The organism is Neptuniibacter sp. (genome assembly GCF_024231755.1).
Lineage (GTDB): Bacteria > Pseudomonadota > Gammaproteobacteria > Pseudomonadales > Balneatricaceae > Neptuniibacter.
Genome location: NZ_JAAEQH010000183.1, coordinates 1 through 57,671, shown reverse-complemented (window position 1 = coordinate 57,671; position 57,671 = coordinate 1). Strand labels below are relative to the sequence as shown.

Genomic DNA, 57,671 nt, shown 5'->3' with positions numbered 1-57,671 from the left:
GGTGACTTGAACTTCTCCGTAAATGCGCTGACTTACCGCTCTCAGTTCCCATCACTGCGTGGTGGTAAAACGGTTGATAACAGTGAAAACCCATTTGTTAAGGGTGACGTTGGTCCAACTCCGCACCTGATCGCATTTGATATTTACTTCCCACGTGTAAACCTGATTGGTGGTTCTTTGGACTACTACTCTGAATCGCTGGATACCGTATTCCGCTTCGAGGGTGCGTACAGCCAGGGTGAAGAGTTTGCAGATTCCATGAGTGAAGATCTTTTCTCAGATTCTGATGTGCTTCGCTACGTTATCGGTGTCGATAAAACAGTCATGATCCCAGCACTGAACCGAAGCCGTGGCTTCCTGTTCTCTGGTCAGCTGTTTGGTGAACACTTGCTTGACCACCGTTCTGAGCAAGCCACTTACGGCGAGCGTGGTTTTGCACAGTGGAAATCCAACAATATCGCAACCCTGTTGATCAAAGGTTGGTGGATGAACGACCGCCTGAGCCCACAGATCATTATGGCGCATGACTTCCGTGCTCAATCTTCTGTTGCTGCGCCAATGGTTGAATGGTTGATCAACGATAACTGGAAGCTGACAGCCAGTGCCAACATCAAATTCGGTGATGGCGCAGACAAGACTGCTGATGACTGCCGCTCCTGTAACCCGTATGGCCCATTCACTGCTTATCCAGCAGCTGAACATGGTGCAGGGGTAACTTCAGGATCTGCTGGTTTGGCAAGCCTTGAACCAACAGGTCGTTTCCGTAGCGGCATCTTGGGTATGGCTAACGAAGAAGATGAATATCAGATCACAGTTCAATATCGATTCTAAGAATAAAAAGGAAAGGATAGAAAACATGAAAAAGACTGTATTTAGTTTAATGACTGCCAGCCTCCTCGCTGCACCGGTATACGCAGCTACCCTGGAGGATGTAGAGAACTCGTTTTATCCATACAAAAACGGTTCTAAAGAGTTCACGAACCTGAAACCTGGCATGACCATTAACCAAAGCAATGTTGAATCAGTGAAAGATGCTTTGGACCCAGCGATGTATCGCTTTATCAAGAATGGTGATTACGAGATCCGCGTGGGCGCAACGACCTCTTTCGATCTTCACGAAAGCTACGTCAACGCAACTAAAACTAACCTGAACACTACCACTCTGGGTGAAAAGAACGGTGAAATTCAGGGCTTTATCGCTGGCCGTCCGTTCCCTGAAGAACCGTCTCTCGATGACCCACGTGCGGGTGAGAAAATGGCCTTCAACTTCAAGTACGGCTACAACTGGGGAGATACCGGAGCGGTATACCCGTTCTACTGGAAATTCCGTGATATGGCTTCCGGCAAACAGGAACGTATGTTGAAGTTCAACTTCCACTTCCTGAACTATAAGCACCGTGTAAAACAGGAACCGATGCCTGATATCACGCCAAACCCATCCAACCTGTTCCGTGGTATCTACGTACAGGTTCTGGAGCCGTTTGATGTGAAAAACACACAGCTGCTGATCCACCGTTACGAAGATGACCTGAAGCGTGACAACGCTTACCTGTATCTAGGTTTCCAGCGCCGTGTACGTCGTCTATCCAGTGGTCAGACCACCGACGCGTTCCTGGGTTCCGATCTGATGATCGAGGATTTCGAGGGTTATAACGGCCGTATCAGTGATATGAATTGGACCTACAAAGGCACCCGTTACATGCTGATGCCTTACTACAACCACAACGACGAGCCGCTTGATCCGGAAACACACAAGGATGACGAGGGTTACCAGGTTGTCAGCTTTACCGGTCAGGGTCAGTGCTTCCCGAACGTAAGCTGGCAGGTACGTAAAGTGTATGAGGTTGAATCATCTCCGGTTGATCCTAACCACCCACTGTCTAAGCGTGTCCACTTTATGGATGCACAGACCTTTGCTATCCCGCGTACCAACGCTTACGACCGTAAAGGGGATCTGTGGAAAATATTCACTATCGGTCAGTCACACCCAGACCATCATCTACCAGCCAACAAAGGCTCAGGTGTATCAATTGATGATGCGTTCTCAATGGTGGACCTGCAGGCAAACCACTGTACTACCGGTCAGTTCAAAGGCCAGCTTGATCCTAAGCTAAGCCCAGAGAACAAATTCTCTGTACAGAACCTGCGCGCATCCGGTCGTTAAGCTCTAAACCGGAAATATAGTAACAATCAACATCGCTCTTGCCCGGTGAAAGCCGGGCCTTTTTTTGGAATTTGTCCACAACTGTTTTAAACCACCTGCCCTGCAGCAAATCCGGAAGCCCAAATCCACTTGAAGGATTCTTGGCTGATACAGTTTCTGCTTCTCACCAATTATTTAATAAGCCTCTTCTGACCGAACGTTCTTTCATTTACTACTTTCTTTAAGAAATATTCCGTATTAAGATCAAACGATTACTTAAACCCCTGCGTATAGAAAGGACTCTCGAGGCATCAGGATAGATGCGGCAGTGTAAACACCTCCCATCTTCCTGCTATAAGCCCTAAAGCTTTTCTACCCAAAGCAATAAGGATATTTTATGGCTGCTTCACACTATTACGATCTGGTTCAGAAGTTTTATATCGCCTATTTTGGTCGCCCCGCTGACCCGAAAGGTCTGGAAGCCTGGGCAGGAGCAATTGATGATGGCTGGCGCACTATAGAGCAAATGGTCGAAGCCTTTGGCACCTCTGCAGAATCAAATAAACTCTATGCAGCCACCAGCGATGAGCAGATGATTACAACTCTGTATCAACAGCTTTTTAACCGCGATCCTGAATCACAAGAGATAATTGACGCCTGGGTTTTTCAACTGAATAACAACCCAGATGTTTCTCACTCCAGCATTGCTATGGAACTGCTTAAAGGCGCACAGGGCTCCGATGCCCAAGTCATACAAAACCGCTTGGACGCAGCTAAAGCCTTCACCGAAGCATTTGATGAGATAGATGATAGTGTCGAATATAACGGCTCTGAAGTGCGCAGTTGGTTAGCAACCGTAGGTAATGATGCTGTTAGTAAAGCCAATGCCTTGACCACATTGCCCTACTTACTGAACCGCTTGGAAACATCCTCTGATAGCTTGGGAATCGTAGATTATAACCAAGAGTTAGGGCAGCTAATAAGTCAGGATTCAGCAGTTAAAGGTTTCCTTAGCATCAATGATGTCATTGTCTCGGAAGAGGACGGTCAGGCACTGCTTACGGTTAGCCGCCAGGGTGATAGCACTGAGAGCCTGAATCTGAATTTTTCTACAGAAGACGCCAGCGCCATTGCTGGTCAGGACTTTATTACCACTTCAGGAACACTCAGTTTTGCCTCCGGTGTAACCGAACAACAGATCTCTATCCCGATTATCAACGGTTCAGGCGATCCGTTAAAAAGTTTTTATGTCCGACTTAATGAAACTGAGGGCTGGTTACTGCTGGATGGTTTAGCCGTTATCACCATCTCAGACCCTGAATCAGGCTTAAACATCTCGCAGTTGAACGGTAGTAACGGCCATGCTTATGACCTGCCAGTTGGTATTACTTCTAAATTAATCTCTCCTGCGGGTGATATTAATGGAGATGGAGCTGACGATTTCCTCGCTACAGGGTATTACTGGGATTCATCTATACAGGTTGTTTATGGTGAAACTACCCCAAAGCTAGATGTTACTAATCTGATCACAACTGCTGATCACTCTGAACTTCTCTACTTGCAAGATTCATCTGACCCCACGGCCCATAGTGGAACCGTTACATTGGATAGTGCTGGCGACCTAAACAGCGATGGTTATGATGATTTTCTTGTAAATACGAACGGAACTGAAGGTTACCAAACCTACCTTGTCTATGGTTCGGCTGATAATTTTGGCCCGGGATTTTATCTCGATAAAATGAGTGCATCACAAGGATCTCTGATTGTCTCGAAATCCCTTGAAAGCGAAGCAGAATTACATCCAAATGCCGTTGGCGATCTCAATGGTGATGGATACGATGATCTAATTGTGGGCACTAGAGAATCAGCAAATATCCCTAATTCTGCCTATGTCATTTTTGGTCAGGAGCAACCTCTAGGAGAAGAGATAAACTTAGCAGAATTGGATAGCCCCATAAGCAGCCGAATTATCAGTTCAAATTCCTCTCTTTTTTTTGATGGTGGTGCCCGGACGTTAGGAGATATCAATGGCGATGGCTATGATGAAGTGGTGCTACACAGCCCCTTTGACAGTGAGCACGGCACTTCATATGTAGTATTTGGGCATGCAGACAGCTGGAGTGAAGAATTTGATCTGGCCAATCTTGATGGCATCAACGGTTTCACCTTAACAGCATCAAATGTAGACATAAATCAGATGCACTACCCCTATGGAGTCGGCGATGTAAACGGCGATGGGTTTGATGATCTGCTCGCCTATCTCTATGCGGTAGATATCGGGACAGGGCCTTCTGTTAACAGGGCCTATCTGATCTATGGTCAGGCTGATGGCTGGAATCTCAACCTCGATACTTCTGACCTATCGATGGTCTCCCACACTATAATCAATGAACCGAATGGTAATTCCGTTACTGGCAGTAACATTTCTGCCTCTGGGGACGTTAACGGTGATGGTTATGCCGACTTTATGCTGGACCATTACCTCATTTACGGTAGATCAGACTTTGCCTCGCACTCCACCCTGAGTCTAGATGCCGAAGCTGAGGCTGGTATGGTATTAATCCAGGCCGAAGATACAGGAATCGCTGGCTCGGCAGATTTTAATGGGGATGGTTTTAGTGACCTATTGTTCGTCAATTATGAGTCTGATAATCCAGATGCTTATGTAATTCACGGCAGCCCTAACTTGGATTACACCCCTGTCATAAATATCTCCGACATGTCTGTTAATGAAAATGCAGGAGAAGTTTCGTTGACCTTAAGCCGCGTGGGCTCCTCCGATTCAGTTACCACAGTGCAGTACCATAGCCGGGACATCAGTGCTGCTTCCGGATTTGATTACGGCAGTGTTGATAGCAGTATTACTTTTGAAATTGGTGAAAGCGTCAAAAACATTGTTATACCGATCTATAACGATGACCTCTATGAAAGCCTTGAAACCTTCTCCGTGGAGCTGACTGCAGTAGAAAACGGAGTTATTGGCCGTGCGGAAGCCACTGTTTCGATCAAAAACGATAACGGTAGCTATATCTCTGTTGCTGATCTCACCGCTGTAAGCAACGAAGGCTATGCTTCAGTTGTTATTGAACGAACAGGAAATACGGATATTCAGAGCAGTATCGAATATTTTACTTCCGATGGGACAGCAGTTGGGTTCTATGGAGCTTATTCTCCGCAATCAGGCACCGCTGAATTCTTAGCTGGTCAATCCAATGTTGAAATTCAGATACCTGTATTCGAAGACTATGGTGCGGATGTCAGTCTGTCTTTCTTTTTCAACCTAGAAAATGAAGCCAATGCATTGATTATGGATAACCAAGCCGAAATTACGATTATTGGAGATAATAGTTCAGACCAAGATGATCTGGTGTAACGCCATCCCTTAATTAGGATTGAACGAATAGGTAATGGGGAATTAACCTAACTCCCCATTACCTGAATTCTTACCTAACGCAATATAGCTATGGCTAGATACAGAATGGGTTAAGCCACCTGCCCTGCGGCAAATCCAGAAGCCCAGGCCCACTGGAAGTTATGCCCACCCAAATGCCCAGTTACATCTAAACATTCGCCGATAAAATACAGGCCCGGTGCTTTCTTGGCTTCCATGGTTTTCTGATTAATCTCATTGGTATCGATGCCACCAATAGTTACCTCTGCAGTACGATAACCTTCGGTGCCAGAAGGCTTAACTTTCCACTCTCTGAACGCCACATTGATTGCATCCAGATCTTTATTGGACTGGTTACCCATAATTCCACTGAAACCAAATAGCTGGCAGAGAATTTGTGACATACGTTTGCTCATCTGCTGCGCCATCACAGTAGTCAGTTCCGCCTTTGGACGCGCTTCCCGCTGTTCTTTCAACCATGCCAGCAGATCAAATTCGGGGAATAGATCAATCTCAACCTCCCCTCCTGGTTGCCAGTAGGATGAGATCTGTAGTATTGCCGGGCCACTTAAACCACGATGAGTAAAGAGCATATTCTCTACAAAGCTAGTTTTACCAATGCTTGCTTTAATCCGGTGAGACACACCCGAGAGTTCTTTAAGAATCTCTTTCTCTTTCGGCTGTAGAGTAAACGGCACCAGTGCTGCAGCCTTTGGCAGAATATTAAGGTCAAACTGCTCAGCAATATCGTAAGCGAAACTGGTTGCTCCGGCATTAGGAATCGATAAACCACCGGTAGCAATAACTACTGATTCAGCTTGTATAGACCCCGTTGAAGTTTTTAAAAGGTAACCCGATTCCTGAGGTTCTATAGCTTCGACTGAAACCTCAGTGCGAATTTCATTCCCGGCCCACTCACACTCGGTCATCAACACCCTGAGGATCTCTTTACTGCTCTCGTTACAGAACAGCTGGCCAAGTGTCTTCTCGTGATATTCAACACCGTGACGATCTATCAGATCGATAAAATCCTGAGCCTTGTAGCGACTCAATGCTGACTTACAGAAGTGGGGATTAGCTGAAAGAAAGTTAGCTGGGGAGTTATGAATATTGGTGAAGTTACAACGACCACCGCCAGCCATCAGGACCTTACGACCGACTTTATTGGTATGTTCCAGTACCAAAACAGAGCGGCCACGGTAACCTGCAGTTGCAGCACACATAAGTCCTGAGGCTCCCGCCCCGATGATCACAACATCGTACTGCAACGTTCTAGCTCCGCTTGATTTGAAAGCGCGCTATTCTAGCATATCAATACTCGATCTATAGAGACCGAACATAACTACAGTTAATACTGAGTCACTTTAATAAGATAATATTTTTACAGCTTGTAGGGTTGTTTCGCTGGAACAAAAGATCCCTATCCCCTTTCTAAACGTAGAGAGATGTTTAACATCTATATATGCCACCTAGCTATGGAGCTACAATGATCAACCCATCTGAAACAAAGACAGAACCCGCTATCGATACACTCGATGATCTGGCAGCTCTGGCAGACTACTCACTTTTAGAAAACCTCAAGGCTGATCCCAATGCGACTGAAGATGGTGTCGACCATTTTCCTAGAGAGGTCTTTTCTGGGCATTACGTACCGGTCAATCCCACGCCGATCAGTGATCCGGAATATGTCACACACAGCTACGGCTTTTTTAGCGAGTTAGGTTTCACAGATAATTTGGCTCTATCTGACGCTTTTATAAAGATGTTCTCTGGCAACCTATCACAGGTACCAGAGCCTTTAAGGCAACAGGGATGGGCTTGCGGTTATGCCCTCTCTATATACGGCAACGAGTACTACCAGCAGTGCCCGTTTGGCACTGGCAATGGTTATGGAGATGGTCGCGCAGTTTCGATTTTAGAGGCGGTCATCAATGGCAAACGCTGGGAGATGCAGCTGAAAGGTGGTGGCCAAACCCCTTACTGTCGTGGCGCTGATGGTCGAGCAGTTTTACGGTCCAGCGTCCGTGAGTTCCTGGCTCAAGAGCATATGCACGCGCTAGGCGTATCTACCTCAAGATCATTAAGCCTTTATGTTTCTCAATCAGAAACCGTTATGCGCCCTTGGTATTCAGAAGGGTCACGCACACTAGATCCCGACATTATGGTAAGTAACCCTGTAGCTATCACAACACGTGTAGCGCCCTCGTTTATCCGTGTCGGTCAGTTGGAACTCTTTGGTCGTCGTGCACGAAAGCAAGAACACCCGAATGCACTCGAAGAACTGGAAATGCTGGTTCTTCATTTAATCGATCGCGAATATAGCGATGTCATCAATAATGATCTAACACTACCAGAAAAAGTGCTAGAGCTAGCGCAAGCTTTCCGTGATCGCCTTACATCGCTGGTAGCCAATTGGATTCGTGTCGGTTACTGCCAAGGTAACTTTAACAGTGATAACTGCGCTGCAGGGGGTTACACCCTCGATTATGGTCCCTATGGTTTTATGGATGAGTTCAACCCTCAATTCCAACCCTGGACCGGTGGTGGGCATCATTTCTCTTTCCTAAACCAGCCATCGGCCGCCGAACAAAACTACCATATGTTTTGTGTAGCTTTGGCTCCCCTATTCCAAACAGCTCCTGAAGGAATAGAACAGCTAAGTGAAATCAGAAACGGTTTTGCTCAAGAGATGACGAGCAAAATGGAAAGCATGTGGACTGCGAAACTGGGACTTGATGAGTTTGATCCGGAGTTACTCAAAGATCTATTAGCTTTGATGACACAAACGAAAACAGATTACACCTACTTCTTCCGTGAGCTATCCAATCTGCCAGATAGTGTAAAACCTCTTACAACTAGCTTTTATCAGGCTCCAGGCAGCGAATTAAGTATCCGTTGGGAAGATTGGTTCGCACAATGGAGTGCTGCTGTTGCTCAGGCGAATAAAACACTTTGCCGTTCAAGAGAAGAGTGTATGCAGCAGATGAAGCAGGTAAATCCCAAATACACTCTGCGAGAATGGTTTGTACAACCTGCATACCAACAAGCGGCTGATGGTGACTATGAATTAATTAGAGAGCTTCAGGAAGTGATGACTCAGCCTTATGCTGAACAATCCCAAGCAGTTGAAGATAAATACTACGGATTAAGACCAGCAGAACTGAATAATCTGGGTGGTCTATCCCATTACAGTTGTTCGTCTTAACCAAGTAGCTAAATCAAATAGCCTCACTTGACCATCAATAATTCAGGTCTCCTGTAACATGCAAACATGCAGTAGACCTGTTTTACGATGATGTGTTTTATTCCGCTTCGACCAACTCCTGACGCCAAGCACAATTTCCGCCTGACTTCTTATCAAGCATGTCTAAAAATGCTTCATGTTCTGAAAGTTCCTCATCCGACAAAGTCACCAATGGTAGACCTTGCATGGCATCTGTATGCCTTTTGATTCTACCCGCTGCTTCACCACCCTCCAGATCATCGTCCGATAATATCAATGACGTTTGACCACCGGTCATCAACAGGTAAACATCGGCCAGAATCTCGGCATCAAGCAAGGCCCCGTGCAACTCACGATGTGAGTTATCAATACCTAAACGACGGCATAAAGCATCGAGGTTGTTCTTCTGGCCTGGGAATTTATCTTTAGCAATTTTTAGGGAATCGGTGACTTTACAGAGCTCTTCTGTACTCTTCCAGCCGTCACCCAACATACCAAATTCATGATCCATGAACCCGACGTCGAAAGGTGCGTTGTGTGCAATCATCTCAGAACCATCGAGAAACTCGGCAAACTCCTGAGCAATTTCAGCAAATTTGGGGCAATCTTTAACCTGCTCATCAGTGATGCCGTGTACTGCAATTGCTTCAGGGTCAATCGGCATCTCGGGGTTGATGTAGACATGAAAAGTGTTGCCGGTAAGCTTACGGTTGACCACTTCAACACAGCCAATTTCAATAATCCGGTGGCCTTGGAAATGCGGACCGCTTTCCTGGTTCATACCTGTGGTTTCAGTATCCAGAATCACCAGACGATTCGACATAAATTGAGCCTCTTAATCACTAACTACGGTGGCGCGAGTATAACAGAGTATTTTTCTGTAAACAGGTCGTAGCTAGGGAGTCATCAGCTTTACAACGACTTAGCAGTACCCTGAGATTGTTTTGCTACCCAACATCATACTGCAACGCTCTAACTCCGCTTGATTAGAAAGCGCTCTATTTATATCGATACTCAATCCATCGAGAGTCAATAATCAGTTTTTATGACTGCCATCGCATAGTGGTTGATTAGCTGTCTGCTTACACATACAAAGCCAGACTTCGCTATCTTCTTCGGCGGTAAAAACTATCGGATCTAAACCCGTACCCTGATGTGAACCATCACAATAGGGCTGATTTTCTGAGCGACCGCAGGCGCACCAAGCATAAGTTTGCCCTGCTACTAGCTGTACTTTTACAGGTGCGTCACCCGCGCGATGAACAGGAGAATGTGACATGGTTTACTCTCCTAACTTGCCCCTAAAATAGGATGTTTACCTTTCAGTAAACGTAGAAGAGCAATCTAAATTGTTCAAATTTTGAACGCACTTATTAGAGTAGAGATAAAAAAACCGCTTCCAATGAAACGGTTTTAATCGGTGAATTATGCCACATACCAAGCGTGAAAAAGCATGGCTAAAGGGAATGACTAATTGGAATGTCTCAGGGGATTAGTCCTGTTCTTTCTGCTTCTCTTTATTCAGTTTTTTGATCTTGTCAGCTAAGCGGGTTTTGCGCTCCGTGGTTTTATCATCAGACGCATTATTTTTCTCAGCCTGTCGCTCTTTCTCATAAACAGAAGTATGTTTTTTCTTCTTTTCCTGAGCTTTGCGACGGCGGCTTTCGTAGCTATTCGGATCAGCCAGCCGCTCATTACGACTAGGTCCCTCATTATCAATAAACCCTTTAGCTTTACGGCTCTTTCTCAAACGTGTCATAACTGTACCTTAATTCTCTTGCTCAGCAGCAGTGGCAGCCGCTTCAGCTTCTTCCTGCAGACGTTTCTCTTCTGCAAGACGTCTTTTTTCTTCCCACTCTGTTACGGTCTCAAAACTCAGTTTGCCGAGTTTTCCAGAACGGATTTCGTTTAACAGCAGTGTAGATGCTTTGTTCCTATCAACGATTCCACCAGGACGCAGACAACCACGGCGTCGACCAATTTCATCCAAGACTTCTTCAGCTACTTCTGGCATCTCTTTGATTTTGAAACGCTCAATTAATCGCTCTGGATAATCTGTTTTCATAAAACCCGCAGCAAAGATCGCGACATCTTCGTGTTCGATAGCCGTATCTTTAATCGCCCCGCTGGCTGCCAGACGATAACCCGAATCTGGGTCTTCAATTTTTGGCCAGAGGATACCAGGGGTATCAGACAGCGCCATACCGTTCTTAGTGGTAAAACGGGTCTGGCTTTTCGTCACTGCGGGTTCATTACCTACTTTGGCGATCTTCCTGCCTAACAGGGCATTAATCAGGGTGGATTTACCCACATTGGGAATGCCCATAATCATTGCTCGCACAGGGCGCCCCGCTTCTGAACGGGATGGTGCCATCTGCTTGCAGATCTCAGCAATACGATTGATCAGTTTTTTCTGGGAGTGATCCAGAGAGATAGCACGGGTCTCTGGTAGATTATTGAAATAATCCAGCCATTCTTTGGTTTTAGCATCATCCGCCAGATCACTTTTATTAAGTAGCTTTAGCGCGGGCTTTCCTTTACGTAAGGAATCAACCAATGGGTTTTCGCTGGACTGGGGCAATCGAGCATCAAGTACCTCGATTATTACGTCCACCTCATCCATCACTTTTGCTATCTCTTTCCGGGCTTTATGCATGTGGCCCGGAAACCAATTTATACTCATTGATCAATCCCGCAGTGAAAAACTGCACTATTATACTGTATGCGCCACCCTCTTATCGAACAGGATTGATATAACTTCGGCTTTATTCAAAAAAATTAATATTGGGCTGTTCCAACAAACTGTAGGTGGTAGACTAAACCCAAATTTACACAGCATGGGATCTAACACAGATAATGGACCATTCTGATAGCTCGCAAGTGTTAATGGCACGCCAACCTATTTTTGATCGCAACCAAAAGGTTGTCGCCTATGAGCTGCTGTACAGAACCGAAGATGCCCAGGAGCATGCCCTTTTTTCCGGCACAGAAGCAACCAGCGAAGTTCTCCTTAATGCCTTCACTAGTATCTCTGATTCCGGGGAACAAAAGCGTGTCCCAGCTTTCGTTAATCTGACACGTGACATTCTGGTAGAGCAGAAACTTCCCGAGTTTTCTAAAAAACATATAGTTCTCGAAATTCTTGAAGATGTAGAACCCGATGAAGAAGTCGTTGCTGCAGTACGAAAACTTCACTCAGAGGGCTATCGCATTGCGATGGATGACTTCATCTATGATCCAAAATTTGATGAACTGCTCGATATCTGCCAGATCGTTAAAGTGGATGTTTTTGAACTCACACCCGAGCAAGTGGCAGAACAAGTTAAACATCTCCGCAAGCACAAAGTTACCCTCCTGGCAGAGAAGATTGAAACCCACGAGCAGTTGGAAGACTGTATCGAACTGGGCTTCAAACTCTTTCAGGGCCATTTCCTGAGTAAACCAAAGCTTGTCAAAGGTAAAAAGATCCGTGGTAGTCAGGTTGCACTGATGCAACTTATCCAGGAACTTCAAAATCCAAAAGCAACTCCGGAAAAGCTTGAAGAGCTCATCATTCGTGATCCCGCTCTAACCTATAAGCTTTTACGAATTGTTAACTCGGCTGGCTATGCCCTGGTTCGACAGGTTGAATCTGTCGCTCAAGCTATCGTTCTTCTAGGCCTGGAACAGGTTAAAAAGTGGGCAACCCTGATATCAATGTCCTCTTCCCAGGACAAACCAGAAGAGCTTTCCCGTGGATTGCTGGTTCGTGGCCGTATGTGTGAAGAGATCGCACTGGAACAGAAGAAAGACAATTACGGCAGTTACTTTATGGCAGGAATGATGTCTGGCCTCCATGCGTTGCTGGATATTGAGCGTGAAGAGATGCTCGAGCAGGTTCCTCTGGGTGACGATATTAAAAATGCTGTCACCCTTGGCCAAGGTGAGATCGGTCAGGTTCTGCGAAATGTTGTAAATTACGAGAACGGCGACTGGGACCTACTGCCTCTTGATCTGGATGGAACACTTTACGACAAGGCCTACAGAGCCAGTCTGGATTGGACCGAGGAAGCGATGCAGGCAATGTACGACTAACAATGTACGATTAACAAAGCCCCACCACTATTCACCTATGAAGGGCAGCATTGGCTGCCCTTTTTTGTTACACCAAATGCCCGGTTACACCATTGTCAGATGCGTTTTACCCGTTTTACCCTTAAAATAGCAGCACCGAGCATCACTAAGCTGACGCTAAGATCAGCTAACTAAAACGCAAGTACGACAGTTTATGCCTTTACCAACACCGAGTAGCCGCTCCCTGCAACACACCCGAAGGGTTATCTGCGAGGGATATAAACGTGACGACGGTTTGTGGGATATCGAAGCCCACCTGATCGACACAAAGACTTTTCCGATGGATTATAAAGATCGGACCAATGGTGTGATACCCGCCGGGGAACCCCTGCACGGTATGTCGATCCGAATCACAGTGGATATGGAGTTGAACATTCTGGATGCAGTTGCATCCATGGATTACACCCCTTTTAACTGCTGTAAGGCCATCTCAGATGCCTATGCCCAGTTGATCGGGCTCCAGATTGCTAGTGGTTTCACCCGCAAAACCAAAGAGCTGTTTTCAGGTATTAATGGCTGTACTCATCTTCTTGAGTTACTTGGTCCGCTGGCAACCACTGCATTTCAGGCCACGCATCAAGAGCGCGAGATTCTGGAAAACTTTTGGCAGGATGGCGATAAAGCACCACCTATGCTGAACACCTGCCATACCATGGACAGTGAAGGTCCAATCGTAAAAGAGTACTGGCCTCATCTTCATGATCAAAATTTGATTCCAGTACAACCGATTGAGTCTACCCCTGCTAAGCAAGATCAGGCGTAAATAAGCTAAAGGAAATCTATCTATGCTGATCCATCCAAATAAGTCCTGCCTCCTGATTGTTGATATTCAGGATAAGCTGGTTCCGGCAGTCGATGAACACGAAACATTAGTAAAGAACACCCGTTGGCTTACAGAGATCGCCCTCAAATTGGACGTACCTGTTCTAACCAGTGAGCAATACCCACAAGGACTAGGTCACACTATCCCGGAAATTGCTGAAGTAGCACCTGCAGATGGCGTTATGGAAAAGGTTCACTTCTCCTGCATGTCAGAACCCGCCTGCAATGAGAAGATCAACTCCCTGCGCCCAAATCAGGTAGTGGTTGTCGGTATGGAAGCCCATGTCTGTGTTCTACAAACAGCTATACAGCTGAAGCAGCAGGCACGTGAGGTTTACGTCGTCGCTGATTGTGTCTCTTCTCGTGACCCTGCGGATAAAGCACTGGCTCTAGAACGTATGCGCCAATGTGGAATCTATGTGGTCAGCAAAGAGATGGTTGCGTTTGAATGGATGCAAAAATCCGGCACAGAAGTATTTAAAGATATCAGCAAGAATTATCTGCGCTGATAGCAATATCCGGGGGTCAACTACCCCCGGTATATCCCCTACTTGGCTTTAAGCTCTTCTACTGGTCCACCCTTCTCTTTCCAAGCACCAAAACCACCATCAAAATGGCAGATATTCTCCATTCCCATATCCTGCAGTGTTTTTGTACCCAAAGCAGAACGCCAACCTTTAGCGCAATGGAGAATCAGCTTTTTGCCTGAAGAAAACTGGCTGTGGTGGTACGGGCTTTCTGGATCGGCCCAGAATTCCAGCATCCCTCTGGGAGCATGAAACGAACCGGGGATACGCCCCTCCCTTTCCAGTTCGCGAATATCCCGGATATCAATGATCAGTACACTATCATCACCATGGAGCTTGATCGCCTGCTCTGCAGTCAGGGTTTCTATCTCACTGTAGGCCTGCTCCACCAGCTGTTTAACCGTTACTTTCATAGACTAATGCTCTTACCAAAATAGATTCCGACAAGACTAAATTAGATCAAGCGCATAAATATATTCCCCCTTGGTCGTGCGTTTATGCTTCAATACCAAGAGATAAATCTATACTAAAAAGAAAATGATGGTCCCTTTGGTTTTCCTATGAATGCACCTCTTTGGCAACCTAGCCCGCAGCAAATTAAGTCGACCCAGATGTTCCAATTTATGCAGAACATCAATCAGAAATATCAGCAATCCACGCAAAGTTATGAAGAACTTCACCACTGGTCTGTAAATAATGCCGCCGAGTTTTGGAATGAAATCTGGGATTTCTGTGATTTGAGAGGTGATAAACAAGGTGAGATTGTCAGTAACGCCAATCAAATGCCTGGGGCCAGATGGTTTCCTGATAGCAAAATTAACTTTGCCGAAAACCTACTTCGCTTCAGAGACGATCACACCGCCCTTGTTTTCCGTAATGAAACAGATCAACGTCGTAGCCTGACCTATAAAGATTTGTTCGCGGAAGTTGCCCAATATGCTTCCAGCATGAAGAAAATGGGCGTTGGGCAGGGAGATGTTGTCGCAGGCTTTATGCCGAATATCCCAGAAGCGGTGATAGCCATGTTAGCGGCCACATCGCTAGGCGCAGTCTGGACATCCTGCTCCCCAGACTTCGGTATCAACGGTGTTATGGAACGATTTGGTCAGGTAAAACCTAAACTACTATTTTCTGCTTCTGGTTATCTCTACAGCGGTAAAGTCATTGATTGCCTGCCAAAAGTCCAGCAGATAGCCGAGCAGTTAGATTCGACTGAACAGATTGTAATTGTTCCTTACATTACTGAGCCGAAAGAGCTTTCTGCGATCAATAACGCCTGCTTTGCCAGTGAGTTTATTGATAACTCGGCAACTGAATTACAATTTAATCGTGTAGAGTTTTCAGCACCTCTGTATGTGATGTACTCCTCTGGCACCACCGGTGTACCGAAGTGTATCGTGCACGGGGTTGGCGGTACGTTGATCCAACACCTGAAAGAACACCAGTTACACTGTGATCTGCGCCGTTCAGATACACTTTTCTACTTCACTACCTGTGGCTGGATGATGTGGAACTGGCTGGTAAGTGGACTGGCTACAGGCTGTACCGTTGTACTCTATGACGGCTCACCATTTGCCCCCTCTGCAGAACATCTCTGGGACATTGCTGAAAAAGAGCAGATCTCTCTGTTCGGTACCAGCGCCAAGTATATATCTGCGCTTGAAAAGGCAGGTATAAAACCTAAACAAAGTCATAACCTAGAGCCGCTCAGGGTCGTCCTCTCAACGGGTTCTCCCCTAGCTCATGAAAGCTTTGAATATGTATACCGCGAGATCAAACAGGATCTGCTATTGGCTTCTATTTCGGGAGGCACTGATATTATCTCTTGCTTCGCTTTAGGTTGCCCAATCAAACCTGTCTATTCCGGAGAACTTCAGTGCCGTGGTTTAGGATTGGATGTTCAGGTCTATGATGAACAGGGTAAAGCGATCACTGCAGAAAAAGGTGAACTGGTCTGCCAGGCTCCTTTCCCATCTATGCCAATCTACTTCTGGAATGATCCTGAAAACCGGAAATTCCACGATGCTTATTTTGTTAGCTTTGAGAATATATGGGCCCACGGTGATTATGCAGAGCTGACCAAACACAATGGGTTAATTATCCATGGCCGTTCAGATGCTGTACTCAACCCCGGAGGGGTTCGCATTGGTACCGCGGAGATCTACCGCCAGGTGGATAAAGTAGAACAGGTGCAGGATGCAATCTGTATCGGCCAACCCTGGCAGGATGATGTCAGAGTCGTGCTATTTGTTGTATTAAAGGGTGAGCTTCAGTTGAATGAAGAGCTGATTACTTTAATCAAGAAAACAATTTTGAAAAACACCTCCCCCAGGCATGTTCCAGCCAAGGTCATTCAAGTCCAGGATATCCCACGCACAATCAGCGGAAAAATTGTTGAACTGGCTGTTCGTAAAACGGTGCTGGGAGAAGAGGTGAAAAATAAAGATGCACTGGCTAATCCGGAAGCCCTAAAACAGTTCGAAAATATAGCTGAATTAGCGGAGTGAGTTAAGTTTAGCTAAGCAGCTACCGATAGCTTATGGCTAAACTTTCGATCGCTCCGATGACCAATCGAGTTATTGGAACACGATCATCACCAATTAGCTTTAAGCTAATGATTAAAATAATCTTTTAAAATGATTATTCACAATACAGTTAAATAAAATCAGGGGATATAAATTTAAAATCTCTAACACAGATTACTGCTTTAAACCTAAGGACAAAAAGAGCCCAGTCCCAGAAAATTCGCACCAACACAGCGCAACAGCTACTAATTTTTGCACCCATTTAAAGCATAAGGGAAATTACTTATCCCCCTGACAAATTTAACCTTTACCCCTTTGTCTCTCTAGGTTTATTCTCAGCTCCAACCGTATGGATTTGAATCAGAGGCTAATTAAGTTTTCAGCTTATTTACCCTCTCGTTTAAGGAAAACTCTCCGATGTTGTTAAGGTGTAGAAGTAATGAAAAAGATGCAGTTACGAGGAAAACTGATTTCGACCATGCTTACTGCTGGTCTTGTCCCTCTTATTCTTTGCCTAGTTATTATTATCTACATTGCTGATACAGCGCTTATCGACAGAGCTTTTAATCAGCTGCAATCTTTGCGCTCCACAAAGCAGAGTCAAATTGAGAATTACTTTGTCCAGATAGAAGATCAGATAAAAACTTTCTCAGAGAGCATGACCGTTGTTCAGGCAATGGAATCATTCGATGACAATTTCGAAAACAGTCAAAAGTATTCCCCCACTCTGATTGCAGAGATGCGAAAAAAAGTGGCTGAGTATTACCAAAAAGACTTTAACCAGCAATTCACAACTCAGACTGGTAATGCAACTGACGTAGCACCACTGATACCCAACGAACCAGATTCAATTGTTGCTCAATATAACTATATTGCAGCTAACCCAAATCCTCTGGGAGATAAGATCGACCTCAACAATGCTCAAAGTGGCCTGTCCTACGATATCATCCACGAGAGATACCACCCAATATTCCGCAACTACCTTGAGAAGTTCGGCTATTACGACATATTTCTGGTAGAACCTGAAAACGGTTATATCGTGTATTCCGTCTTCAAAGAGCTGGATTACGCTACGAGCCTGATAGACGGACCATACAGTGACACTAACTTTGCACGTGCTTTCAAAGCAGCTAAAGAATCGAAGGAAGCACATGTTACCCATATCGAAGACTTCGAGCCTTATCTACCTTCTTACAATGCTGCAGCATCTTTCATGAGTGTTCCTATCATGACAGATGGGCACCTGATTGGTGTCCTGATCTTCCAGATGCCAGTCGACAATATCAATAGCATCATGCAATCAAGTGAAGGGCTTGGAGAATCAGGAGAATCCTATCTGGTCGGTAGTGACCTGTTGATGAGAAGCCAGTCCCGGTTCACTAAAGAAACTACTCTATTGCAACAAAAAGTCGCTTCTACCGGAGTAAGGCAAGCACTTAAGGGACAGCAAGGTTCGGATATATTCCCTGATTATCGTGGTATTTCGGTAATGTCGTCCTATGCTCCACTAGAAATAAAAGGACTTAAGTGGGTTATTCTCGCTGAAATAGATGAAGATGAAGCCCTCTCAGCAGTGGCCACTGTCCAACTGGTAGGCTTTGTTCTATGTCTTCTCGTGATTACTGTCATTGTATTTATAGCTTTGCGTTTTGCCCGAAATGTTAATGATCAACTTGGTGGTGACCCCTCCCTTATCGATTCAGTGGCCCAGGAAATTTCAAAAGGTAATCTGGATATTGAGCTGAGCAGCACAAAACAGCCAGTTGGGGTACTCGCTTCCATGGTTCGTATGAGGAATAACCTCAAAGACCAGATAGAAAGCGATCGCAAAAAAGCTGAAGAAATAGGCCGAATCAAACAGGCTCTGGATAAAGTCAGCTCCAAGGTGATGATGGCTGATACTGATCTGAATATCATTTACGTGAATGATGCAGCCTCTACACTGTTTTCGAATATCGAAGCAGATATCCAACAAGCTCTACCTAATTTCCAGTCAGGTAAATTACTGGGCCAGAATATAGATATTTTCCATAAAGACCCGTCTCATCAACGAAAATTACTGAGCAAACTCAGCAGCACATTTTCATCAGATGTCATGGTTGGTCCGCGTAATATGCGTGTAATTGCTAATCCGGTACTTTCTGAATGTGGCAATCGCCTTGGCACAGTTATCGAGTGGCAGGATAGAACTCAGGAAGTTGCGATTGAACTGGAAGTTGCCTCTATAGTGAATGCCTCCAAAAACGGAGATCTTTCAAAACGAATTAACCTAGAAGGAAAAGAAGGTTTCTTTGGCAACTTGAGCTCAGGCGTAAATGAACTGGTTGAAATTGCTGACGACGTTATCCGTGATATGAATCATGTGCTCGGGGCTATGGCCAATGGTGATCTTACTTCAAACATCGAACGCTCTTATCAAGGAGCCTTCGGCGAACTGAAGGATAATGCCAACAGAACAATAGATAAACTGACTGAAATTTTGGAGCAGATTAAAGCAACTGCTTATGAAGTCAATTCCAGCTCCAGCGAGATAGCTAAGGGTACTGACGATCTGGGACGACGCACGGATCAACAGGCAAATAACTTGGAGGAGACAGCTAGCAGTATGGAAGAGATGAATTCCAGCGTGGCGTCAACCGCACAGAATGCTATGGATGCAAGCTCTCAAGCAAAAGTAACTATGCAAAAAGCAGAGAACGGTGGAAACGTTATTCGAGGCTCTGTATCTGCTATGACAGAGATCAGCGAGTCCAGCAGCCATATCAGCAATATCATTAACGTTATTGATGAAATAGCATTCCAGACGAACCTGCTTGCTCTGAATGCCGCAGTAGAAGCTGCTCGTGCAGGAGAACAAGGCCGCGGCTTTGCTGTTGTTGCCAGCGAAGTTCGCAACCTGGCACAACGAACAGCTTCTTCAGCTAAGGAAATTAAAGACCTGATACAGGATAGTCTTAACAAAATTGAATCGGGTAAAGCTCAGGTCAATGCTTCTGGTGAAGCTTTAGATGAGATCATCGATTCCGTGAACATCGTATCAGATGCGATTGAGGGCATTGCTAGTGCCAGCCGTGAACAGAGCGCAGGTATCAGTCAGGTTAATGCAACAATTAACTCAATGGATGAAATGACACAGCAAAATGCAGCCTTGGTCGAACAGGCTTCAGCAGCAAGCCAGAATATGAGATCAAAGGCAGAAGAGCTTAATCAGCTGGTTGATTTCTTTAAAGTTAAATAAAGAAATTCACCAGTTACACATACAACAAGAACAAAAAAGCGCGCTTCATGGATCAATATGAGGTGCGCTCTCTTCCCACATTCTACCCACTAACTATTCCCTGTGTTATTGGTTTATTACTAGCCATGCACTAACGACCGGACGTGTTCTACCCGCTTAGCATTAACCCCTAAATCTGAATATCCGGCCCGAGAAGCAGAGCGGATTTGGATAACACGGCTTTCAAGATCCAAGCGCAGTTCAAGATCATCAACAAAACCAAAAAATGAGCTGGTAAAACTTGCAGCAAGATAGCTATTTTCCTGCAGAGTCACCTCACCTCCTGCCTGTGTTACCAGATCACGAGCATAGGCAGCAAACTGCTCCTCTGTTTCAATCTCTATAGGTAGTTTGATCGGTTGAATGTAATGGCTACTATGATCTGGATATTCACTACATACACAGTTAGGTTTATCTGAGCAGATTGTCAGCTTGCCGTCATCCAGACCTGCTGCATTACCTGTTTTTGATTGATAGGCTTTGAAAAAAAATACCGCCAGAAAGGCGATAATAAGTACAACAATACTGATCAGCATCTTACGCACTCTTGCTACCTTAGTTCTTGTAATGCTACTGCCACTCACCCTGCTGTTGCAGCAGAAGTTTGTCGCCCTGGGTTACTCTCAATACACCAGAGTCCGTAACAGTGTAGTTCACATCACCATTTATAAACTCATAGCCCAGAAAACGACATGGCGTCAGTTTATCTGCACAAAGGCTATGGACGGTTTTCCCCATCAGAGTAATTGATGCACCTGATTTATGTGACTTCCCCTGATACTCGACCTGATCACAAGTTACCTCTCCCTCTTCACATAAAGATTTTAAGATAACGGTATAACTTTTAGTGACTAATTTCAGGGATTGGCTTTCAGCCATCGATTGGCTGGGGAGAATTAATAACAGAATAAGTAAGTTGTGGCCTAATAAAGTACGCATGAACAAACCTGAAACCGGGCCAGGCATTTCTGGCCCATTAAGATAGAAACGAGACTGCTTAGTCCTGTCGGCTTGTCACTTCCAGAAGATGGAAACCAAACTGAGTCTGGATTGGCCCCTGCACAACGCCCACTTCACCCGTGAAGACTGCACGATCAAACTCTGGAACCATTTCACCAGGTCCAAAAGAACCTAGATCTCCGCCTTGTGCTCCCGATGGGCACTGAGAATTCTGTTTAGCTACTTCTGCAAAATCAGCCCCAGCTTCAATCTCTGATTTGAGTTTCACACATTCAAGATCTGTAGGCACCAGAATATGTCGAGCGGTTGCTCTGGCCATGATTAATACTCCACTTTAATTTTCTAAACTCTAAGAGACGCCGGTCAGCGTAAAAACGTGTGTCCGACTCATGCATACAGCCATTCTATAGCCCACTGAGAAAGCATGCGACTTATTCTCAGGTTTCTTAGCTTGCGCAGCTAGTGAATCCCATAATTGTTATTCAAAGACTGTATATATTGCCCTGCATCGCTATAGCCGTAACCCAAAGCAGCCCTGTACTTAGCAAATGCCAGTACCTGCGCGTCTGGAGGTGTTGGATCAAGATAACCCTGCTGATAGCACCAAGCCACATACACTGCAGCACGAGCCACCTGCCCCTCTATCAAGCTCTCATTGAAATAGGTACAAGCGTCGACAAAGTTATTTTTTGAAAGAAGGATTTGTGCCAGAGGGAAACTGGCAAAGCTATCACCCTTATCCCTACGCTGGCGGTATGCCTGCTCTGCTTTACTCGAAAAGTAGATATTTATGTTATCTCCCAGACGTGTGCAGAAACTTTGTACATGAGCAAATTCGGTGTCTTCACATATGGGACGGGCGCTATCTATAACCCAAGACAATAACCTTGGGTAATTACCATCATCCGACAGAGTTGACCAACGATCCCGTTCAAATATAAACGCTATAGAGATTAAGCGTCCCAAGGGCTCTACATCCTCGAAATACTCGGCCTTAACCTGATCAGCCCATCGGTCAGCTAATCGTTCGTTATCTTGTTTTGTGAAGTAAGAAGCTCTGTAACTATAAAATGCGTCTTTGGCGTGATGTCCCAACTCGTGCAAAACCACATCCAGCAATACACTTTCTAGAACTCTCTTTTTCTTATTAAGTAACGTCTGTTTCTGGTCGCTATTCAGCTTAAACATCTGCAGTGGAGCTAAAGGAGATGGACCATCAAAGTCTGGATGGTGGTACCAGAAATAATGATGAAAATAACGTTCTGGGAAATCCAGTTGATTGGAGAAATCAGCTACAAGATATGATTCAACATAGGCATCCAGCCCATCGATAAAGCTATTGCTGATTATTACCCTTGGTATTATGCCATCCAGCGCAATAGCCATACCCGAGGTTCGCAAGTCATTAACAACTTTGATGCGAACACCATCCAGTGCTACCTGATCATCTAAAGGTAACTGATCCAAAATAGGGGCAATTCGATTTTCTACCAGTTGCTCTATCAGGTTTGAGTGTTTGGCATTTGACTCAACTACCTCCACAGCCTTCACCAGATCGGCAAACAGCAGTAAAAATGCCAACAATGAAGAGAAGGCGAAATGCATATCAAACCTCCCACTAGGTAACCATCAACAAGAAACGGGAATATATCCCGTCTCTTAACTATAGGTCACTTTTTAGGCAGGAAGTTCAATATTAGTATTTCTCAGGGGCCTATTTTGGAAATTTACAAAGCTACTGATCAGTAATCTTTGTAGTGGTTATAAGTACTAACCTTATTATCTTTAGAGACCGCAAAGACTTCAAAATCATCTTTCCGCGCGCCCTCATGATCCATCCCAGGTCCGCCAGATGGCATTCCAGGAACCGTTAGTAAGCGGATATTTGAATCGCTTTTATCTAATAGTGTTTTAATATCCTGGGCCGGTACATGCCCCTCAACCACCAGACCGTTCACAACGGCTGTGTGGCATGAAGCCCCTTGTGGAGGAACGCCAAGGCGCTGTTTGATAGGCGAAACATCATGCATCTCGATACTGTTCACCTTGAAGTTATGATCTTCGAGGTGCTCTATCCAGGCCTTACAACAGCCACAAGTAGGACTGTGATAAACATCAATGCTGTATTCAGCCTCTGTTTTATTCTCCTGCCAGACGGGATTTGCAGCAGACAGTAGCGGAGAGTGTAGTGAGGCAGAAGCAGTAATAGCCAGCGCCAAAAGTAATCTCTTCATTCAATCACCTATTTCTAAAGGATGAGAGAAATTGTAGAGACCACTTTCTGTGTCAGCAACTGACTATTTGTTATGGGACTATAACGGTTTGGAGTTAAAGCCCCTCTCAATTGAAGGTGCTGTTATGCAAGCTCTTTAATCAAAATGCAATTATGCAAATTCCAGTTATTCAAATTCCATAGCTTCAAACACACGTCCTGCATTTTTAGCTGCTAGTTGTTCAAAAGTTTCCAGATGTTGGTATGGAGTCTGATCGATAGCATAAGCATCTTCCAGAGTGCCACCCTCTTCAAGCAGTACGGCTACTTTAGCGCGCAGATATTCCAGATAACCCCGGGTCCACTTATCTACTGTTGCAAAGTCTGTCGCTTCACCATGCCCGGGAATAATAACTTTATCTTTTGCAAAAGGCGCAAACTCATTGTTCCATGTTTCTAACCATTCTGCTGTGTCGGTATTTGGAAAAATTGGCAGTAAACGCTGCTGGAATGCCATATCCCCTGCGATTACAACTTCACTACCAGGCACATACACGGAGATATCACCCGGTGAGTGAGCCGGACCAAAACGAATCAACTCAACTTTCTGTTCGCCCAGATCCAATACCATACGATCTTCAAACGTCTTATCAACCTCGATAAGCTCTGTACCTTGTGAGCGCTCTTTCAGAATATCCTGCAAGTTTTCCAAACCTGATAAGCCATCTTCATGGATCTCCTCAAGAGCTTCTTCATGGGCGATGATGGTTGCTCCCTGCGCTTTCCAATAGCCATTTCCCAAAATCGCATGGGATTGTCCATTCTCATCGACAACATACTTAACCGGCAGATTTGTTACCTTGCGAATCTCCTCATGAAGCGCCTTCGCTAATAAATAAGACGAACCACCATTCACCACCAATACAGCATCCTTTCCAATCACAAAAGATAGGTTGTTGTTATGCCCACCATTTTCATAACTGTAATACTGTGTAGCACCGATAGATGACCAAACGTTATCGGCAACTTGTACTGGTTTACTATAGAGAACTGACTCTGGATATTTATCGGCTGGGCTAGCTGCAAACACTGTAGATGTAAGCAACAAACCCGCTGTTGCAACGATTCCTTTCATAGCCATTGGTAGTTTCATAATCCCGACCCTATAACGCTTAATTATATTAATAGAACCAGAATATAAGCCATTGCTTATTTAGCAGCAAGCTATGGAAGCTGCAAATAAGTCCTAGGCTTTTTCAGTGGGCTATAGAACGACCATATGCGCGAAAGTCAGTGCAGCGAAATGTCTAGACCTTTTCAAACTGACTGACAAAGCAGATGGCCGCTATAGAGCCCACCCAACGGGGCTTAGAAAGCAACTGAATTGCTTTGTTAATGATTTTCGGAAGGCAACCTGCATTCCTGTAATCATTGTCGCGCCCTTCGGTCGCTCTGAAAGCCTGAGGCGCCTGGGACTTGTTCGCAGGTTCCTTCGTGACTACTGAATGGCCAGATGTGCGAAAGTCGATCTTGCAAAGCGTGGTTTTTCGGGTGAGACTCAGCGCGGCAGAAAGAGGAAATTACATTGGATAACTCAAACCCTAGCTTTATCTGGGATAAAGAATTTTTTGAAAAGAAAACAACCCTATTCACTAACCTACAGATGGGGTTTGTAGGTGCTGCATTGATATTGATGATGATGGACCTATCCAAACTCTATCTGCTGTCTCCTCTCGCCGTTGGCCTCATCCTTGCCAGCTGGTACAAAAGCAATCTGGAAACAGTGAAGGATGAGTTCAAGAATACGACGGTTGAGTTTGCGCCTAAATCACTTCTAATTAAGAAGCCTGCCGTGGATTTTGAACAAAGAGTTATTTTCCACCAGCTAGAAGAGGTTACAGAGCATAAAGAGAATTTTGTCTCTGTGATCACACTGTATCTTAACAATGACGCAGACAAGATCGAGCTGAAAGCTATTAAAAACTCTGACGAGCTAATACAACAACTTACTCAAGCTGTGGAAAATAGAAAACAGAGCGCAGGATAAGATTGAAATATGCCTGTACTGACTGTACAGGCATAGCAAAACTGATAGATTTTAGAGACGGGACAAATTAGCTCTTTCGGAAGATATTGGGAACTCAGCAACATTATCTTCGAGTACCACCTGCTCTGTCATGCCCAGCAGTTCCTCAAGAACTCCCCTGCAACCTTTCCAGTAGTTTTTCAGACTGGTGATATCTTCAGCAATAAAATATCGTGTCATTAGTCCCATCTGCATAGTTGAGATGATCTGCACCGTGTTATGCAAAGTAGCATGAGTCACGCCAGTGCTGACCGCCATTAACTGCTGTAAGCGTTGCAGAGAGATATCATCCATCATACGTCGAAGCATTACCTGAACAGTATTGTTGTTAACGGCTTCCGATAGGAATGCGAACAGCGCTCGAGATGAATCTGTACCGACAATAAAGCACTCAAACAGCTCCTTCTCAATCAGATCCAGAAAGTCTGATTTGCTCTCTGGTTTCGAATAAGCACTAATCTGAAGCGACAAATTATGCAGTAGGCGCTCAAGCACCTCGGCTTCCACCTCTTTCATCGTGCGAAAGTGATGATAAAGCCCTCCCTTACTGATATCAGCTTGCTCGATTAACCGTCCTGCCGTAAGAGCACTGAGCCCATCCTTGCTGATAATCTGAATGGCAGAATTTAGAATCAAACTGCGAGTGAGATCTGCATTTCCGTTTGGACACATTTAGATAAGACCTCCATGACCGTGAACTACATAGACCTAAGCTGAGATGCGATAACTAATACTTAAGTCTTCAATCAACATGCTACGCCTATACTGATCGTGGTGATATTGAAACATCAGGGTTTTCTGATACAGATCAAATATTAGGGTAAACCCTATACAAAACTACAAAAAGAAGAGCCAGAGCTAAGAGGCGAACTGGCTCGAAAGAGTGATTTGTTGATGAAGAGTAAAAGAGGATCAATTCAAACAGTATTCAAATGAACAAATACTGAACACTCAAAGTTACAGAGTGTTCACAAAACAAACAACATTGATGAATGATCTATCAAAAACAAACTATTTCCTTTTCTGAAAATCTTTTCTCTGTCATGATCTAAGATATATATACCTGTGAAAAAAGCAGAGAGTTTTTCATGTTGTCCTGCGTTGTGGATCCCGGAATATGGAATTAAGCAGTCTTTACGTAACAGTTATTGAACCATCCAAAGTTCAGCGAAATATTATTACAGGCCATCTGAACAGCTTTGGCATTGAACAGATAGAAGAGTTTGAGGAAGGGAAACCGGCTCTGGAACATATGATATCCAGCCCCCCAGACCTCGTACTCTCCTCCATGCATCTCCCAGATATGACGGGAACAGACCTTGTCACCCAGATGCGGGGACTGGAAGCACTGGAGAATGTCACTTTCTTGTTAATCTCATCCGAGACCCACTACCGTTACCTTGAACCTATTCGCCAGGCTGGGGCTATTGCCATTCTGCCAAAACCTTTTAGCCGGGATGAGATGGGAACAGCGTTGCGAAGCACGCTTCACTATATCAGTGACTTTGAATCCGAATCAGTGAACGACGATTATGAAGCTCTGGATGTACTGATCGTAGATGACAGTTCAATGTCACGTAAGTACATACAGCAGATGCTTGAATCACTTTCAGTTGAATCTATACAATCCGCCAAAGACGGCTCAGAAGCGCTGCAGTTGATCGATGAAGGTCATCGCTTTGATCTTATTATCACTGATTACAACATGCCTAATGTGGACGGACAGGAGCTTACAGAGCATATCCGCAACCACAGTGAACAACCAACAGTGCCGATCCTTATGGTCACCAGTGAACAGAATGAGAGTCGTTTGGCGGCTGTTCAAAGTGCTGGCGTATCAGCTATCTGCAATAAACCACTTTCTTACGATACGATCAAACAACTGATTGAGCAGTTAGTCACAGATATTTAACTTCTGACAAGGCAAGAAGTTACAAACAATCAGGCCGCTTAAACTAAGCGGCCTTTTCTTTATCTGGGTTAAAGTTAGACATAAAAAACGCGGCTAAAGCCGCGTTTTTTTCTATTTTGACATGAACTACTTATCATCAAGAAGGTTCTGTGGGCTAAAGCCCATAATCAAAGCTCCCCAGTGCTGACCATTGATATACAGTGGAATCGATAGATCATTAAGGATTTCACCGGTATCCCTGATGTAAGTCTGCAATAGGAAAGGAGCGGTAGAGCTTGCACGTCTTACCTCCGCCCTGTTACCTGCGAAGATACGGCGATGACGACTCTTAACATTATCAACGTCAAAGTTACCCGTAATACGCTCAGATACTTTTGTGTGATGCGCAGGTGCATACCCATTACGGTCTACAGCAATAGCATAAATAAATTCTGGTCGCTCTGAAGTAAAACTATCAAACAGTGGACGCATTATTGCTTCATACTGATCTGCATAGCTGGTGTCATACTTCTCAGGGCGTTGACCTTCATTGGTACGTACATAGTTCTGATCAAACAGATTACATCCACGGTTGGAAAGATCTTCCAATGCATCCTGCACCCGAACAGACCAACCACGGCCAGCCTGAATCATCCCCTCGAATGAACCATATCCGATGATAAAGCGGGATAGCAGCTCCTGAGTTTCCTCAGTTGAATGCTCCAGCTCTTCAGAGAAACGACGTGACTGTTCGATCTCACCATGCATATCTGTAGAGATATTAGTAATTTCAGTTACGTGGTTATGTGATTCACGGTTAGTGTAGGCCAGCTCATCAATCGCTGCGCTGATACTACTCAATTGGCTGTTAAGATCTTCAAAATCGGCAACCAGGCCATGGAACTGATCATTGGTACTACCGATAAATTCTTCGGTAGAGCCCACATATTCTAGGATCGTTACCGCACTGGTGCCCGTGCGTTCAACTAACGTGGACATCTGGCTGATATTAAGATCAATCTCACTCGTCGCAGTACTTACCTTTTGCGATAGGTTACGAACTTCATCTGCTACTACCGAGAAACCTCGTCCAGCCTCACCCGCTCGAGCAGCCTCGATTGAAGCGTTCAATGCGAGTAGGTTAGTCTGGTCAGAGAAGTCTTTAACCATGCCAAGAATCTCAGTGATATTCTTGGAGTTGTTTTCCAGCTGGTGCACAGTGTCCTGGAAATCTGTCACCTGATGGCGAATCGCCTCTACTTGTTGCTGCACCCGCCCTAACTCAGTACTGGAGTGACGAATCTCTTCAAGGTTTTTCGAGTTATTTTCAGAAATCTGCAGGGTACTACCTGCGATATTATCAATCGCCTGAGTTGCTTCTTGGCTAGACTGAAAAACTTTCTGAGCCTGCTCTTCCTGTTTAGTAGCCGACCCCTGAGCCTCAATTAGAATTTTCTGCAGACGAGTTGAACTTAAGGCAACGCTTACACTACGACGGCGACTTTCCGCAATCATCGATTTCAGGCTTTTAGAGAAACCGTTATAGCTCTCTGCCATATCCGAAATCTCATCATGTGTGTATTCAGGCAGGGTGGCAGATATATCGCCATCTTTATCCTTAATCGCTTTTAAAACACCTGTCATCGCGCTTATCGGACGCAAAAACAGATGACGCATAAAGAAGATAGTCAGAATACCCGTCACTAAGGCAAAACTTACTGTAAGCAATCCATATAGCCAGAAGGAATCAAGGTGCTCCTTAAGAATATCTACTGGAATGGCATCTGGCGATGCTGCCCCCAGATATTCATCCAGCTTTCCGAAGTGATAGTAACCAATGACCAATAGGACAACATGGGGCAGGAGTAGAAATAACACATTACCGACAATCTTTTTCGTCAGCGTGTTAAAGATAGCTTTCTCTACACTGGTATAAAGGCTCATTTTCGCTCTCATTATTCTTATAGAATGTAGCTGGAGATCCCTTCTCAGCTGGATTTTATAGCGTTCCTTCTAAAACATCATAGTCTATTTCCACTAGTCGATAGCATTATAAGGCTATGAATTAGCAGAAAAACTACCACATATCACATATTATTCAAACAAAACCCTACCAAAGTACCCATGCAATTCTTTGATTCAGTTCTTTACGTCTATTTTTCCAATCGGGGCAGAAAGCTCCTACCAACTTCCAGAACTCAGAACTATGGTTCATATGCCGAAGATGAGCCAGTTCATGGATCACTACATAATCGATCAGCTCTTGTGGAGCCATAACTAAACGCCAGTTGAGCGAAACCTCCCCTGCAACACTACAACTACCCCAGCGCCTTTTAAACCCCTTTATTTTCAAAGAGCTACAACTCAAACCTGTCACTATTTGCCAATAGTCTACCCGCTCCTTCAAAAACTCCTCAGCTTGTACTTTGTACCACCTGACAAGCGCTTGTCTGACACACTCCTCTATCTCTTTCTTTGAACGGTTGGAGATCACAACTTTAAGCACGTTGTTATCAAGTGAGACTGAAGTTCTTGAATCTTTGCACCAGTTTAGAGCATAGCTTTCACCAAGCAGTGGAAAAGCAGCTCCTTGTTTGATATTCAAACAAAAGCGTTCATTATTTTTGGCCTGCTCAAAGTAGTGTTTTTCTATCCAGGATCGACGCTTTACAAGCCATTGATCAACCCACTCATCATCCACCCACGCAGGTATGCGGACCTCTATTCCCTTATCGCTTATTTTGATCGCCGCAGTTTTTCGTCTTGAGCTACGAATAATTGTGTAAGGTAGATTAAGATTACTAGTGTTCATCGTTCCTGGATCAAGGAGCTTGGGTAATTTAAGAATGGTTGCTGACTATAGAGAAAAGCTGATTGGGAAAACAGATGGAAGCGTTGATTAAAGAGATTAAGCAGTGCAAGTTATGTGAACCACACCTTCCATTGGGTGCGAACCCCGTTTTCCAGATATCCCCTACATCTAAGCTATTGATTATTGGCCAGGCTCCCGGAACTAAGGTACATCAAACCAGTATTCCCTGGAATGACCCCAGCGGCGATCGTCTAAGAGATTGGCTAGAGATGGATAAAGAGGCGTTTTATAACTCAGAAAATATATCCATTGTGCCCATGGGGTTGTGCTATCCAGGAAAAGGACGTTCTGGCGATCTGCCTCCTCGCCCCGAATGCGCTCCCCAATGGCACGATATAATTCTTAAACAACTAACCCAAGTACAGCTGATACTTTTGATCGGCCAGTATTCACAACAGTATTACCTGAAGGAGTCCGGCCTTACCGCTCAATACAAAACGCTAACTGAAAGGGTTAAGCACTTCGCAGAATGCCCTGGAATTTTTTTCCCATTGCCGCACCCTTCACCACGGAATCAGATCTGGTTAAAGAAAAACCCCTGGTTTTATAAAGAATGTTTACCGGCATTAAGAGAGAGGGTTCAACAAGCTTTGGGTTAAACAGCCGAAGATTCTTAGACCAGTCTCATACACCGTGTAGCGAGCGTCAAAAAGCGCTGACGCTGTTCAATGTTATCCCCCTGCCCATAACGTATGGCTTCATAGTTTCGTCCTAAATCCTGTAATGATTCGGTCAGTTCGCTGCGAACAGAAGAAACCCGATCGAAATAATTTACCACTGTCTCACCAGGAGCACGTTGTAGACCCTGTTTCTCCAGTTGTTGTGAAAGCCTGAAGACGGCTTCATCACATGGGTCTAACTTAGGCCCTCTACTCCTTTTAAGAATCAACAAACTGGTCAAAGTGATAATCACAGCAAAGGGTATAAGCAGGAATAGCATCAATCTCAGAGGTGTAACAGCACCCAGGATATCTTTGAGGAAATTTCCTTGCTGGTTGTGATAGCCCAAAACCCAGCGGTGCCAACCATAGTTGAAAGCCTCCATCCGTAATCGAATATGGGACAGTAAACCATCATTTCTGATAGTGGCCGAAAGAAGAGGACTGTCTGCAAGGAACTGGTTGTCGCCACGGAACGTTTCATCAGATGGGCGTTCTATTCGTTCTGGGGCAACGTAAGCGGTGGGGTCTATTCTTACCCATCCCTCCTGTTCAAACCAGGCTTCTACCCAGGCATGGGCATCATACTGACGAACAAGCAGGTAACCTTCATAAGGATTCCACTCCCCCCCCTGATAACCAGCAACAATTCTGGCAGGAATCCCTACAGTCCTTAACATGAAAGCGGTTGCGCCGGAGAAATGTCCACAAAACCCTTTTTGCGTCTCAAATAAGAACTGATCTATGTCATCATCTCCCAATCGAGGTGGCTGTAGGGAGTATGTAAAAGACTGATTGTAATACTGCAGGATTCGCCCAATAAACGCTTCCCTGTTTGGGTTCTCTTGCCACCAACGTCTCGCCAGACGACGGGCTCTCTGATTCCCTTCGGGTAAAATCAATTGCCGTTTAAGGTCAAGGATATTTAGTGGACGGCTGTAACGATCACTAAGTAATGACTGAAACTTATACTGCTTTCTCAAGGTCTGATCACTCAGACTCTTCAAAGTCATATCTTCATTGATCTTGAGCTCTGCGGGCCACTGGCTTATCTGCTCCAGAACGGGAATGTATTTATCTTGGTTGGGCTCAAGAATGATTTCATAAGCCTTCCTGCCACCGCTGATTCTTACCTGCTCATCAGCAGAAACTACAGATTTCTCACCCGGCAGGTTTAACCAAGTACGCCCATCAAAGTCGTTCATAACCAAGGCACGCCAATACAACTCTGATTGTTGTGGCGGCCCATCTTCAAACTCAACCCTGAAAGCCACTTCAGCTGAGCGAGTCAGAGAGGAAATATCACCCGGAGACATGTTATCAGCCAAACCTGTTTTGGCTGCTGCCTGATCTAGACCAACCTCCCATAACGGCCCAATACGAGGCATGACAATAAAAAGTACTACCATCAATGGAATCGCTGGAGCCATAAAAAACGCACAGCGCCGTAAAGGGCTCCAGAATGACGTTAAGCGGGTGCTGTAGATTGAAAGCAGAGCAGTTGTACATATTAACAGTGCCAAAAAGACATAAACTGCCATCAACACAGACTGACTAAACAGGAAAGAGGTCGCGATAACCAGATAAGCAACATAGATAACGACAAGAGCATCCCTTCTCTTATACATCTCCAGTGTTTTAAGCCCAAAACCTACCACCAGCAAGGCGACCGTGACACTGATTCCGCCACCCATCCTATAGCTGATTAATACACCAACGGCAGTGATCATCACTAATGCAGCACGGACAGCCCAATGGGGAAATGACCAGCGCCCCATATACACCATTAAACGCCAACCCAGACAGATAACGGTCAAGAAAGGTACCCAGACAGGTAGATGGCCCAAGTGCGGTAGTAACACCGTAACCACCATGAGTAACTGCCACAATAAAGAGGTACGAGTAAGTTGCTCAGCTTTCATGATCGCTTCCCACTTAAATGAGAAGAGGGGAATTTTGCCAAGGCAATTAAAACCTTCTCAAGATGGGCAGGACCTCGATCAGGGGATAAAACTAAGTCAGGAAGCGCCAGGCCGTATTCTATACTCTGATGCTCAAATTGCTGGGCCCAATAACAGATAACCGATAACTTCTGCTCAACGCTCAACTCTGGCCACTGTTCCCAGTTTAGCCACAGCCTTCTATCCCGGTTTCCAATATAACTTTTGATAAATAAGCCCCGCCCCTGCGCATATTGTTTCCAGGCGATGCGTTTTGTTGAAGCCCCAGGCTGATATTCATCAAGACCAGAAAAGTCATCACCACTATCGTCAGACCCAGGGTGATCTCCCTCCCCTTCATGCCCGCTAAATACAGGCTGACGCCCTTTGCTCGGTTTCGGGTAGACTAAAATCTCTATTTCAGGTTCTAACCACGACCACGCTCGCAATAAACCAAACGGGTAGCGGGTCTCAATTTTGAGAAGTCCAGGTGAAAACCTTCCTCTTAGTCCGGTACGGGCATTGAGATGAACATTCTGAGTTTGGTTACTGTCCAGATTAACCTGCTCTTCTGGTTGCCCTTTCCAGCCCAATTGCACACCTTCGTAGCTGCGTTTACTAACGCTATCCACCTGCAGAAGGAAATCAGCCATATCTCCGCTGTAACAGTTATAGCCTTTGACCACTTTTACTCTTAAGCCTGAGAGATTGAGAAAGGTGTAATGTATGGTCATAACGCCCAGAGAAATCAGCAAAAAAGCTACCGCATAGATAAGGTTATTCTGGTAGTTCATTGCAACCAGCAGCATAACTAGACACAAAGAAAGAAACGCCCAGCCAGCGGCAGTGGGGAAGATGTAAATTCTCTTCTGGGTAAGCTCAATCAATTTTCCTTTGGGCCGCCTTCTGGAAGCCCACTTTTGAAAACGATGAACAAAAGGTTCGGTAATCGAGCTAAGCATCAGCTAACCCACAACGTCGACTTCGCCAAGAAGTTTGCGGATTAATGCCATACCTCCATGTTCAGCATAATCTTCTGCTGAACGTAGCCGGTGACCGAATACTGGCCCCAGAAGTACCTGAATATCTTCGGGCACAACGTAATCACGCCCCTGCATATACGCCCAGGTCTTAGCTGTATTCAACAACGCCAAGCTACCCCTTGGAGATATGCCGTATTCAAAATCACTCGATTCACGGCTGAATTTCACCAATCGCTGCAGGTAGTCCAGCAAACTGTCTGATGCAGAGACGCTCTGGCAGACTTGTTGAAGCTCAACAAGTTCTGAAAGGCTCAGGCACACGGGAAGATCCGATATTTTCTGGCGCGCATCACCTCCCACCAGTAATTCTCTCTCAGCTTCATGAGAGGGATAACCCAGCTGCACCCGCATCAGAAAACGGTCTAGCTGAGATTCTGGAAGAGGAAACGTACCATATTGTGATACTGGGTTTTGTGTAGCGATCACAAAGAAAGGATCTGGTAGAGAATAGGTTTGCCCTTCAACAGTTACCTGTCGCTCTTCCATCGCTTCTAAAAGAGCACTCTGGGTTTTAGGGGTGGTACGATTGATCTCATCAGCCAGTAACAGTTGAGTAAATACTGGTCCCTTATGGAACTCAAACTGGCCAAGGCTAGAGTCGAAAATAGAAGCCCCCAGAATATCTGCTGGAAGCATATCACTGGTAAATTGAACTCTCTGATATTCCATACCTAGCACTTGAGCTAATGCATGGGCCAAGGTGGTTTTCCCCATCCCCGGCAGGTCTTCAACCAAAAGGTGTCCACCACTCACCAAACAGGTTAACGCCTGTCTGATCTGGACCTCTTTCCCGTATAAAACACCACCTACTGTTTCAACTAACTGGTCCAATTTGTCGCGCATGCTTCACTCCTAAACCCTATTGCCCGACTAATATGCCAGTTAACATCAGTAAATAACACTTAACATGTTGATTTTAATTAACTTAAAACTTTAACGGCATAATTTCCTTGTGGTAGTCAGCAAACTCTGACCTGCAAACCTCATCATCTGGGATAATTTGCACCAGATTCGCCTCATGAAGGCCTGCTTTAAGACAGATGTCATAACCTTCTTTGATATTTTTGCAGGTGATAATTCGACCTTCATCGTCTTTTATCAGCTCCCTTTTCCGATCACCCCCTCTGCTAAATTCCACCTCAATCACCATGGGTCCACTACCAGATTCGATAAAATTAACCGCATTAATATGATGCTGAAGATGCAGATCAGTTAACTCGTCAATATCCATAAATCGACCACCCTCTTCTCTAGAAAGCCCTATCGATTAAGCTTAGCTAAAAAATCACGATTTACAGTATTAGGCTGCCAGTTAGAAGGGGTTTAAGCGCATAAAAAACCCGGCTAAGGCCGGGTTTAATTATGAAAAAGGATCAATGATCGTGGTCGCAACCTTCACCATGAACATGGCCGTGTGCGATCTCGTCATCTGTGGCTTCACGAACCTCAGTGACTTCAACACTAAATTGCAGAGTTTGTCCCGCCAGCGGATGGTTGCCATCAAGCATAACACCATCATCTTCGACAGCCGTCACTGTAACTGGCTGCTGGCCCCAAGGCGCTTCAGCCATAAACTGCATACCAACCTCAATATCATCAATACCCTGAAAATTTTCACGGGCAACTTTTTGAACCAGTTCAGCCCGGATCTCACCGTAACCCTCTTCAGGCTTAACCACGACATCCAGCTTGTCGCCAACGGTTTTACCGATTAACGCTTTTTCCAGACCTTCTACAATATTGTGCGCACCACACAAAAAAGGAAGAGGTTCCTGGCCCTCAGAGGAGTCTAGTAAGTTGCCCTGCTCGTCTTTAAGCTTGTAGTGGATTAGCGCAACGAGGTTTTCTGCGATCTGCATATTAAGGATACTCATGTAGGGGAAATTAAGGATATTCAGCACAGAACTAATAAGCAAATAGATAGCATTTTCAGCCCTGATTAATCTAAGGCATTTATCATACAGCTAAGGTAAGCCTGCTTCCAATGCTTATCGAGCATCAACTTTTCAACAAAGTGAGCACTAAATTTGGCTAAAAACCGAAAATTAGGAATTTTTCTTAAACCCAAATGAATACTTCTGTGCTAATTTTAAGCCCATGAAAGAGCTAAGCTCATGGAGGAATTGAAAATGGAAAATGCATGTACACTTTGTTATGACCTTGTTCTGCATCATAAACCTCACTCAGCGCTGAAAAAAATTAGTGAACTGAAAGGTAGTGAACTGTACAAATGCTGTTGTTGTTATGCCTATCTACACAAACACAACAATGAATGGGAAATCATCAGTGGTGGTGATATGAAACAGCCTTCGGAGACTCAAACCACTACATATAGCAATGACGATTCGAAACCTGAAACAACTCTTCCCAATCAGGACTGCATGCACTATCAGCATTCGTAACCAATGGATGCTGATAGTACCTTCCCTAATTAGTACTCACCCCAACCAACTTCAGTATTAAAGCAACCCTATCTCGTACATCATACCGACAAGCTGGGTTTTATTACGGGCACCAAAAATTCGTTTAGCACGTGTTATGTGGTAAGTGATCCCTTCTTCGGTCAACGCTAGTTCATCTGCAATGCTTTTAACCGGCATTCCCTGAGCTGTCATTTTCATAACTTGCAAGCAAGTAGGCGATAGCGGCTGCTTTTTCAGATAAGGGTTTTGCTCCGCCTCACTCACTACCTGTAGCACCTCATGGTAGCGGATCAGGATTGGAACCAGCCATTCGCTTATCTTAGAAAAGTAAACCGTGAATTCATCTGCTGGCATCTCATGGTACAGACCAAAATAGTGGAACCAGTACGTGCTATTACGTCCTGGCATCGGTATATACACGCGTGAAGAAATCCCGTGTCTTTTCCAGAATTTTTCAGAAAAAGGACTATACGCAGTTGAGGAACTATTAATTAGCAGAGGCGATGTAATACTTGGCAGCACATCCCAAAGAGGATCGTTGTGAGAAATATCGCGATTGTAGGTATCGACCAAAGACGCTGGGAGCGTGCCTTGGATGTCAACATCTTTGCCTCTTTGTCCGTCACTCTCAACACTTGTGTTAAGAAGACCTCTTTTGATAACAGAATAAGAATAAGATACGAAACCCAACTGAGATAATAGGTCTTGTATTTCCTGTAGCAGATGTTCCCAATTACATTCTAAAGCTAGAACAGATGTTTCTTGAGAAAACTGCTGCTGTTTTAGTTGAAGAAGAACTCCTTCCATATCTTTCACTAAAACACTCCCTCGTAAAAACAACCCCTGCCAGTGCATGAGGTTTACAGCTAATAAAACAGCCATTCAAACAAAATAATAATCTAAGCAGCTCGAAATAACAGGCCGTATATTCAGGGATATTAGTAATATCCCCTAGTGATAAGGTAATGATAGAACTATTACAGCAAGCAAGAAGTACCAAAAAATATAGTATATCGACCTATTTTCAGTCTTGGCTCATGTATTTGTCTGACAATTAGCCGAAAACTCTAATTTATGGGGGCTGAAGACTATTTTCTGGGTAAAAATACCCAAGCATTTTACTCTGATACAATGCATACTTTATAAACTTAAGTGTAAAAAACAGGCTAATTAACCTTACTCAAACAAAGGCTTTTGTATTCTCGCCAGCTACCTCTAATAGTATAGACGAGCTTGCTTCTAAACGTACATTTCAAACAAAAAACATGTTAAAACTAGAACGGTTATTACAAGATATTCATGCCTATATCGACATGAATCCTCTCGGATTTAAAGAGTATGATCTGATCCAACATCTTGTCACATGCAATCCGCTGATCGGTTCAATAGCCGAAGATGGGAATCTAGAGCTGTTCAAAAAACATTTCCTGACAATGAACGGACTTTATCGATTACAGGAAAAATACTGGAAGGAACAAGGACGTTTTCTGAATATCACATCAGTATGGATTCAGTTGGAACCGCCTTCTGAAAGAAACAGCATCTCAAATGAACTCACAGATAATTCCAGTAACCAGAAGTTAAAAGAGTACTACCTGGAATGGGATAATTACTATCAGGCTACAGAAGAAACGGTGGAGGAACTGCTCACTGCATTCTGGCAACACTTTCACAAACTAGATCAGAGAGATAGCGCATTAGCTATGCTAGACCTAAGCTGTGATGCAACCTCAAGTGAGATTAAACAACGATATAAAGAGCTGGCAGCCCTACACCATCCGGATAAAGGCGGCGACGTTGAACTGTTTATTCAGGTTCGTGCCGCGTATGAAAACCTTAAATAAGGTGATTGATTAAGGTCGCACTCCCAGGCGGAAGGAACCATCATCAAAAAACTGAACTGCTTGTTTGCGCTTACGACCAATAAGAACAGGACCATTGTCGAAGAATAGAAAGTTTTTCCAGTGCTTACGAAATACTTTCCACTTAGTTTCAATAATATGATCACACTGGTAGCAAAAAAATATCGTGATATTGTCATCCCAATCCTTGAGGTATTCTTCGATCAGTTCTGGTAGATCATCCTTATTTGAATCCCAGGCAGACTGCCATAAATCTTTTTCCAGCCAGTTGGAATCATTTGCAGCCCAATCATTCTCAGCAAAAAATTCTGGGTGAGAAGCTCCCCTACTGATATGTTCCCCCCAGATCTGCTCTGCCCTTTTCTCCGTTAAGGGTTTGATCAGATCAAGATCCTCCTGTGGTATAGGTAGATCCTTGTGGCGGAAGATCCATGCTTTGGTGTACTCAGCTAGGGGTAGGTAATTCATAAACTCTGGTTGTCTCTATCAAGCTGTTTCACAGCGAATGATTAGTAAAAAGAAAGGGAGCCGAAGCTCCCCTCCCTGAACAAATACATCGGATTAAAGGCTATTCTTCACCTTCAACACGGTTACAGCCACTCTGTTTAGCAATAAACAGGTTTTCGTTGGCACGACGCAACATATTGTCGGAATCATCTTCAGGGCCATTTAACGCTGCGACACCCACACTCACAGTGAAACGAACATCACCTGCTGAGTATGGAATCTCCATCTCTTCCATCAACTTGCGAACCCTGTTTCCTGCAGCCATACCCTGTTCATGATTGGTCTCTGGCATGAACATAATAAATTGGTCATCACCGTAACGAGCAAGGAAATCAGAAGTTCTCTTCATGCCGTGAATGGTAGTCACAAGCTGCTGCAGGATCTGATCTCCGCAGTCCCACGAGTAATCATCATTTAATTTACTGAAGTCATCGACATCTATCACCATAAGACTGCAAACCCAGTCATAACGCTGAGCCTGAGCAACCGCCTGTTCCAGCACAGGACGTAACGCACGACGATTATATGCACCGGTCAAAGGATCACGCTGTGCCTGACTAGTCACCTGACGCTCTAAACGACGCTTAGAAGAGATATCGCGGAATACTGCTACTACTTCACTTTCTGCAGCAAAACAACGCAGTTCAATCCATTTAGTCTCAATCAAACCCTGCTCGCGCAGATTGGGAACATGTTCAGGGCGTAGCTGGATGTCTGAGGTTTTTACTGCCTTCTTGTCAGCTGCTTTAACAGCCGTAGCAGTAATATCACCAGATAGATCCGCCGGAAGTACGTCCGACAGTTTACGCCCGATCAGGGCATCAGCATCTAGCCATTCAGCGGCACCTGCGGAACACGCCAGGATCAAACCTGTTGCAGGTTCAAGAACCATCACCGCATCTGCAGAGGCACTCAGCAACGCTTCATAACGTGCCAGGATCTGTTTATCGGACATCCACTATTCTCCAAGTAACCAGACAAAAACATCTATCAAAAAGATAGCCGTTTGCTTCGCTCTGAACAACCTGTTTATCCCTTTTTTTTCACCCAAGTACTGGAAATCAGACCAGTTTTTAGGATTTAAGGAGAAGGTTAGAGGATATAGTACTCTAGTGGAGGGAAGCCATTAAACTCAATAGAACTATAACTGGTTGTATACGCGCCAGTAGAAAACCAGAAGATATGGTCGCCAATTTCTAGTGAGAGCGGCAATTCATATTTGTGCTGTTCATACATGATATCTAGGCTATCGCAGGTAGGCCCTGCCAGAATCACCTCTTCCTCCGCTCCCTCTCGAGATGTAGCGATAGGATACTTGATCGCTTCACCCAGAGTTTCTATCAAACCGTTGAACATACCTACATCGGTATAGACCCAACGTTCTAGTGCAGTTGAAGATTTTCGTGATATCAGAACAACTTCTGAAACGATAACACCGGCATCTCCTACAAGAGAACGACCAGGCTCTAGGATAATATGTGGCACATCATCCCCAAAATCCTCTTTAAGGAATCGAGCTATCTCCTCAGCATAGGTCGTGAATTCATTAGTCTTCTGCAGATACTTGGCAGGAAATCCTCCGCCCATATTGATCATCTGCATCTGAATATTAAATTCCTGCTTCAGACGTTCAAATATCACTTTAACTTTAGCTATGGCCCCATCCCAAACATCGATATCCCGTTGCTGAGAACCAACGTGAAAGGAAACACCGTAAGGAATCAAGCCCAGATCCCTAGCCTGTACCGCTAGCTCAACAGCCATCTCCGGATTGCAACCAAACTTACGGGACAGCGGCCAATCAGCTCCCTCTGAACCATCAGTTAGTACACGGATGTAAACCTTTGAACCAGGTGCGTGCTCTGCGATATTGCGAAGATCCGCTTCAGAATCAGTAGCGTATAGGCGTACCCCTTTTTCATAAAAGTACTTTACTGCTGAACTTTTCTTGATGGTATTTCCATAACTCATTCGTTGCGGATCAACACCGCACTTTAAAACTTTGTCTAGCTCCTGAGGGGATGCAATATCAAAACTGGAACCCTGATCCGCCAAGAGCTGAATCACTTCATCAGCAGGATTGGCTTTAACCGCATAAAAGATATCAGCAAGTGGAAAGCCTTTTTCAAGTTCCTCATAACGAGTCTGAATAACCGAAAGGTCCAAAGCCAGGAAAGGCGTTGGTTTGCTATTTATTAGTTCCTGAAGGCGCTCAGTGGCATCAGAACGAAATGGCTGTGGTAAGATCATGGCAAGGTAGCACCACAAAAAGAGTTGAACAGAGAAGACCTTTAAATTCGCGCGAAGTATATGTGAATAACAGTGGTCAGGAAAGCCTTATAAAAAGATAACAAGGAGAGCTTAAAGCTCTCCACCATGGGACACGATTTTTTCTATTTCAGCAAACGTTTTCGCTTCATACATCACTTCAAAACCAATTTTCAGACGACGGGAAATATCACTTGCAGAGATAACTCCCCGGATACGTAAAACGCCGGCTGTACTCTGGTCCACCACTACCACATGCTGATCACCTGAGCCCTTCAAAGTCAGCATTACATCGCCGACTTTAGCATCTTTAATCTGCTCATAAGTCAGCGCTCGAATATGTAGTTTCCCCAGCATAATATGCCGAACCTGTACCTGATCCCGGCTCACCCCATCACGCTGCATAAATGCCATTACTTTTCGCCCTGAAACATCTGCAGCTGTAACAATACCGGCAAAATTATCATGATTATCCAGGACAAACAGCATGCGTACATGCTGGCTTTTCATATATTCCAGAGCTTCTTCAATAGGCATGGATTCCTGCACTGTTACCGGTTTGGTCTTGGTAAAATCCGTTAACGTATCTATAGCAGGACTGTGTAGACTGGTAGGAGCATTGCTCGTGTCTGGTGACAGGATGTAATCAACATCGGAGATATCCTGTAAACGAATATGTCTGAATTCCTGAAACATACCGATCCTCATATTATTTTTCTTTTCAGAATAGACGAGGAATTCAGTTTTTACTTTTTAAAGCGCTTTTTTCATGCGATAGGCACAAAAAAGCAGCCACTAAGGCTGCTTTATGTAGTCATAAATTAAGTCATCATCTGACCGATCAATAACCCAATTCACTAGGATCAATCACCACCCCTAGAGAACGCTTATCGATAAACTTACCCTTGCTGGTTTCTTTATAACGAAACGTGACCTTCTTACCCAGTTCTATTTCAATATCTTTGTCCGGTGAAAGATAGGAGTACTCTTCCCCGTCTACAGTAATCATATGGATATAATATGGCGGCATTCCAACCCACTCCGTGTGGGGACCATCTGTTTCCACTTTTTCCAGTACACCACGTCCTGAAAGTTTTGGATTCTTCTTGTAGCCGCCTCTGCGACCCTGAAAATTGCCAGGCATTAAAGTTCCTCAAAGAAAAGTTACTGCTTAATTGTAGCGTGCCTACTCGCTGTGTAAATTGATTGCGAGGAAAATACTGTTAAGATTTTCAGCCTCTCTGAAAAAAGATTAAATAATGATCAAACTTCCCATCGAATCAGCATTACCATCGTTAAAAGAAGCCTTAACTCAGCGCAACGAGGTCGTACTGGAAGCACCTCCAGGTGCCGGTAAAACCACTTGTGTGCCTATCGCTCTGTTAGAGCAGCCATGGTTAGAAGACCAGAAAATCATCATGCTGGAGCCACGTCGCCTTGCAGCCAGAGCCGCAGCAGAAAGGATGGCATCTGTTCTTGGGGAAAAGGCGGGGGAAACCGTTGGTTACCGTATCCGATTAGAAAGCAAAATTTCCGGCTCAACTCGTATTGAAGTGGTCACCGAAGGTGTACTTACGCGGATGCTGCAATCCGATCCGAGCCTTGAAGGTTATGGTTTGGTTATCTTTGATGAATTCCACGAAAGAAGTCTTGATGCAGATCTGGGCCTGGCTCTAGCACTGGAAGCACGTGAAATTTTCCGGGATGAAGACCCGCTGAAACTACTGGTGATGTCAGCTACACTGGATGGTGAAGCCGTCGCTGCACTTCTGAACAACGCGCCAATTATCAGAAGCGAAGGTAAAAGCTATCCGGTTAAACACCTTTATTCAAAACCAGCCCAGCCGAACGAATGGATAGAACCACGCGTGGTGTCCACGATCCAACAAGCCCTGCTGGAACAAAGCGGTAGTATTCTCTGTTTTCTCCCAGGTCAGAAAGAGATTCGAGAAGTAGAGAAGCAACTACATGAATCTCTGCAAGATCAGCAGGATATTCTGCTAGCACCTCTCTATGGCAATCTCACGCTCGAGCAACAGCGCCAGGCGATAGAATCACCTCCTGAAGGTAAAAGGAAAGTGGTTCTAGCAACCAATATTGCTGAAACCAGTCTGACCATTGAAGGGGTTGAAGTAGTTATTGATAGCGGCTTGAGCCGTTTTGCTCGCTTTGATCCGCGTACCGCAATGAATCGTTTGCAGACGCGTAAAGTATCCAAAGCAGAAGCGACACAGCGTTCCGGTCGTGCCGGGCGACTTTCACCTGGGGTCTGTTACCGGTTATGGAGTGAAGGCCAGCAGGAGCAGCTAAACAGTTTCAATCCTCCTGAAATTACCCAAGCGGATCTGACCCCATTAGCATTGCAGCTCTGTCACTGGGGTATTAAATCCCCTTCTGAGCTTAACTGGTTGGATACTCCACCAGATGGTAGCTATCAGCAAGCGATAAACTTGCTTCAACAATTAGGAGCCTTGAAAGAGGACTTTTCTCTCACTGAACATGGCGAGACGATGGCTCAATTCCCTGCCCATCCACGACTCGCTCATATGCTGATTAAAGCGACAGAGTGTGGATGGCAGAAAGTCGCCTGTCGGTTAGCAGCTCTTCTGCAGGATAAAGACCCGCTTAAACAGGGCGGGGCTGATATCCAGGATCGGTTGGATTGGCTAACGACCAAAGCTAGCAAACAAAATCGAATCAATCAGCAAGCAACGAGTTATCTGAAGCTTTGCCAGAAACTGATCACGCAATCTGAACACGCAGCTATCGATCAAAAAGATCTACCGGGATTACTACTCGCGATGGCTTACCCTGACCGTATTGCCAAACAACGCAACCAAGGCGGGGATACATATAGGATGAACAGTGGTCGTGCTGCTGCATTTTTCCAATCAGACGCGCTCAATAAACAGCAGTGGATCGCAGTCGCCCAGCTGAATAGCAAGGAAGGTAAAGCCACCGATTACATCTCTCTTGCGGCAAAACTAAATCCTGAAACAGTCAAAGTATTTCTACCAGAGCTGATTCAGGAGAAGGAGTTGGTAAACTGGGACCAGACAGATAACCGCCTTCTTGCAGAAAAGCAGCAATCGATAGGCACACTTGTTCTAAACTCAGAACCACTGTCAAATGCCTCTGAGGAAGCCATAAATGAGGCGATTATCGCTTTTATCCGCAAACAGGGAATTGAGATTTTTAACTGGAGCGATGAGCTGAAAAGCTGGCGCCAGAGGGTGAACTTTGTTTACGAGCAGGAAAAGTCTAAACCTGACACACAATGGCCAGACCTCAGCGATAAGGGTTTAATGTGCTCGCTTGAGCAATGGCTTACCCCTTACCTTTCTGGGGTAAGACAGCTCAGTCATCTAAAAAAACTGGACCTTAAGAACATCCTCCAGGCCTTGCTGCCATGGCCTTTACCACAACAGCTGGATCAACTTGCACCCGAAAGGTATCAGGTGCCTTCCGGTTCCAGAATCCGTATAGACTACTCTGAAAATCCTCCTGTGTTAGCGGTCAAACTACAAGAGATGTTTGGCTGTAAAGATACACCGGTAATCGGTAATGGCGTTGCACTGAAGCTCCACCTGTTATCCCCTGCCCAGCGTCCGTTGCAAGTGACACAGGATCTGAAGAGTTTCTGGGCAAATAGCTACACTGAAGTACAGAAAGATATGAAGGGACGCTACCCTAAACACCCCTGGCCGGATGATCCATTAACGGCAATTGCGACAGCAAAAACAAAAAAGGCCAGTCAGAGATGACTTAGGGGACAGATTTAAATCTGTCCCCTGTTGTAATAACCAACTACTCGTGAGTTATCACCGCTACACGCACTGCGTCCATTTTAAGAGATGCGGAAGATAGTGCTGACAGCAGTTTTTCAGTCTGGGCATCAATCGCATCGATCTCTTCCTGGCGGATATTCGGATTAACCTTCGCCAGATTCACCAATCGATGCTTCTCTGTATTCTGCTGCTCTTCCAGTTTCTGTCGTGCTTCCTGCAACATAGAGGTTTCAAGTTCCTCAACCTGCTGTTCCAGTTTCACTACCAGATTAGAGATATCTTCACGGGCGTGTTTAACCAGGTTGTAAGCGATGTTCTTGCCAACGCGTTTGCCCAATGTCGCAAAGTGTTGTTCTGTAATGACGCCAGTAAGATCATTACCTGTACTATCGATCACGCGACGCACGCAGGCTTCTGACAGATATCGTTGCAACTGAAGTGAACGCTCCGCTACGCAATGAACACGGAAGATACCTTCTACCAGCAGGCTGCCCGCCTTCAGCGGCAGTAGCTTCATGGTACAAAGTGATGAACTGCCATAGCTGCCTTCCAGCATCATCTCCATCGAACCAGATACCATCGGATGTTCCCAGCTTAAGAAGTGCATATCTTCACGGGATAGCGCTTCATTACGCTGGAAAGTAGCAGTCATTCCATCACTTGGTAAGCCTGGGAAATGGCTACTCAGCATATGGTCGCTAGGGTGTAGTATAACCCCGTTAATTCCGGTGGTTTCCTGCTCCACACCGAAGTGATCAAATACACGTCCCATGTAAGATGCCAGAACACCCGGTTGACTGATCTCATCCAGCGCTTCATGCAAGAGATCCGCTTGAGTTTCATCACAAGAATTCAGCTCAAGTAGGCGGTCTCTGCCCTTTTGAAGCTCATCCAACAGTGCCTGCTGTGTATGAGCCGTATCAGAAACAAGTTGATCAACGGCCGCTTGATCCAATGGGTTTTCCATACACTGGTGTAGCTGAGCCGCATACTGCTGCATCAGATTCTGTCCAGTTGGACAAACCTGCTCAAAAGCCCCAAGCCCTTCTTTGTACCAACGCAACAACACTTCCTGAGCACTATTACGGAAATATGGCACATGGATATTTACATCATGGGCCTGCCCTATACGGTCCAGACGACCTATACGCTGCTCTAATAGATCTGGATTCAGAGGTAGATCAAACATCACCATATGATGGGCAAACTGGAAGTTACGCCCTTCACTGCCTATCTCAGAACAGATAAGTAACTGCGCACCCTGCTCGCTGTCAGCAAAATAAGCTGCAGCGCGATCACGCTCCAGCAGACTCATCCCCTCATGGAACAGTGCCGTACGTTTACCTTCAAACAAACGCAGCTGCTTTTCCAGAGCGATTGCCGTATGTGCATGAGCACAGATAACCAGGATTTTTTCACTGCGATAACCTTCCAACCACTGAATCATCCAGTCTGCACGGTTATCTTCCAGTAACCACTCAGAACCCCCATCAGGGCTTACCAGTGTTTCTGGATGAAGTTGTTGCTCCATCGCAGCCTCACTGATCAGAGAGGCATAAGCTTCAGGCAGAGGAAGTTCATAGCTATGCAATAGACGCTGAGGGAATCCCTCTACACTATCTCGGGTATTACGGAACAGGACACGTCCAGTACCGTGCTGATCAAGCAGCGCTTTCACTGTCTCATCGATCAGTTGCTCACGTGCTTCGCTGTCATCACCTTTATGTGCTTCTAGTTCATCAGCTATCTCATCACCCAGATACTGGTGCAATAATGCAGTAAATTCGCTATCGGAAAGTGCATCATCCCATTGTTCAGGGTCTTTAAGAGTTTCAATCAGTTGGTTAACACGTTGGAACTCCTGTTCCTCAGTTTTGAACTTCTCAAGATCGTAATAACGGTCTGGGTCTAGAAGACGTAAACGGGCAAAGTGACTTTCAATACCGAGCTGTTCTGGTGTCGCAGTCAGTAGCAACAAGCCCTTAACCTGACGCGCCAAGGCCTCAACAGACTGATACGCATGACTGGCACCCTCTTCGCTCCAACCCAAATGGTGGGCCTCATCCACCACCATCAGATCCCAACCTGCAGCAACGGCCTGCTCCAGGTACTTATCTTCACGGGTGAATAGAGAGATAGGACTCAGGGCCAGCTGCACTGACTCAAAAGGGTTACATTCAGCATCATCACAGCGACCTTGGTCCATGATTGAGAAATGCAGATTAAAGCGGCGTAGCATCTCTACTAGCCACTGATGGATCAAGCTGTCGGGAACAACAATTAGTACTCGACTAGCGAGACCTGACACCAGCTGTTGATGCAGAATCAAACCTGCCTCAATGGTTTTACCCAGACCCACCTCATCCGCCAGCAAGACACGTGGTGCGATTCGCTTGCCCACTTCCGATGCGATATAAAACTGGTGTGGTAGGAATTGAACGCGTGGGCCAATCAGACCATAAGCATCTGACTGTTGATGCTGATGCTGCAGTTTCAGCGTTTCCAGACGTAACTCATAATGACGCAGTTTATCAATCTGGCCTGCAAACAAGCGCTCGTACGGTTTGCTGAAATGTACCGAACTTTCTAAAGAAGCTTCATGGATCAGGTGCTCATTGTCATCAGCATCCAGACCAACATAAACAACACAGGAATTAGCTTCTTCATGATCGGTGACGTTGATGGTCAGACCTTCATCATCGCTAATCTGATCACCAATTGGATAAACAATTCGACTTAAAGGCGCGTTACTCTGCGCATAAGTCCGTTCCTCGCCTGTAGCTGGGAACAGAATTACAACTCGACGATTCACCAGCTCAGTTACAACACCTAAACCTAACTCTGCTTCTGTGTAACTGTACCAACGCTGGCCTATCTGAAATTCTTCGGTCATGTATCAATCGCTTACTCAGGCTGAAAAGAGCTGCGCATAATAGGCAGTTATGAAGAGAAAGCCAAACCATTTTAAGTGGTAATTCCTACTTCTTTGGCTTTAGTAAATACAGGAACATACGAATGAATCCTGTAGGCACTCTGGCTTCTATGATAGTACACAATCAAGAAAGTGCCTTGCCGAAATGCTAAAGCCTTTCTAAAGGGACTGACGCAGAGTGTGTACTATCAGAGAAGCCCCTTTTACCTATAGAAAGGGCAAGCCCTGAAGCCTCCATCTGCCGCGTTGTATTTCTTGTTAAGGACTAAGGCCATTAGCTGCGAACTACGCCTTGCATCTGCAGGCTTCAGGACTTGCAGAGCACCAACAGGGTTTGTTCGCATGTTCCTTTGTCCGGGTTATACTATTGGCAACTTATCGAAGAGGATTTGTGATGAAATTTCGTTCTCTGTTTTTTTCCATTGTGGCCCTGTTGTTATTTACGGGTTGCACCACACAAACCACAAAACCTCTTCTCACATCAGGTAGCACAGATATTAGCCAAGCACTGTTGGAACAACACAAAGCGTGGCAAGGCACTCCTTATAAACTTGGTGGCTATGATATGAAGGGTGTAGATTGTTCCGCCTTTACTAAGATCACCTACCGCCAGCTGTTCAGTATTCATCTACCCCGCACCACTGCAGGCCAGGCCTATTACGGTGAAAGTATCAAACCCGCTCATCTGACCGCGGGGGACTTAGTCCTTTTCCGTACCGATGGTGACAAACAACGCCATGTTGGGATCTATGTTGAGGACGGTATTTTCTTACATGCTTCTACAAGTAAAGGAGTTACGCTTAGTAGGCTGAACAACCCTTACTGGCAAAAACATTACTGGAAAGCGATCCGCCCACAGCAGATGCAGATCATTCAGAAACAGTTCTGAGCTATTACAGAATCCGTTATCTAAAAAGGCTACTTTATTGAACTCCCTAGTTGAGATCACCGCCACTCAGATAACTCCACCATAATTTCAAAATGTGGCACATCCCCCCCATCTGTGATGCTGAGCACTGCAAGATTTAAGCGAAAAGGGGCGAAGCCTGTTTGAGACTTCGATAGAAGTCGAGTTCTGCAGCCCCGGTTAAATCTGAAGCGCACAAGGGAGTTGGCGAAGCCAACCAAACAGTTGGGGCGGCTTTGGGGTGCCGGGGTATTTGCCGAAACAAATACCCCGGCTCGCTTACAGCGAAAAGAAATGTGTAACTTAGTAGTTTGCCAATAGCGGCAAGCATATTACTCTGATCGTATTTCCTTCAGCTTCCACAGGTAATAAACCGCCGGAATTAAGAGCAGCGTCAGCACAACCGCACTGATCATACCTCCCACCATCGGCGCAGCGATACGTTGCATGATCTCAGCACCAGTTCCTGTACCATACATAATGGGCAACAAACCTATGATCACTGTGGCAACGGTCATCATAACCGGACGAACCCTAAGTACCGCGCCTTCTATCACAGCTTCTTTAAGATCGTTCAGCGATAGACCTTCTTCTGCCTGTTTTAGCTTTGCCTGATAAGCCTGATTGAGATACACCAGCATGATTACACCGATCTCCACCGCTACCCCGGCCAGTGCGATAAAGCCAACACCAACGGCAACTGAGAAGTTGAACTGATTCAGATAGAGAATCCAGATCCCGCCAACCAGCGCCAGAGGCAGTGTACCCATTATCATCGCTACTTCGGCAAAACGTCGGAAGCTCATATAAAGCAGGACAACAATGATTGCCAACGTCAGCGGCACCACATAGTTCAACCGTTCCTGAGCACGCAGCAGATATTCATACTGCCCCGACCAGTTGATGGAATAACCGGCCGGAAGCTTCACATTATCGGCTACTGCAAGCTGCGCAGCCGCGACATATGAACCCAGATCGCGGCCTTCGATATCTACAAAGGTCCAGCCATTAGGTCTGGCATTTTCACTTTTGATCCCTGGTGGCCCATCTTCAATGCGAATGTCCGCCACATCAGCCAGTGCTATCTTCATACCCATAGGCGTGACTAACGGTAACAGACGTAGTTTCTCAACCGAGTTCCTATACTCCTGCGGATATCGCACATTAATCGGATAACGCTCCAGACCTTCAACGGTCTGTGAAACATTCATCCCCCCGATTGCGCTGGTCACAACCGTCTGCACATCCGCGATATTTAAACCGTATCTGGCAGCCTTTTCCCTGAGAATATCCACCTTGATATAACGGCCTCCAGCAACACGTTCCGAATATACAGAAGCGGTTCCCTCAACATCTGCCAGCACCTTTTCCAGCTGCTGACCTATATCCTGAATCACCGCCAGATCTGGCCCGCCCACCTTCAGACCTACCGGTGTTTTAATACCGGTTGCCAGCATATCGATACGGGTTTTGATCGGCATTACCCAAGCATTGGTCAGCCCCGGAAATTTAACCAATTTATCCAACTCGTTGGTCAGCTTCTCGGTGGTCATACCCGGACGCCATTGGTCTCTTGGCTTCAGGGTAATGAAGGTCTCTATCATCGTTAATGGGGCCGGGTCTGTTGCTGTTTCCGCTCGCCCTATTTTGCCGAAGACCCGCTCCACCTCCGGTACAGTCAGGATCAGCTTGTCGGTCTGCTGGAGCAGTTCACGCGCTTTACCAATCGAGATACCAGGATAGGTAGTTGGCATATACATCAAGTCACCCTCATCCAGAGGGGGGATAAACTCTGAACCGATCTTGTTCACTGGCCAGAAGCCAACACCGGTAACCAATACCGCAAACAACACGGTAGTCTTAGGCCAGTTCAGCACAGCTTTAATCGCCGGAAGGTATATCGCTTGCAGTAAACGGTTTAGCGGATTCTTTTTCTCCGGCAGTACTTTCCCCCGGATACAGTAGCCCATCAACACCGGCACAAGAGTGATCGCCAGGCCCGCTGACGCCGCCATGGCATAGGTTTTGGTGAACGCCAGTGGAGAGAACATTCGGCCTTCCTGTGCTTCCAGGGTGAAGACCGGCAGAAAGCTCATTGTGATAATCAACAGACTGAAGAACAGTGCGGGACCGACCTCAGCCGTAGCTTCAGCAATAACCTGCCAACGGTTCTCTGCTGTCAGCTCGGTTCTCTCCATGTGTTTATGCACATTCTCAATCATCACGATGGCTCCATCCACCATTGCACCGATCGCGATGGCGATACCACCAAGAGACATGATGTTGGCATTGATCCCCTGGTAATACATAACGATAAAGGCTGTCATGATTCCTACGGGTAAACTGATAATCACCACCAGCGAAGAACGGAAATGGAACAGGAACAGCGCGCAGACAATGATAACTACGATGAACTCTTCCACCAGTTTCTCAAACAGGTTTTCTACCGCCCGTTCGATCAAACCGGAACGATCATAAACCGTTACCACTTCAACCCCTTCGGGCAGGCTACGCTTTAGCTCTTCCAGTTTGGCCTTCACACCATCAATGGTTTTCTGGGCATTTTCGCCAAAGCGCATCACCACTATGCCACCGACAGTTTCACCCTCGCCATCCAGCTCGGCGATACCCCGACGCATCTGCGGACCAATGCTTATCTCCGCCAGATCCTGCAGCAGAATAGGCGTTCCCTGACGGGTAGCCCCCAGAGGTATAGTACGGATCGACTCAAGCCCATCCAGATAACCCGTAGCACGGACCATATACTCCGCTTCAGCCATCTCAATGACTGATGCCCCACTCTCCTGATTAGCACGCTTAATCGCTAAATTGATATGGGATAGCGGGATATCAAAGGCACGCAGTTTTTCCGGATCAACCTTCACCTGATACTGCTTCACCATACCGCCTACAGGAGCCACTTCTGATACTCCAGGTACGGTCTGCAATTCGTATTTTAGAAACCAGTCCTGCAAACTGCGCAATTGAGCCAAATCATGCTGCCCGGTTCGATCAACCAGCGCATAAAGGTAGACCCAACCTACCCCTGTCGCATCAGGGCCAAGTTGGGGAGTAGCGTTATCAGGTAGACGAGATGAAACCTGACTCAGGTATTCCAGTACCCGACTTCTGGCCCAATACAGATCCGTATCCTCATCAAAGATCACATAGACGTAGGAATCACCAAAGAAGGAGAAACCACGTACGGTTTTCGCCCCCGGTACAGAAAGCATCGCTGTGGTCAGAGGATAGGTCACCTGATCTTCCACCACCTGCGGAGCCTGCCCCGGATAAGTGGTTTTGATAATAACCTGCACATCGGACAGATCAGGGATCGCATCGATCGGTGTATTTTTGATGGCATATGCCCCCCAACCGATCAGTATCAATGTGGCCAGAATTACAAAGAAGCGGTTATGGATCGACCAGTGGATAATGGCCTTTATCATAACGAACCTCCCGGTAAGCTATCCGGGGCTTTCGGATTCGGAAGAATAAAATCAGTCAGTTTAAGATCACGCATATCTGCTCCGTTGAGCAGAACCTGCACCTGACGACTTGCCGCCAGCTTCTGAATATCCAGACCTTCATCAACCGGTATCTCCATCACCATTGCAGGCTGCTTCCACTCACGAATTTCTTCATGATCCAACACAACCAGGCGTTTTTCCTGATCAACTGAACGGACCTCAGCCGCGATCCAGACCTCCTCTATCATCTCCATTTTTGGAGGTGTCATGCGTAGGAAGTCAGAACTGATGGACGACTCGGAATCGAGCATAAACTGCGCTGAGACCACAACTCGATCTTCAGGATAAAGCCCCTGACGTATAGCGACACGGCCATTCATCTGCTGACCCGCATTTACCTCAACCGATTTATAACGCCCTTCTCCCATCGCTACGACAACCCTCTCCTGAACACCGGTTTTGATCAGTGCTTCAGCAGGAATATTGAGGATTGGGTCACTAGCCTCAGTCTGGATCTGAATGCGGGCAAACATATCAGGTTTTAGCTGCAGGTCTGGATTTGGAAAACGCAAGCGTAGCTTGAGTGTACGGTTTGCAGCGTTAAGGGCTGGGTAGATGTAATCCACCTTTCCTCGCCAACTTTTGCCTGGCAGAAACTCCAGGCTCATCTCTGCCAGATCACCCTGTTGTACCTGAGAGGCCTGACGTTCAAACAGCTCCGCAGTCACCCAGACCTGATCCAATGGGCCAATCTGCATCAGTTTTTTATCCGGCTTAATAAACATGCCCTGACGCAGATTCAACTGACTGACATATCCGTCCGATGGTGCATACACAGGGATACGCTGTAGTGGCTTGCGCTGTTTTTTCAAAGTAACAAACAGCTGTTCAGGCACCCCCAATGCTCTCAACTTACTTTCACTGGCCTGTCGCAGGTAACGATTACCACTCTGTAGAGCTGCAATATATTCCTCCTGCGCATTAACCAATTCAGGGGAATAGATCTCATAAAGCAGCTGACCTTGTGTGACTTCCTCACCCTCAGTATTCACTGCCAGTGTTTCCACCCAGCCGGAGATACGCGAGTGGATATCAACCAGCTTTTCCTGATCAAATCCGACATAACCCACCGTACTTAACCGCTCCTGTAGCGGACTGAATACCACCTGTTCGGTTCGAACCCCAAGGTTATTCACCACCTCTGGACTAATTGAAACGGTGCCGGGAGAGCTACCTCCTGCCAGGTCTTCCGGATAAACCGGAATTAGATCCATACCCATTGGCGATAAGCCGGGTTTATCTCGTTTATAGTTCGGGTCCATTGGTGCTACCCAGTACAGCGGTTTACTTTCACCGCCGTTGTCTGCTCCGTCGGAACCGTTGTCCATTTGTCCTGGTAAAAAATATCCAAGAGCTACACCACACAGCAGAGTTGATGTTGCCAGAATCCATTTACTCATTACTTATCCTCCGCTGCTGACTGGGCTGATGTTAGCTGAGGATCGACCCCAGCCAGATAGTAGTTAACCTGAACATTGGCCCGGGCGATCTGATGTTCCAAAGCTATCCTCTGTAGCTGGGCTTCCAGTTCACTGATGGCTGAAGACGCAACTTCATTAAATCTGGCGTCGGCTGCAGCATAGGCACGCAGAGCTGCTTTACGTTTTTCCGAAAGCTGTAATAAATAACTGCGATCATAGATAGACAGGCGCTGCTGCAACCCGGCGAGATCTGCCAAAGCAACTTCAACCCCTGATTTCAATTCACGCGCTTTAAGCAACCTGAGCTCTTTACTGGACTCGCGCTGTTTAATTGCAGCATTACGGCGCTGGTCCTGCCTCTTTTCCGGGAACAGTGGCAGATCCATGGTCACAGCAACGGATAAGAAATCCGCACGCTCCATACCACTACTGGCATCATCTCTATAGCCATAATTGGCATCCACCTTAAAGCCGGGTTTATAGGCTTCTTCTGCCAATTCAACCCCTTTATCTTTAATCTGAATATCCTGAGCGATCAGTTGCATCTGTGGATGCTGATTCAGGGCCGACTCAAGCGCTGATAAGTTTCCAGGTTCGGTCAATAAATCAGGCGCCTGTAATGAAACAGGTAAAGCCGAATTAGCCGGAGATAACAGCCATTTCTGTAACTGTCCCTGCTGCTGGGCCACGCTTTTTTCTAACTGCGTTATACGATCACGAAGACGAGTAAGCTGTAGCTCAGCATCCAACACTTCAAAACGTTTCGCTTTACCACTTCGAAAGTTCGCCCGGCTGATAGAAACCAGTTCATGGAAGATATGTCTTTTACGCTTTAGAAGATCAAGCTGTTGTGAACTCTGGTGTAAAGCGATCCATGTCTGACTAACGTTAAGTTTAATTAACGCCATTCTTTGCAAACGCTGTAGCGGATTCTTGTCCGCCATCAGATTAATCTGCTGCTCTTTCAAAGCCAAAGAGTCCCCACGGGGGAACTGCTGGGACAAACCAAACTGCAGCTGGGTCATATTTTCCTGATTAAAATCCAGGCTATCTAACGGTAGATTGGCTAAGGCTAAGCGCAGCTTGGGATCAGGTAACTGTGCAGATGCCATCGCTTCTGAGCGGATAGCCTGCTCCTGAAGAAGATTACTGCGGTTCCAGTGATCTGCTTGCAGCGCTTCTTCAATGGCAGAATCCAGAGTGAGTTCTGCCTGTACATAACTGCTGAACACAAAACTATTAAGTAAAGTTGTCAGCAAAATAACTAAAGGAGATTTACGCATATTCCTTTCCTGTGAAAATACCAATACATCTCAGCCCAAAACGAGAATCGGGCTACGAACGGAATTCAGGAAAGGATTTAATTCAGAAAAACAGCTTTCTGCAGATGCAACCTGGGGTAGCTCTGCTGGTAGAAATTTTCTCGGGAAAAGGCGTAACAAAGTCGTCTTCTAAGGCTTATTGGGGCAAACAGAAATAGCGAACAAACTGCTGTTACCAGATAGGCAAGGAAAAAGCCCGATGGTGAATCCAACGAAGACACTGGGTCAGCAACCGGGTTGATACTCCACTCACAACTTCCAGACTCTTCACAATGCCCCGCCTGTGATTAACAGATCCACTACCTTCCATATGGTGATGATGGACATGGGCAGATTCTGCAGTCGTCGGTGTCAAAGGAGGCATAGACGATGCAAGCATATTGGTACACACACCCACAGAACAATAAACGACAAAAAACAGCATCAATAGTGCAGCAATCGCTTTATGTAGTTGTGAGAGTTTTACCTGCATTACTTGTATCTTATTCGTATGCTTTGCGAGTGAGAATCCTTAACTATTCTAGGTCAGAACAGTGTTCTATAGAACCTAACCAATAGTAAAAGTTCAGTAAATCAGCAGAGAGACGGAAAAATAATCGAGCTCTAATCTCTCATAGATTTGGAATACCGGAAGTTGGTCTAGAAGGTATTGTCCGCTGTCGACACATAGAAGACATATAGCTATTAACTTCCTATTCAGATTTTTGCTGTATATTTGACTGAAAACTACTAAAAGTCATATTCCCGCATAAAGAAGATGAAGAAATGAAAACTATTAAGGCGTTGCTTATCTCACTCGTTGTTTCTGCATCATTCAATACGGCTCCAGCTCTAGCGGATTCACCATATAAAGCTGAAAAAGAGGCAAGAAAAGAGCAGATGAAAGATGAGCGTGAACGTGCAAAGCGTGAGCGTGAATTAGATCGGGAAGAACGTAAACGTTACGAAGAACAGGAACGTGAACGACGCAAAGACCGAGCGGAAATGGAGCGAGAAGACCGCAAACATCGTCAGGAGATGGAACGGGAAGAGCGCAAACATTATGAAGAGATGAATCGCGAAGAGCGTAAACGTTACGAAGAGCAGAAACGGGAAGATAGAAAGCATCGAGAAGAAATGGAGCGGGAACGTCGTAAGCATTCAGATGTACTAGCTCAGACCTGATCTGACAGTTACCCGTTCCTTCCAGTGCTACTGTCAGATTAGATTTGGGCTAAATTCTTTTCAGCCCAAATCTGCTTTCCATCAAGCAATGTACCTATAGGCGTTCTGCCACAACACATTTTCCCCTGATGAGTTCGTTCATTGTTGTAATAATCCAGCCATTCGTCCAGATCTTTTTGCAGCTCATCCAGTGACGCATAGAGTTTTTTACGGAACGTAACCTGATAAAACTCGTTCAATATCGTCTTATGGAAGCGCTCACAGATACCATTAGTCTGTGGGTGTCTCGCTTTGGTTTTCGTGTGATCAATATCGTTGATGGCGAGATATAGCTGGTAATCGTGCTGTTCAACCTTGCCACAGTATTCCGTGCCGCGATCAGTCAGGATTCGTAGCATAGGCAGCTCCTGAGCCTCAAAGAATGGTAATACACGATCATTCAATACATCGGCTGAGGTAATCGGTGTTTTCGTCGTGTATAGCTTAGCGAATGCTACCTTGCTGTAGGTATCAACAAAGGTTTGCTGATATATCCTGCCAACCCCTTTTAGATTACCCACGTAGAACGTGTCCTGAGAACCAAGATAGCCAGGATGATGCGTTTCTATTTCACCGCAGGCTTCGTCGTCTTGTTTCTTCTTCTCAAGCGCAGCAACCTGCTCATCAGTCAGAATGATACCTTGACTCTCAACCTTCGCTTCCAGAGCTGAAAGGCGCTTTTTAAAGTTTTCTAAGTTATGACGTAGCCAGATGGAGCGAACCCCACTGCCTGATACAAACACGCCTGCTTTACGTAGTTCATTACTGGTTCGGGCTTGGCCATGAGCTGGGAAAGCTATCGCATGTTCAATGACAGCGTTCTCAGTCTGCTCATCAACACGATTTTTTACATTTGGTGTTCTACGAGATTGACTGATCAGTGAATCAACACCGCCTTCCTCAACAAGCTCCTGATAGCGATAAAACGTATCACGAGAAACGCCCATGACTTTACAGGCTTTTGATACATTTCCAAGTTCTTCAGCGAGGTTGAGCAAACCTGCTTTGTGTTTAATGATGGGATTGCTAGTATGCAACATGAGAGTTACCTTTGTTTTGATTTAAGATTTCAGCACCTTTATCAAAACGGGTAACTCTCTCTTTCTCAAGAAGATATGTCAGATTAGGTCGAGACTAATTCAATTCAGACTAGTTCCATTTACATGCCAGTCTTTTAAGTATCAGCAAAAGTGATTGTTGAGGGGTGCTTAATGCACCCTTCTTTATGTCCGCTTCTGGCACTTTTAAGACATGTTGATCTGACAGTTGCTGCCAGATCAACCCTAAGTTTTGAACCTGCTTCTACTCCTTAACAGCTTCAACCCCTTCTTTAGCCATTTCAGTCGCTTTATCCGCTATTTCTTTGGCTTTATCCAGAGAATCGCTGGAAAGTTCTTTTGCCGCCTCAACAGAATCTGCTGTCACTTCCTGCGCTTTTTCTGACACCTCTGCAACCACATCTCCAGCTTTCTCGGCGATCTCAGAGGATTTTTCCGTAACCTTATCAGCTACTTCTGAAGCTTTTTCTTTAGCTCCTTCCAAAGTTAGACTGGCGCCTTCCTTCATCTTATCCATTGCTGATTTTTCAGGTGTAGGCGCTTCCACTTTTGGAGCCTGTTCAGGAACAGCTACCGGCGCTTTTTCCTCTTCACCACAACCAACGATAAACAGCGTAGAAACACCAATAACACCTACAGCTTTTACAGCATTGTTCAACATAACCATTCCTTAAAAAAATTAATCTGGGCAATAATAAACAGTGTAACTGAATCGGCTCTTAATCCTGCCCTTCCTATCTGTTTTGTAGGAGCGGCGTCCTCACCG

Annotated in this window: 50 protein-coding genes (1 of these 50 running past the window's edge); 17 read left to right on the top strand and 33 right to left on the bottom strand. The window is 45.5% G+C overall.

The features are described 5' to 3' along the window. From GY843_RS09900 to GY843_RS09890, 3 genes are all read left to right on the top strand, one after another. Positions 1–831, top strand: the 3' portion of a protein-coding gene (locus GY843_RS09900) for a DUF1302 family protein (protein ID WP_297309066.1). The gene continues 1,284 nt to the left of window position 1, outside the view; only the last 831 of its 2,115 coding nucleotides appear in the window; its start codon lies beyond the left edge, outside the window; it ends in the stop codon at positions 829–831. Between the two features lie 25 nt (positions 832–856). Continuing rightward, positions 857–2,164, top strand: coding sequence for a DUF1329 domain-containing protein (locus GY843_RS09895; protein WP_297309064.1), 1,308 nt, complete (start codon positions 857–859; stop codon positions 2,162–2,164). A gap of 376 nt (positions 2,165–2,540) precedes the next feature. After that, positions 2,541–5,516: a Calx-beta domain-containing protein gene (locus tag GY843_RS09890; RefSeq protein ID WP_297309062.1), complete on the top strand. Its 2,976-nt coding sequence runs from the start codon at positions 2,541–2,543 to the stop codon at positions 5,514–5,516. A gap of 110 nt (positions 5,517–5,626) precedes the next feature. Here GY843_RS09890 and GY843_RS09885 read toward each other — a convergent pair whose 3' ends face one another. Next, complete coding sequence (locus GY843_RS09885; RefSeq protein ID WP_297309060.1) at positions 5,627–6,802, bottom strand: NAD(P)/FAD-dependent oxidoreductase; 1,176 nt, start codon at positions 6,800–6,802, stop codon at positions 5,627–5,629. A 218-nt stretch (positions 6,803–7,020) separates the two neighbouring features. Between GY843_RS09885 and GY843_RS09880 the strand changes: the two genes are divergently transcribed. Continuing rightward, entirely contained in the window at positions 7,021–8,739 is a 1,719-nt protein-coding gene (locus GY843_RS09880) for a protein adenylyltransferase SelO family protein (protein WP_297309058.1), read from the top strand. A gap of 97 nt (positions 8,740–8,836) precedes the next feature. Here the strand turns inward: GY843_RS09880 and dnaQ are convergent, their stop codons facing one another. The 4 genes from dnaQ to ylqF form a co-directional block, all read right to left on the bottom strand. Then, positions 8,837–9,580: a DNA polymerase III subunit epsilon gene (gene dnaQ, locus GY843_RS09875; protein ID WP_297309057.1), complete on the bottom strand. Its 744-nt coding sequence runs from the start codon at positions 9,578–9,580 to the stop codon at positions 8,837–8,839. Between the two features lie 213 nt (positions 9,581–9,793). Beyond that, a complete protein-coding gene (locus GY843_RS09870) occupies positions 9,794–10,036 on the bottom strand; it encodes a CDGSH iron-sulfur domain-containing protein (RefSeq protein ID WP_297309055.1) in 243 nt (80 codons plus the stop codon). Between the two features lie 213 nt (positions 10,037–10,249). Continuing rightward, entirely contained in the window at positions 10,250–10,516 is a 267-nt protein-coding gene (locus tag GY843_RS09865) for a hypothetical protein (protein ID WP_297309053.1), read from the bottom strand. A gap of 9 nt (positions 10,517–10,525) precedes the next feature. Then, positions 10,526–11,440, bottom strand: a complete 915-nt coding sequence (gene ylqF / locus GY843_RS09860) for a ribosome biogenesis GTPase YlqF (RefSeq protein WP_297309051.1) — start codon at positions 11,438–11,440, stop codon at positions 10,526–10,528. 203 nt (positions 11,441–11,643) lie between these two features. On the opposite strand from ylqF, the gene GY843_RS09855 reads away from it, so the two are divergent. The 3 genes from GY843_RS09855 (at position 11,644) to GY843_RS09845 (ending at position 14,201) form a co-directional block, all read left to right on the top strand. Continuing rightward, positions 11,644–12,831: an EAL and HDOD domain-containing protein gene (locus GY843_RS09855; protein ID WP_297309049.1), complete on the top strand. Its 1,188-nt coding sequence runs from the start codon at positions 11,644–11,646 to the stop codon at positions 12,829–12,831. 193 nt (positions 12,832–13,024) lie between these two features. Continuing rightward, positions 13,025–13,633, top strand: coding sequence for a DUF2889 domain-containing protein (locus tag GY843_RS09850; RefSeq protein ID WP_297309047.1), 609 nt, complete (start codon positions 13,025–13,027; stop codon positions 13,631–13,633). 22 nt (positions 13,634–13,655) lie between these two features. Next, positions 13,656–14,201, top strand: coding sequence for a hydrolase (locus GY843_RS09845; RefSeq protein WP_297309045.1), 546 nt, complete (start codon positions 13,656–13,658; stop codon positions 14,199–14,201). Between the two features lie 38 nt (positions 14,202–14,239). On the opposite strand, the gene GY843_RS09840 is transcribed toward GY843_RS09845, so the two are convergent. Continuing rightward, complete coding sequence (locus GY843_RS09840; RefSeq protein ID WP_297309043.1) at positions 14,240–14,632, bottom strand: rhodanese-like domain-containing protein; 393 nt, start codon at positions 14,630–14,632, stop codon at positions 14,240–14,242. 147 nt (positions 14,633–14,779) lie between these two features. On the opposite strand from GY843_RS09840, the gene GY843_RS09835 reads away from it, so the two are divergent. Together GY843_RS09835 and GY843_RS09830 are read left to right on the top strand one after the other, a co-directional pair. Then, complete coding sequence (locus GY843_RS09835; protein ID WP_297309041.1) at positions 14,780–16,726, top strand: acetoacetate--CoA ligase; 1,947 nt, start codon at positions 14,780–14,782, stop codon at positions 16,724–16,726. Positions 16,727–17,183: 457 nt separating this feature from the next. Continuing rightward, positions 17,184–19,982: a methyl-accepting chemotaxis protein gene (locus GY843_RS09830; protein ID WP_297309039.1), complete on the top strand. Its 2,799-nt coding sequence runs from the start codon at positions 17,184–17,186 to the stop codon at positions 19,980–19,982. 119 nt (positions 19,983–20,101) lie between these two features. Here the strand turns inward: GY843_RS09830 and GY843_RS09825 are convergent, their stop codons facing one another. From GY843_RS09825 to GY843_RS09800, 6 genes are all read right to left on the bottom strand, one after another. Continuing rightward, on the bottom strand, positions 20,102–20,557 hold the full coding sequence (locus tag GY843_RS09825) for a DUF1499 domain-containing protein (protein WP_297309099.1): 456 nt from the start codon (positions 20,555–20,557) through the stop codon (positions 20,102–20,104). Between the two features lie 34 nt (positions 20,558–20,591). After that, complete coding sequence (locus tag GY843_RS09820; protein WP_297309038.1) at positions 20,592–20,960, bottom strand: hypothetical protein; 369 nt, start codon at positions 20,958–20,960, stop codon at positions 20,592–20,594. Between the two features lie 58 nt (positions 20,961–21,018). Next, the gene (locus GY843_RS09815) at positions 21,019–21,300 is read right to left on the bottom strand and encodes a peptidylprolyl isomerase (protein WP_297309037.1); all 282 of its coding nucleotides are present in this window, start codon (positions 21,298–21,300) and stop codon (positions 21,019–21,021) included. A gap of 140 nt (positions 21,301–21,440) precedes the next feature. Continuing rightward, on the bottom strand, positions 21,441–22,586 hold the full coding sequence (locus GY843_RS09810) for a hypothetical protein (protein ID WP_297309036.1): 1,146 nt from the start codon (positions 22,584–22,586) through the stop codon (positions 21,441–21,443). 137 nt (positions 22,587–22,723) lie between these two features. Continuing rightward, positions 22,724–23,215 carry a DUF411 domain-containing protein gene (locus GY843_RS09805; RefSeq protein ID WP_297309035.1) on the bottom strand — a complete coding sequence of 164 codons (492 nt, stop codon included), beginning with the start codon at positions 23,213–23,215 and terminating at the stop codon, positions 22,724–22,726. Positions 23,216–23,380: 165 nt separating this feature from the next. Beyond that, positions 23,381–24,346, bottom strand: a complete 966-nt coding sequence (locus tag GY843_RS09800) for an MBL fold metallo-hydrolase (protein WP_297309034.1) — start codon at positions 24,344–24,346, stop codon at positions 23,381–23,383. 432 nt (positions 24,347–24,778) lie between these two features. Here GY843_RS09800 and GY843_RS09795 point away from each other — a divergent pair, with 432 nt between their 5' ends. Next, entirely contained in the window at positions 24,779–25,240 is a 462-nt protein-coding gene (locus GY843_RS09795; protein ID WP_297309033.1) for a hypothetical protein, read from the top strand. A gap of 51 nt (positions 25,241–25,291) precedes the next feature. Here GY843_RS09795 and GY843_RS09790 read toward each other — a convergent pair whose 3' ends face one another. Further along, positions 25,292–25,951: a TetR/AcrR family transcriptional regulator gene (locus GY843_RS09790; RefSeq protein ID WP_297309031.1), complete on the bottom strand. Its 660-nt coding sequence runs from the start codon at positions 25,949–25,951 to the stop codon at positions 25,292–25,294. A 445-nt stretch (positions 25,952–26,396) separates the two neighbouring features. Here GY843_RS09790 and GY843_RS09785 point away from each other — a divergent pair, with 445 nt between their 5' ends. Beyond that, positions 26,397–27,191: a response regulator gene (locus tag GY843_RS09785; RefSeq protein ID WP_297309029.1), complete on the top strand. Its 795-nt coding sequence runs from the start codon at positions 26,397–26,399 to the stop codon at positions 27,189–27,191. Between the two features lie 126 nt (positions 27,192–27,317). On the opposite strand, the gene GY843_RS09780 is transcribed toward GY843_RS09785, so the two are convergent. After that, positions 27,318–29,114, bottom strand: a complete 1,797-nt coding sequence (locus GY843_RS09780; protein ID WP_297309028.1) for a methyl-accepting chemotaxis protein — start codon at positions 29,112–29,114, stop codon at positions 27,318–27,320. 166 nt (positions 29,115–29,280) lie between these two features. Next, positions 29,281–29,982: a M48 family metallopeptidase gene (locus tag GY843_RS09775; protein WP_297309026.1), complete on the bottom strand. Its 702-nt coding sequence runs from the start codon at positions 29,980–29,982 to the stop codon at positions 29,281–29,283. A gap of 74 nt (positions 29,983–30,056) precedes the next feature. Here GY843_RS09775 and GY843_RS09770 point away from each other — a divergent pair, with 74 nt between their 5' ends. After that, complete coding sequence (locus GY843_RS09770; RefSeq protein ID WP_297309024.1) at positions 30,057–30,641, top strand: uracil-DNA glycosylase family protein; 585 nt, start codon at positions 30,057–30,059, stop codon at positions 30,639–30,641. Positions 30,642–30,655: 14 nt separating this feature from the next. Here the strand turns inward: GY843_RS09770 and GY843_RS09765 are convergent, their stop codons facing one another. The 5 genes from GY843_RS09765 to GY843_RS09745 form a co-directional block, all read right to left on the bottom strand. Beyond that, positions 30,656–32,623 (bottom strand): DUF3488 and transglutaminase-like domain-containing protein, encoded by a 1,968-nt coding sequence (locus tag GY843_RS09765; protein WP_297309023.1) that lies wholly within the window; start codon positions 32,621–32,623, stop codon positions 30,656–30,658. Next, a complete protein-coding gene (locus GY843_RS09760; RefSeq protein ID WP_297309022.1) occupies positions 32,620–33,435 on the bottom strand; it encodes a DUF58 domain-containing protein in 816 nt (271 codons plus the stop codon). The genes GY843_RS09765 and GY843_RS09760 overlap by 4 nt, the downstream gene beginning before the upstream one ends. Before the next feature lie 171 nt (positions 33,436–33,606). After that, positions 33,607–34,527 carry a MoxR family ATPase gene (locus GY843_RS09755; RefSeq protein ID WP_297309021.1) on the bottom strand — a complete coding sequence of 307 codons (921 nt, stop codon included), beginning with the start codon at positions 34,525–34,527 and terminating at the stop codon, positions 33,607–33,609. An 82-nt stretch (positions 34,528–34,609) separates the two neighbouring features. After that, a complete protein-coding gene (locus tag GY843_RS09750) occupies positions 34,610–34,915 on the bottom strand; it encodes a hypothetical protein (RefSeq protein ID WP_297309019.1) in 306 nt (101 codons plus the stop codon). 142 nt (positions 34,916–35,057) lie between these two features. Next, a complete protein-coding gene (locus GY843_RS09745; protein WP_297309018.1) occupies positions 35,058–35,543 on the bottom strand; it encodes a peptidylprolyl isomerase in 486 nt (161 codons plus the stop codon). A 270-nt stretch (positions 35,544–35,813) separates the two neighbouring features. Here GY843_RS09745 and GY843_RS09740 point away from each other — a divergent pair, with 270 nt between their 5' ends. Continuing rightward, on the top strand, positions 35,814–36,086 hold the full coding sequence (locus tag GY843_RS09740) for a hypothetical protein (protein ID WP_297309016.1): 273 nt from the start codon (positions 35,814–35,816) through the stop codon (positions 36,084–36,086). Between the two features lie 57 nt (positions 36,087–36,143). Here the strand turns inward: GY843_RS09740 and GY843_RS09735 are convergent, their stop codons facing one another. Beyond that, a complete protein-coding gene (locus GY843_RS09735; RefSeq protein ID WP_297309097.1) occupies positions 36,144–36,914 on the bottom strand; it encodes a LuxR C-terminal-related transcriptional regulator in 771 nt (256 codons plus the stop codon). Positions 36,915–37,372: 458 nt separating this feature from the next. On the opposite strand from GY843_RS09735, the gene GY843_RS09730 reads away from it, so the two are divergent. Then, positions 37,373–37,951 (top strand): DNA-J related domain-containing protein, encoded by a 579-nt coding sequence (locus GY843_RS09730; RefSeq protein ID WP_297309014.1) that lies wholly within the window; start codon positions 37,373–37,375, stop codon positions 37,949–37,951. A 9-nt stretch (positions 37,952–37,960) separates the two neighbouring features. Here GY843_RS09730 and GY843_RS09725 read toward each other — a convergent pair whose 3' ends face one another. From GY843_RS09725 to GY843_RS09705, 5 genes are all read right to left on the bottom strand, one after another. Beyond that, positions 37,961–38,437, bottom strand: coding sequence for a DUF2947 domain-containing protein (locus tag GY843_RS09725; protein ID WP_297309012.1), 477 nt, complete (start codon positions 38,435–38,437; stop codon positions 37,961–37,963). Positions 38,438–38,537: 100 nt separating this feature from the next. Continuing rightward, positions 38,538–39,431 carry a sensor domain-containing diguanylate cyclase gene (locus tag GY843_RS09720; protein WP_297309010.1) on the bottom strand — a complete coding sequence of 298 codons (894 nt, stop codon included), beginning with the start codon at positions 39,429–39,431 and terminating at the stop codon, positions 38,538–38,540. A gap of 137 nt (positions 39,432–39,568) precedes the next feature. Further along, on the bottom strand, positions 39,569–40,726 hold the full coding sequence (locus GY843_RS09715) for a type III PLP-dependent enzyme (RefSeq protein WP_297309008.1): 1,158 nt from the start codon (positions 40,724–40,726) through the stop codon (positions 39,569–39,571). Positions 40,727–40,837: 111 nt separating this feature from the next. After that, entirely contained in the window at positions 40,838–41,440 is a 603-nt protein-coding gene (locus GY843_RS09710) for a CBS domain-containing protein (RefSeq protein ID WP_297309005.1), read from the bottom strand. A gap of 145 nt (positions 41,441–41,585) precedes the next feature. Next, positions 41,586–41,888, bottom strand: a complete 303-nt coding sequence (locus tag GY843_RS09705; RefSeq protein ID WP_297309004.1) for a hypothetical protein — start codon at positions 41,886–41,888, stop codon at positions 41,586–41,588. A gap of 115 nt (positions 41,889–42,003) precedes the next feature. Between GY843_RS09705 and hrpB the strand changes: the two genes are divergently transcribed. Next, on the top strand, positions 42,004–44,508 hold the full coding sequence (gene hrpB / locus GY843_RS09700; RefSeq protein ID WP_297309003.1) for an ATP-dependent helicase HrpB: 2,505 nt from the start codon (positions 42,004–42,006) through the stop codon (positions 44,506–44,508). A gap of 43 nt (positions 44,509–44,551) precedes the next feature. Here hrpB and rapA read toward each other — a convergent pair whose 3' ends face one another. Then, positions 44,552–47,425 (bottom strand): RNA polymerase-associated protein RapA, encoded by a 2,874-nt coding sequence (rapA, locus tag GY843_RS09695; RefSeq protein WP_297309001.1) that lies wholly within the window; start codon positions 47,423–47,425, stop codon positions 44,552–44,554. Between the two features lie 433 nt (positions 47,426–47,858). Here rapA and GY843_RS09690 point away from each other — a divergent pair, with 433 nt between their 5' ends. Next, a complete protein-coding gene (locus GY843_RS09690; protein WP_297308999.1) occupies positions 47,859–48,353 on the top strand; it encodes an NlpC/P60 family protein in 495 nt (164 codons plus the stop codon). A gap of 350 nt (positions 48,354–48,703) precedes the next feature. Here GY843_RS09690 and GY843_RS09685 read toward each other — a convergent pair whose 3' ends face one another. The 4 genes from GY843_RS09685 to GY843_RS09670 form a co-directional block, all read right to left on the bottom strand. Beyond that, positions 48,704–51,820 (bottom strand): efflux RND transporter permease subunit, encoded by a 3,117-nt coding sequence (locus GY843_RS09685; protein ID WP_297308997.1) that lies wholly within the window; start codon positions 51,818–51,820, stop codon positions 48,704–48,706. Further along, complete coding sequence (locus GY843_RS09680; RefSeq protein WP_297308995.1) at positions 51,817–53,301, bottom strand: efflux RND transporter periplasmic adaptor subunit; 1,485 nt, start codon at positions 53,299–53,301, stop codon at positions 51,817–51,819. Before GY843_RS09680 ends, GY843_RS09685 begins: the two co-directional genes overlap by 4 nt. Further along, the gene (locus GY843_RS09675) at positions 53,301–54,605 is read right to left on the bottom strand and encodes a TolC family protein (RefSeq protein ID WP_297308993.1); all 1,305 of its coding nucleotides are present in this window, start codon (positions 54,603–54,605) and stop codon (positions 53,301–53,303) included. The genes GY843_RS09680 and GY843_RS09675 overlap by 1 nt, the downstream gene beginning before the upstream one ends. 211 nt (positions 54,606–54,816) lie before the next feature. Beyond that, positions 54,817–55,116, bottom strand: a complete 300-nt coding sequence (locus GY843_RS09670) for a hypothetical protein (protein WP_297308991.1) — start codon at positions 55,114–55,116, stop codon at positions 54,817–54,819. Positions 55,117–55,409: 293 nt separating this feature from the next. On the opposite strand from GY843_RS09670, the gene GY843_RS09665 reads away from it, so the two are divergent. Further along, the gene (locus tag GY843_RS09665) at positions 55,410–55,808 is read left to right on the top strand and encodes a hypothetical protein (RefSeq protein ID WP_297308989.1); all 399 of its coding nucleotides are present in this window, start codon (positions 55,410–55,412) and stop codon (positions 55,806–55,808) included. Between the two features lie 38 nt (positions 55,809–55,846). Here the strand turns inward: GY843_RS09665 and GY843_RS09660 are convergent, their stop codons facing one another. Together GY843_RS09660 and GY843_RS09655 are read right to left on the bottom strand one after the other, a co-directional pair. After that, complete coding sequence (locus tag GY843_RS09660; RefSeq protein ID WP_297308988.1) at positions 55,847–56,887, bottom strand: IS481 family transposase; 1,041 nt, start codon at positions 56,885–56,887, stop codon at positions 55,847–55,849. 262 nt (positions 56,888–57,149) lie between these two features. Beyond that, entirely contained in the window at positions 57,150–57,566 is a 417-nt protein-coding gene (locus GY843_RS09655) for a hypothetical protein (RefSeq protein WP_297308987.1), read from the bottom strand. Positions 57,567–57,671: the final 105 nt, after the last annotated feature.

Coding starts and splice junctions, on each gene's coding strand:
- GY843_RS09655 (WP_297308987.1), bottom strand. CDS start 57,566: ATGTTGAACAATGCTGTAAAAGCTGTAGGTGTTATTGGTGTTTCTACG.
- GY843_RS09745 (WP_297309018.1), bottom strand. CDS start 35,543: ATGCAGATCGCAGAAAACCTCGTTGCGCTAATCCACTACAAGCTTAAA.
- GY843_RS09835 (WP_297309041.1), top strand. CDS start 14,780: ATGAATGCACCTCTTTGGCAACCTAGCCCGCAGCAAATTAAGTCGACC.
- GY843_RS09725 (WP_297309012.1), bottom strand. CDS start 38,437: ATGAATTACCTACCCCTAGCTGAGTACACCAAAGCATGGATCTTCCGC.
- GY843_RS09660 (WP_297308988.1), bottom strand. CDS start 56,887: ATGTTGCATACTAGCAATCCCATCATTAAACACAAAGCAGGTTTGCTC.
- GY843_RS09730 (WP_297309014.1), top strand. CDS start 37,373: ATGTTAAAACTAGAACGGTTATTACAAGATATTCATGCCTATATCGAC.
- GY843_RS09805 (WP_297309035.1), bottom strand. CDS start 23,215: ATGAAGAGATTACTTTTGGCGCTGGCTATTACTGCTTCTGCCTCACTA.
- GY843_RS09845 (WP_297309045.1), top strand. CDS start 13,656: ATGCTGATCCATCCAAATAAGTCCTGCCTCCTGATTGTTGATATTCAG.
- GY843_RS09850 (WP_297309047.1), top strand. CDS start 13,025: ATGCCTTTACCAACACCGAGTAGCCGCTCCCTGCAACACACCCGAAGG.
- ylqF (WP_297309051.1), bottom strand. CDS start 11,440: ATGAGTATAAATTGGTTTCCGGGCCACATGCATAAAGCCCGGAAAGAG.
- GY843_RS09825 (WP_297309099.1), bottom strand. CDS start 20,557: ATGCTGATCAGTATTGTTGTACTTATTATCGCCTTTCTGGCGGTATTT.
- dnaQ (WP_297309057.1), bottom strand. CDS start 9,580: ATGTCGAATCGTCTGGTGATTCTGGATACTGAAACCACAGGTATGAAC.
- GY843_RS09785 (WP_297309029.1), top strand. CDS start 26,397: ATGGAATTAAGCAGTCTTTACGTAACAGTTATTGAACCATCCAAAGTT.
- GY843_RS09815 (WP_297309037.1), bottom strand. CDS start 21,300: ATGGCCAGAGCAACCGCTCGACATATTCTGGTGCCTACAGATCTTGAA.
- GY843_RS09760 (WP_297309022.1), bottom strand. CDS start 33,435: ATGAACTACCAGAATAACCTTATCTATGCGGTAGCTTTTTTGCTGATT.
- rapA (WP_297309001.1), bottom strand. CDS start 47,425: ATGACCGAAGAATTTCAGATAGGCCAGCGTTGGTACAGTTACACAGAA.
- GY843_RS09690 (WP_297308999.1), top strand. CDS start 47,859: ATGAAATTTCGTTCTCTGTTTTTTTCCATTGTGGCCCTGTTGTTATTT.
- GY843_RS09765 (WP_297309023.1), bottom strand. CDS start 32,623: ATGAAAGCTGAGCAACTTACTCGTACCTCTTTATTGTGGCAGTTACTC.
- GY843_RS09840 (WP_297309043.1), bottom strand. CDS start 14,632: ATGAAAGTAACGGTTAAACAGCTGGTGGAGCAGGCCTACAGTGAGATA.
- GY843_RS09680 (WP_297308995.1), bottom strand. CDS start 53,301: ATGAGTAAATGGATTCTGGCAACATCAACTCTGCTGTGTGGTGTAGCT.
- GY843_RS09790 (WP_297309031.1), bottom strand. CDS start 25,951: ATGTGTCCAAACGGAAATGCAGATCTCACTCGCAGTTTGATTCTAAAT.
- GY843_RS09870 (WP_297309055.1), bottom strand. CDS start 10,036: ATGTCACATTCTCCTGTTCATCGCGCGGGTGACGCACCTGTAAAAGTA.
- GY843_RS09890 (WP_297309062.1), top strand. CDS start 2,541: ATGGCTGCTTCACACTATTACGATCTGGTTCAGAAGTTTTATATCGCC.
- GY843_RS09750 (WP_297309019.1), bottom strand. CDS start 34,915: ATGGATATTGACGAGTTAACTGATCTGCATCTTCAGCATCATATTAAT.
- GY843_RS09715 (WP_297309008.1), bottom strand. CDS start 40,726: ATGATCTTACCACAGCCATTTCGTTCTGATGCCACTGAGCGCCTTCAG.
- GY843_RS09705 (WP_297309004.1), bottom strand. CDS start 41,888: ATGCCTGGCAATTTTCAGGGTCGCAGAGGCGGCTACAAGAAGAATCCA.
- GY843_RS09780 (WP_297309028.1), bottom strand. CDS start 29,114: ATGAGCCTTTATACCAGTGTAGAGAAAGCTATCTTTAACACGCTGACG.
- GY843_RS09770 (WP_297309024.1), top strand. CDS start 30,057: ATGGAAGCGTTGATTAAAGAGATTAAGCAGTGCAAGTTATGTGAACCA.
- GY843_RS09810 (WP_297309036.1), bottom strand. CDS start 22,586: ATGCATTTCGCCTTCTCTTCATTGTTGGCATTTTTACTGCTGTTTGCC.
- GY843_RS09830 (WP_297309039.1), top strand. CDS start 17,184: ATGAAAAAGATGCAGTTACGAGGAAAACTGATTTCGACCATGCTTACT.
- GY843_RS09775 (WP_297309026.1), bottom strand. CDS start 29,982: ATGAACACTAGTAATCTTAATCTACCTTACACAATTATTCGTAGCTCA.
- GY843_RS09685 (WP_297308997.1), bottom strand. CDS start 51,820: ATGATAAAGGCCATTATCCACTGGTCGATCCATAACCGCTTCTTTGTA.
- GY843_RS09820 (WP_297309038.1), bottom strand. CDS start 20,960: ATGCGTACTTTATTAGGCCACAACTTACTTATTCTGTTATTAATTCTC.
- GY843_RS09720 (WP_297309010.1), bottom strand. CDS start 39,431: ATGTCCGATAAACAGATCCTGGCACGTTATGAAGCGTTGCTGAGTGCC.
- GY843_RS09865 (WP_297309053.1), bottom strand. CDS start 10,516: ATGACACGTTTGAGAAAGAGCCGTAAAGCTAAAGGGTTTATTGATAAT.
- GY843_RS09800 (WP_297309034.1), bottom strand. CDS start 24,346: ATGAAACTACCAATGGCTATGAAAGGAATCGTTGCAACAGCGGGTTTG.
- GY843_RS09675 (WP_297308993.1), bottom strand. CDS start 54,605: ATGCGTAAATCTCCTTTAGTTATTTTGCTGACAACTTTACTTAATAGT.
- hrpB (WP_297309003.1), top strand. CDS start 42,004: ATGATCAAACTTCCCATCGAATCAGCATTACCATCGTTAAAAGAAGCC.
- GY843_RS09710 (WP_297309005.1), bottom strand. CDS start 41,440: ATGTTTCAGGAATTCAGACATATTCGTTTACAGGATATCTCCGATGTT.
- GY843_RS09735 (WP_297309097.1), bottom strand. CDS start 36,914: ATGGAAGGAGTTCTTCTTCAACTAAAACAGCAGCAGTTTTCTCAAGAA.
- GY843_RS09665 (WP_297308989.1), top strand. CDS start 55,410: ATGAAAACTATTAAGGCGTTGCTTATCTCACTCGTTGTTTCTGCATCA.
- GY843_RS09670 (WP_297308991.1), bottom strand. CDS start 55,116: ATGCAGGTAAAACTCTCACAACTACATAAAGCGATTGCTGCACTATTG.
- GY843_RS09855 (WP_297309049.1), top strand. CDS start 11,644: ATGGCACGCCAACCTATTTTTGATCGCAACCAAAAGGTTGTCGCCTAT.
- GY843_RS09755 (WP_297309021.1), bottom strand. CDS start 34,527: ATGCGCGACAAATTGGACCAGTTAGTTGAAACAGTAGGTGGTGTTTTA.
- GY843_RS09740 (WP_297309016.1), top strand. CDS start 35,814: ATGGAAAATGCATGTACACTTTGTTATGACCTTGTTCTGCATCATAAA.
- GY843_RS09895 (WP_297309064.1), top strand. CDS start 857: ATGAAAAAGACTGTATTTAGTTTAATGACTGCCAGCCTCCTCGCTGCA.
- GY843_RS09880 (WP_297309058.1), top strand. CDS start 7,021: ATGATCAACCCATCTGAAACAAAGACAGAACCCGCTATCGATACACTC.